This is a genomic window from Noviherbaspirillum album (assembly GCF_035916955.1).
Taxonomy (GTDB): Bacteria; Pseudomonadota; Gammaproteobacteria; order Burkholderiales; family Burkholderiaceae_D; genus Noviherbaspirillum; species Noviherbaspirillum album.
This window is the reverse complement of record NZ_JAWIIV010000001.1, coordinates 535,945-593,615: the sequence shown is the minus strand read 5'-3', so window position 1 is coordinate 593,615 and position 57,671 is coordinate 535,945. Positions and strand designations below refer to the sequence as shown.

The following is a 57,671-nucleotide window of genomic DNA, read 5'->3' as shown; positions in this document are numbered from 1 at the left end:
CGCAGCCACCTTGCCGCACAGGTCGAACCAGGCCGGCTCGATCAGCGGCGCGACTTCGCGCGCGGTCCTGCCCACTACCCGCGACATGCCGGTCAGCTTTTCGAAGGCGTGATTGACTTCGATGAACCGGTGATCGACCGCATTGCCCTCGGGACCATGAATCACCTCGACAATGCAGAAACCCTCATCCATTGAATCGAACAGGATTCGGTAACGTTCCTCGCGCGTGTTCGACCGGCGCGTGGTTTCCATGCAGGGCACGAGTATGCCGATCACCTTGCCGTCGCCGCTCCGCAGGGGCAGCAGAGACCGGACGAGGGGAGCGCGATCGCCTGATCCATCTCGGCCGGCCTGGAAAGAATTGTCGTCGAGGAGGACGGCCTCGCCTGCAAGCGCCCGTTCCAGCAAGGGATCGAGTGCCGCAGTCAGCTCCGGCCAGACATCGCGGAAAGGTCTCGACACCGCATCCGGATGCCGGTGCGCAAGCAGTTCCGCGCAGGCGTCGTTATAGAACAGCGCAAGTTGGGGCCCCCAGGCAAGGGCCATCGGCTGGATCGAATCAAGCATCAGCTCAAAGGCGGTCCTGACCGCGTCCGGCCACGAGTCGGGGTGACCTTGCGGAAATGCCTTCCAATCATGGGCGTCGAGGTGCCTGCGCATTCCGCTAGAGCCTGAAAACAGCATGCTGTCGCCTGGCATGGAAGATCCTGCTGGTTTGGGGAATCGTTAATTGTATGCCTATCAAGCCATGGCTGGTAAGACAACCATACGAGTTAACGATTTTTGCTGTGCCACGGGAAATTATCGGTCGGCTTGTCTCGGCCCGATTTCTCAACAAAGCTCAATCTCTCACTAATACTCACCAATTCCTCAAGGAAAACTTGCCTGTAGGTATCGTTTCGTCACAGTGAGGTCAGCCCATAACAACACACCATCAGGCCGCCCTGCCAAATAAGACCGCATCGGGACCGCATTCACATACAGCCTGAGAGACAAACATGACTTTCGATACCATCGCCAACGACAAGCTCGCCCAGATCGAAGCCCTGCTGGCCAGCAGCGGCAGTCGAAACGCTGAAACCGCAAGTACCGCCGACAACTCCGATAACACCGATACCGCCAATGCCACGGCAGCACCTCAGGCCATCGATGTCGATGCCCTGTTCACCAAGCATCATTCCCAGCTTCTCCGTTTCGTGATGCGCTATGTGCGCAATCCCGAAGATGCGGAAGACGTGGTCCAGAGTACCTTTCTCGAAGCCCTGCGCTGCGCCGACCGCTTTTCGGGTCTGTCCAAGCCTTCGACCTGGCTGTTCGGCATTGCGCTGAACCTGGCGCGCAACCAGGTGCGCCGCACCTGCTCGTCGCTGTGCGACCCGATCGACGAGGAAGCGCTGGAGCAGGTCATCGACCAGCATCGCATCGATCCGATGACCATCATCGAAGCGCGCCAGATCGCCGGCAAGGTCGGTGCAATCCTGGATCGCATCGGACCGGAAATGCGCGCGACTTTCGAAAAAGTGCTCGAAGGTGATACGACGTATGAGGAAGCCGCGCGGCAGCTGAGCATCCCGGTAGGCACGGTGCGCTCTCGCGTCTCCCGGGTCCGCGCGGTGGTGCGGGCGGAGTGCGGCTGATCCCCCGGGGAAAAATTCTTGAATTGCGGAAAGAGTGTATTAAGCTGGTGTTAACCGACCACCATTTTTCAGCACGACTTCAGCATAGGCGGCGATGCTTGCACAAGCGCCTGCGTGTACCCGCTGAAGTTCAGGCCCGCCCGCAAAAGATGTCTCCGTAGCCGCAGCCTGGTGCGGTGCGCTTTGCCCACGATCGCCAAAGCTTGCGTTCGTGGGCTTTTCTATGGGGAGCCGTCGAGCCATGCCGCAGGTGTGTACCCGCGGCCCGGACGCGCAGCGGCACAATTCACTCCTTCTCGATGCCGGCCTTCTTCACGATCTCTTCCCACTTCTTCGATTCCGCCGCCTGGAACTTCGCCAGTTCATCCGGCTTGGTGATGAAGGGATCGACGCCGCTGTTGGTGTAGAAGGTATTTGCGGTCGCGCTGCTCGCCGCCTTGGCGAACAATTCATTGAGCTTGTTGACGATGGGCTGAGGCGTTTTGGCAGGCGCGTAGGCGGCGAACCAGTAGCCCATGTCATAGCCGGGGACGCCGGCTTCCTCGATGGTCGGGACGTCCGGCGCCAGCGGCGAACGCTTCTTGGTGGAGCTGCCGAGCGCGCGCAGCTTGCCGCTCTTGATATGCGGCAGTCCGGTTGCGGTATCGGTGATCATCATGTCGATCTGGCCGCCGAGCAGGTCGGTGACGGCGAAGGTATTGCTCTTGTAGGGCACATGCAGTATCTGGATACCCGCGAGCTGCTGCAGCATCTCGCCGGCGATGCGGCTCGACGAGCTGCCGCTGCCGAAGGTGAGCTTGCCGGGATTCTTCTTCGCCGCCGCAATGAAATCCTTGACGCTGGTCACCGGCGACTGGCTGTTGACCACCATGATCTGTCCGCCCTTGCCCAGCCCGGTGATGGGCGAGAAGTCCTTGACCGGGTCGTAGGGCAGCTTCTTGTACAAGTGTTCCGCCGCCGCATGGGTGGTGTTGGTGGTGATGAATACGGTATAGCCATCGGCCGCGGCCTTGGCCGCTTCGCTGGCGCCGATGAAACCGTTGGCACCCGGCTTGTTATCGACGATGACCTGCTGTTTCGTCTCGGCGGTGATGGCCTGGCCGAGCGCGCGGGCGATCTGGTCGGTCGCGGTGCCGGAGGCGAAAGGAACGACAAAGCGGATCGGCTTCTCGGGATACTCGGCGGCGGCAGTGCCGGAGATGAGCAGGCAGGCTGCGGACAGCAGCAGTGAGGGCAGTCGAGCGAGTTTCATTGGATGTCTCCTTTAATAAGAATTGGCTGGTGTTGTTCGGTTATTCGGATCCTGCGAGCAGGGATTGCAGATGCACGGGCACCGCGACAGGCGTCTGCAGCAGCAGGAACGCCAATGCCTTGCCATGCGAGTCGAGGTTGAGGGAATCGTTGACGCCGCCATCGAGCACGCCGTCGAGCACGAAGTTCATCGCACCCAGCTTCGGCAGCAGGTAGCGCGTCACCGCCTGCGGCCCGCGTTCGGCGAACACGGCGGCCACCACGTGTTCGGTCAGCTCGGCCTCGAGCAGCGGATAAAGCTCCTTGCGATAGGCAATAACGCTGATGTTGGAGCGGTTGCCCTTGTCCCCGGTGCGGCCGTGCGCGAGGCGGTAGAGCGGAACCGTCATTGATGCGCCGCTCCGTGCGGCGATCTGCCGGGTACTGTTCTGTTGGTCGCTCATCGTTACTCCACAAAGCTGAAGCGTTCGGATATCGATTCCCGCGGCACTTCGCAGGAGGTCGCATTCAGGCGCGAGCGCAGGCTGGTGCGCACGCCGCCGCCGCCGGCCGGGCCGCAGGTGTACAGCGCCACCACTTCGCGCAGCAGCAGCGCCGCCGAGTGCCTGTCTTCATGCGCGCAGGCGGCGCGCAGGCGCACGTCGCCTGCCTGCGCCAGCGCGGCGGCAGAGAGCTTGTCGAGGCAGGCGCCGCCGTCGTCGCCAAACACGCTCAGCACGCCGATCAGGTCGAAGCGGATGTTCAAGTGCGGCAATCGCTGTTTCAGGATATCCATCGCCAGCCGGGCGCGGGCGCCGGCGCGCGGTCCGGCGTAGGAAATCTCGCCTTCGGCCAGCCAGCCGCCCTCGTAAAAAATATTGGCCTTGAGCCGGGCCGGGCGCGCATGCCCCGAGATGCCGCTGACCGCGACGCGGTTGTCGCCGGTCTGGCGCACCTCGGCCTGGGTGATGTCTGCCACGACGTCGGGCGTGAGATAGGCAGCGGGATCATGCAGCTCGTACAGCAATTGTTCCGTAACGGTGCGCGTATCGATGATGCCGCCGGTCGGCTCCGACTTGCCGATCTCGAAGTCCCCGTTCTCGTCGATTTCCACGATCGGATAACCGACCCGCGCAAGATCGGGCACCTCCTTGTAGCCGGGATCGGCGAAGTAGCCGCCGGTGACCTGCGCGCCGCATTCGAGCAGATGGCCCGCCATGGTGGCGCGGGCCAGGCGGTCCCAGTCATCCGCCTGCCAGTTGAAATGCGCCATCACCGGGCCAAGCGTGAGCGAGGGATCGGCGACGCGGCCGCAGACCACGATGTCGGCCCCGGCGCGGATCGCCTCGGCGATCGCCGAGGCGCCGATATAGGCATTGGCGCAGACGAAACGGGCATCGTCGAAATCGTTCCCCATCCGTTCACGCAGCAGCGCCTTGCCCTGGGCATGGGCGATCTCGTCACCCGACACGATGGCGATTTTCGGACGGGGCAGCTTCTGTTCTTCCGCCAGCTGATGGATGCGGCGCGCGGCGCCGGCCGGATTGGCGGCGCCGAAGTTGCTGACGATGCGGATACGATGGCGCAGGCATTGCGCGAGTATCGGCGCCAGCATGTCGGCCAGCAGCGGTTCGTAACCCGCATCGGGATTTTCCCGGCGCGCAAGCTGGGCCAGCGCCAGCGTGCGTTCGGCGAGCGTCTCGAAGATGAGCGCAGCGGGCCGGCCGCGCCGGATCATGGTATCGACCACGGCGGGTGCGGCATCGGTGCGGTCGCCAGAGAAACCCGCCGCGGATCCGACCAGGAAAGTATTCATGTGAAAAAACGCGTCTCGTAATATTCAGGAAGAAACAGCATGATCTGCCGCCGCGGGAAGGAGGAACTCCGCCCTTCCCGCGGGCTGCGCGACTATGGCAGTACCGGCGTTGCGCCCGCGTTGCGGATGATGCGCTCGGCATCGCGCTGCAGCAGGAAGCGCTGCCCCACCAGCGCATTGGCCGCCTGCGTTACCGCGGCCACGTAACCCGCCTGGCTGCCGTACAGGGATTCCAGCGACGGCCGCGTATCGCCGGCCGCAATCCTTGCCGCTTCCGTCCTGTGGAAGGGGATGAAGGAACCGCCCAGATTGGACAGGTCGACGATGCCCGGCGTGGCTACATAGTTGAACTCGATGCTGGTGCCCAGCGGAGCCTGCACCTCGACGCCGCGGACGCCGGCCAGCGTCAAGCCTGTCCTGGCATCGACCTGCGGCACGAGGATCGCATAGTCCTTGCCGGTATAGAACGGCGGCAGCTGGGTGGCGATGCCGGATTCGTCCTGCGGCTTGTACTGCGGACCGAAGTCGAGCAGCGGGAAACCGTTGTAGCGGGCGAGGTAATTGAATTCCGGTATCGGGGTCTGCGTACCCTGGGCTCCGCCGGCTGCCCAGGTCAGGCCCTTCATTACCGGGAACTTCAGCTGCTCGGGCCGCACCAGCGTGCCGTCGGCGATCTTCGGCACCTGGCTCGCCGGCGGCGCGGTGTTCCTGGTGACCCAATCTTCCAGGTTGAGGAAGAGCGCGCGGAAGGTATCGTTGAAGTGCGCCACGGTGCCGCGAGGATAGACGTCGCGCGACGGGTCGTAGCTGATGCTCGCCGTGCCGCCGGGTCCGCCGTGCTGCGTGCTGGAATAGTAGTAGATGCGCGCATTCTCCGGCTGCGCGAGGTCGCGGAAGCCATAGGTGTCGGTGAGCACCGGCGAACCCTGCAGCTGCCAGAATTCCGTGCCCGACAGGCCGAGGAAGAATTTCGGGCAGGTGTTCGTGGCCGCGCAGCGCGCCATCACGCCGCCCTTGCGTCCGCTCAGCTCGTCGACATAGTCCTTGTCGAGCCCGCGCGGCGCTGTCTGGCCGAACGCGGTATGGTCGGTGCGCAGTCCGCCGCCGCCGCCGGGCACGGCAAAGCGGGTATTCACATTGGTCTGGCGCGCGGCGACATGCGCATACATGCCGTCGAACACCTTGCCGCCGTCGAGCGCCTGGTTGAAGCCGAGGTGCAGGAAGGTCTTCATCGCGTTGCCGGACTGCGATGTACCCTGGCCCAGCGTGTGCGTGATGCGTCCGGCCAGCGGGTTCGCGTTGCCCGCCGCATCCGCGGCCTTGCCACGGAAGAAGCTGACGGTGTCGCGCAGCGCCGCCAGGCCGACACCCATGACCAGCGGGTCTTTCGCCACGTAGACGATCTCGTACAGGTATTTCGGATCGAAGCCACCCTTTAGGCAGATGCGCGTTGGGTCGGGCGTGCCGGGGAAGGAATTGGCGGCGCCATTGCCACTATCGCCACTATCGCAGTTGGCGAACTTCCAGTCGCTTGCCGGGACCGGCGTGCGCGGGTCGGTCTCGTTGGCACGGCGGGTCAGCGCATAACCGGGCTGGGTATTGTCGAGCGATGCCGGCGCATACGGGATCATGGTGCCGTTGAAGACGCCGCCGGGCAGGGTCATCACCGGCACGGCCGCGGACGGCACGAGCTCCGCCCGGTAGGGGCCGGTGATTGACGAGCCGTCCGGGTTCCTGGCAACCGGCACGCTGACCGTGAGACGGTTCGGATTGCTCTTCGGCACATCGCCCTGCCAGGCGGAATAGAGAATCACGTAGCCGCGCTCGAGATAGACGGCGTCGCTCGGCGATGCGGCCGGATTGATCATGGTGAGGATGTTGCCGCGGTTCGGCGCGTCGTAGCGCAGCACGCCGTTGGCCTTGCTCATGTCTTTCGGCTTGAGCATCACGAAATCGGCGGTGTATTCCACCATGCCGTTGGCATTGACCGGCGCCAGCGACAGGTCCTGGATGATGGCGTTCTTCGGGTCCTTCGGGTCGACCTCGCCCTTGATGGTGCCGGTGACCTGCTCATAGGCGCCAACGCTGCCGTAGCTTGTTCCGGGGGTGAAGTCACGGGTCGATGCGATGCTCAGGGTTTGCCTGGGCGTGCTGGTGGTGACCGAGGGCGCGCTGACCGATGTCGAGTCGCTGCCCGAACCGCAGGCGGAAAGCATCGATACGGCGGCGGCGGCGGCGGTGGCCGCGGCCAGGGTGAAGGATCTGTTCTGCATTGTCTCCTCGCTGAGGGTGTACGTCGCTTGTCTTGGATGATGCGAATCGTTTGAATGCCTGACTGCTTGACTGCTTGACTGCTTGACTGCTTGACTGCTTGACTGCTTGAGCGATTATAGGCAGCCTAGTGATTCGATTTACGGGTTATTTGGATCAATTAAACGGCCATCCAGCTAAATGATGAACATCTCCATGCGCGACCTGCGCGCCTTTATTGCATTGGCGGAACAAAGAAACTTTACCCGTGCCGCCGAGCAATGCCATCTCTCGCAATCCGCATTCAGCGCCCTGATCCAGGGACTGGAGAATGAACTCGGCGTGAAACTGTTCGCGCGCAGTACGCGGCGCGTGGAAATGACGGCTGAGGGCAAGGTATTCGCCGAGTCGGCCAACCGCCTGCTCGGCGAATTCGCGCTGGTGCAAACCGAGATGAAGGATCATGTCGACAAGCGCAAGGGTCGCGTTTCGGTGGCCGCCCTGCCCTCGCTGGCCGCCGGCTGGCTGCCCGTGGTGATCAAGGAATTTCGCGCCATTTACCCGGGCGTCAGCACCGAGCTGGCGGATACCCTTTCCGACGAATGCCTGGAACTCGTGCGCGCCGGGCGCGCCGACTTTGCGCTGTGCGCGGCGGGCGCCGACATGGCAGGACTGGTAGCCGAACCGCTATGCAACGACGAATTCTATGTCGTCATGCATCGGGAAAATCCGCTCGCGCGCAGGAAGTCGCTGGCTGCATCCGACCTGCTGCACCAGCCCTTCATTCACCTGTCGCACACCAGCAGCGTGCGACAGCTGCTGGACGCGGCGCTGCATCCGGGCCGCATTGCCGGCATCATGGAAGTGGCGCATCTGGCTTCGGTGGCTTCGCTGGTCGGCAACAATATCGGCATCAGCGTGATTCCCTTTCTCGCGCTGTTCCAGTTCTCGCATCCCGACCTGGTGATCAGGCCGCTGAAGGAACCGAAGATCGTGCGTACCATCTACGTGGTGCGCCAGGGCGAGCGTCCGTTGTCGGTGGCGGCGGAAGCCTTCCTTGCGCTGCTGAAGAAGCGCAGGTCGAAGATCCGTTCCGAACTCGGCAAGGATGAACGCCGGCCTTGAAAGCACGCTATGCTTGCTGCGATTCCAACCTATTTCAAAGCACAGCAATGGATAAGACCTTTTTCGCGCTCGGCGCACTGTTCGCCTTCATCGCCGTGGCAGCCGGCGCCTTCGGCGCGCACGGATTGAAGACCCGGCTCGATGCCAACATGCTGGCGGTATTCGAAACCGCCGTGCGCTACCAGATGTACCACGCGCTCGCGCTGCTGGCGGTGGCGTGGGCTTATACACGCTGGCCAGGCACGCTCGTCACGGCGAGCGGCATGCTGTTCGTGGCCGGCATCATCGTGTTTTCCGGTAGCCTGTATCTGCTGAGCCTGTCCGGCATCCGCTGGCTCGGTGCGATTACGCCGCTGGGCGGACTGGCGATGCTGGCCGGCTGGCTGTGCCTTGCCTGGGCGGCGTTCAAAGGGTAAGCGGGGTGAAGGAGAACTTGTTGCGGCCAAGCGTTGCGGCACGCGGCCAGTCGGAAAAAGACGCGATCTCATGTCATGTAATGACCTGGGATTGGCATTACTCCATACCGGTGGCACTACACACTGCAATGTCCAACTGAATCAGGAAGCCAGCTTATCCGTCCTGATACCGCGTAACCATCCGCATTTCCGGCTGCGCTGCAGCGACAATGGCGTCCCGCCCGCTCCCGCCAATCCGGCCGGGACAACACCGCTCAGGCGACACCCCTCAGGCAACACCGGCCTGCAATCTTTTCCTTCCTCGATGGAACCGTCGGCCGTCCCCCCGCCACACAATGGCCCACTCATTGCACGCTGACAAATAACATGGCTTTCCGTATCCCCGCTTCTTCCGCTCCCATCTTTCACCCGGCAGACCAGACCACTTCCGCCAATGAGGCCGCATCGAATCCTGGACAGCAACTGCATGCCATGATGCCCGCCAATGGAATATGGAGCCTGCAGCCCTCCCATGCGGGAGCGCCAGCCCGGCCCAGCCCCCACATCTTCAGGGGGCCGCCTGCTGTGATAATTGCGCAAGCCGCGCAAGGAGCTCCGGTACAAGACCCGAACCGACTGAGCCTTGAGGAGGCCGTCGGAATCCTTGTCATGATCCAACGAAACAACACTGGTAGTGAGTCCAATATCAGGTGCGTCGTGCCGAATCTGCCGGGAGTTTCCGATATGCCCAACCCCCAAGGTGCTCGTACGCTGATCTACACCGTGCGCAGCAGTCGCGGAACAAGCATGCGGGCGAGCCTGCACATCAATGAGAGCAATATGCTGTACCGCATGGTGTGGGAGCCGGAATCCGCCGTGCTCAACAACCCGTTGAGGCGGGAAGCCGACTTTCTTCCGGCAAGCCATCGACGGCCTGCCTCGCCGCCCCGGCGTCACTTTGGCCAGATCAATGATTTGACCATGCTGCCCCGCGAGCACCTTGGTTCGAGGCGCCGGCGCAGCGATACAGGATCGCCTCCCGAAGCGCCGCCGCCGCAACGTCCACGCATCACCGGCGCCATGCCACAAGGAGCGGCCGTCGCCGGCCCGGCACCCTTGCCGCAGGAGATGGAGCATATGCACCAATTCCGCCAGACCGGCATTCAGGTCATCGAGCGCGATCGCTTTCAACGGTCTGAATCTGCGCCGCCTGCCTATTACCGCGGCCTCACCGTCGAGGCCGGGTATCGCGATGCCAATCAGCGCCTGCATTACTACCTCGAACGCCAGACCGAGCAGTCCTGTGCCCAGCATGCGGTCAATGCCATGCTGGGCGGACCGCTCGTGTTGTTCGAGCAATTCGTTCAATATGAACTCGATCAACCGCTGCCAACCGCGGCACGATCGGAAGCAGAGATCCGCGCGGACATCGATCGTAGGGGCGTGGAAGCGGAAACGGTGCTTGGGGTACTGCACGCAGAAGGGATTCCGGCGGCATCCTATCGGCATATGCCAGCCGTGAATAACGCCGGCGAGCCGATCGTCAACTGGGAACACCTCGCGCAGATCGACGAACTCGACACCGACCGCTTGCTCATGCACGCGAGCACGGCCGTGCATGATCCGGAAACCGGCAACATGTATGCCTTGGATACGCATTTTGTCGCCTTCCGGCGGGAGTCGGCGACGGGACAGTGGCTACTACTCGACAGTATGCGTGGCGCGCCGGAAGCTATCACGCCACTTCAATACCTGTGGAATCAGAATGGCGAAGCGAACCTGCTCAATGAGGTGACTGTGATTATGCCGAGCCAGCGGTTGCGCCTGTCCGCCGGGACGGCTGCCGGTGAAGGAGTGGCTGGCGGCGCCACAGGGGGAAGACGCGGCGGTACGGTAACGCAAGATCACCACACCCAGCATGCAGGACCTTCGTCCGGGGCCGTCGCAGTCCGTCCTGAACGCGAGGCGATGACGGTGCCCAGATTCCAGGTGATACGCACAACCGTCAATAACTATGCTCACTACGGGAAAACGTACCAGCTGGCTTTCTCCACGACCGATAATCCAAACCATGCGATTTATAAACACTACTCTGTAAGGAACTTCAACAGCGAGGCTGAGGCGCAAGCTGCCATGGCCGAGGATATAAAAAGCATTGAGGACGGTGCTTTCGTAGCGTCTGTCGAAAGAAAACGTCGCGAACACCTGGAAAATTATCCGGAGATAAGTCTGTTAGGTGGTAGAAAGGGGCAAGCAGATAGTTATTACAAAATCAAAATTAGGTCAATCCCCGGGCTGGAAGGTTTATCTAGAACTTTCCCTATCAAAAAATATGGCAGTTCCGACAATGCGAAACAGGCAGCAATAGAAGCATTGGAAGACATAAGAAGCAATCCTGGAAAGTACAGTAAAAAGGTAAAAGCGGAGCGCCAGTCCATCGTTCGGTGCGTGACTTATAGAGCCTCGGCCAACTGCTGGACCGTCGCACTTACCCAAGGACCGGATAAGAAACGTGTGCACAGAAACTTCAGCATTACGCTTGAGAATGCCCAGGCGGAGGCTGAACGTTACGCACTTAACAATGGCCTTCGCCCTGTCGTTCGCGGGCCGCGGGACTTTGCCCCTGGCTTGAGCGGAGTTCCTCCCATCAGCTGGAATAGTGAACAGGAAGCCTTTCGAGTCAACCACGGTGAAGAAACTCAGGCATTTGCGCACGCTGAGTTCGGCAATGATCTATTGGCCGCGAGAACGGCGGCGGAAAATCATGCGGTGACAATTGCGGAATCACTAAAAGAACAGGAGCCAACCTTAAAATGGCTTCCAATAAATCAATGACCCCTGCCGCTGAATTTTAGAATGGCGCCAGGACGGCAGCCGCAAGCCCCGTCTATGGCTTTGGGGTCCCATGCTGGAATCGGGCCGTGGTGCGCGTGACGTTTGTGATCGACGCTTGTGCCCGTGAGATCATTGCCTGGAGCGCCACCACTGGTGGCCTTGATGGCGAGGCGGTACGCGAACTGATTTGCGTACCGTCGTTCATTCTGGGAAATCGCCTGGCAATGCCCGCCAGGCACACCCGCTCCAGCAGCGTCTCACTGCTCAGGTACGCATAGCGCTGCCTCGTCACGATCCGCGAACGCCCGACAATGCGCTGCACCTCGTACAGCGAGCGCCCCGCATCGATCAAAACCACACAAAGCCGCTGCTGCATACCGTAGCCAGGAGCTCCAGCAGAAAACACCTCGCCATGGAACTCAACGCACGCGCCTGTCACCCACACACTCCTTTTACTTGCTCAATCGCCATGCAACCGTTCAAACTTCCTTCTTCCGGCCCCTATCAGCCTGCCTCTTCTTTCCCACCACAGCCCGCCCGGCCTGCGCCTCCCAACCAGCCTTCCTCCGGCCAACCATCCATCCGCCGCGCAGTAATCGCGCTGCGCGGGGAACAAGCTGACCATCTGAATCCGCATCGCTTCACCATACCGGACATCGTGCGTGCTCCGCGAAGCGAACATGCAAAGCCATTGACATCCGAGGAAGTGCATCGACTGCTTGACGGCATCCCCCGCGCGTACAACATTCGCTGCACCGTGGACTACCATCCGGAATCCAACGCGGAGGGGCATCCTCAAGGCGCGCGCACGTTGACCTACCTCCCCGAAAGGCTTAACGATAAAGGCAGAGGCGTGAAGGTCACAGCGCATATCAATGCCGACAATGCCTTGGCCGAATTGGAAATCAGGCAACTTTTCACACGCACCCCGGCTCTGCCGGGCGCACCTGCAGAGGTAGTGGAAGGTGCGATTCAGGGAGCTGGTTTTCAAGCGGCGCCTACACATCGTCCAGGCAGCGCGGCGGCAATGCACATGCGCAGAACGATGGAGGCGCCTTCCGGTACCGGCCGCCATCACGCCAGCTTGCCGCAGGTATCAGGTACGCAAGAAGAGATCGACCTCGTGGTAGCCGATGCCTTGAGCTATTCTGGCCTGAAGCACGGCGATCTCACCGCTAATCAGCAACATGAATTAAGTGAGGCCGCGGCTGGACCGTCCCAAGGACGTCAGGATCGCATCAATACTGTCTTAACGACCATTCAAGTGCGCCGGCGAATGGATGAAATTCTCCGGGGACCGCAAACTGGCCAGCTCACCATCGCCCGCGAGGATGTCAATCGATATGCCGGCCAGTTCCTCGATCATTATCATACCGTCCGAATAGAAGGGGCTCGACAGGGCGATCCTTCCCTTGCCGCTCTACAGGTCAACGTGCGTATGGAACGGCAGCAGGGATACTCTTGCGCGCAGCACGCGATCAATGCTGCACTGAACGGCCCGTTTACCGCGCTGGTTGAGCTTGCCGCGCATGAAGCTCATGGCGAAAGTAACCGGACAAATGGCCGCGAAGCGACAATACAGGCAGTCGAAGGGAAATTAAAAGACATGTACCAGCGTGGCGTATTTCCGGAAACGGTGATAGCCCATCTGCAGGCGGCAGGTATCCCGGTGCATTCCATGAATAGCATCCCGGTCACTTCCGCGGACGGTCGTCTTCAGGCCGATCCCGAACAGATGAAGTTTCTGGACCAGCTTGCAATTGATCGACTCATTCTGCAGACCAATACCACGGTTGATGACCGGGCAGGGATATCCCATTACGTGGCGTTCCACCGGTATGGAGAGCAATGGGTGTTGCTAGACAGCTTGCGGACTCAGCCCGAATTCATCACACCATATCAATATTTAAGGGAAGTAAAGGCAGATCAGTTCACTGCCATTTGGCCGCAGAATGTACTCGAACTGCCGGAAGTCCAGATACCTGAACGGGAAACAAGCGATGTGCCGCAGGCAGCGGCCGGTTCTGCACGTTCACGCAGCAGTTCGCTGTCTTCCGCTCCGCCTTCTGAAGCGGGCGATACGCAATTAGTGGCGGAAACAGAAAACCGGTTGCATCGCCAGAATTCGATAGAGAGGGTCAGTGAAGAGACTCTCGCATTTGCTCAAAGTAGAAGGCGAGGTAAAACCAGCGATTTCATCAAGGAGCACTTCGCAAAAAAAATCGCCGAACGCAATCAAGCCAAGTCTGAGCAGGTCCCTATTGATCAAGATGCAGCCACTAAATATTACGAGGAATGGATAGAGGAAAAGGGAAGAACCAGAATGCCAGACAATCTTCGGGAACATAACCGCCAAAAGCAAACCGAGAGAGCTAAACGCTTGCTGGGCGAAGACGCAACGTCAAATGATTACAAACGTCTTATCAAACAGAGAGTAGCTGAAAGACGGCTAGGAAAAGGCACAACGACAGCTGATTATGACCGCTTTAACAGAGATAAACTGGCTAAAAAAATGTTCGGCGAAGCTGCAACAAATACCCACTATGAAAAGCATATCATATCGACACGGGCTAAAAGAAAGCTGGGCGAAGAAGCAACGCCAGCCGATTACAAGCGCCATATGAAAAACGAATTGGCTAAAAAGAGAAAATCGCTCAATCAATCGAAAGAGGTTTGATAGCACAGCCACATTAAATCCCCGGGTTTTCATGGCGTTTGCGGTTTCGCCGTCCAGGCAGTTGAACAACATCACGCATACTTCTCTTTCCTGTGATGCAGGCATGACATACTGGTCCATCATGTTAGGGAAACGTGCGCGGTGTAATCTTCGCTGCTTCCGCCGGTGACCGTCGCGCCGTCACGGTCGACGGCGCGACAAATAGTGTTTTACCGTTCGCAGATCAGCACACACGGTTCGCCCATGCAGCCGCTTCCGCCATGTTGTATGACGTCAAAAATAATTTGTAGGATGAGTGTTATGATGACGGCTTCGAGGTCGGTGCGCATTCGCTCGTCGAAGAGTGAACACGTATTCGACCTGATGTTTCTCCAATCCGTTTTCAGGTTCACAACGCATGTCCGCAACTTCAAAATCAGACGCTCTCTCCGTACTATCGCTGCAGCAATTCTTCTCCAGGCCGAGAATTGTCGTCCTGCTTGCCACCGTGTGCTGCCTGCTCTGGGGCAGTTCCTATCCGGCCATCAAGAACGGCTATGCACTGTTCGATATCGCGCAGGGTGACATTCCCGGCAAGCTGGTCTTCGCGGGATATCGTTTCGTGCTGGCCGGCATGCTTCTGCTGGCGATTGCGGTCATATCGGGCAAGCCGGCGTTCGGCCTGAACGGGCGCACCATGGCGCGGCTTTCGCTGCTCGGGCTGACGCAGACCGCGATCCAGTACGTGTTCTTTTACATCGGCCTCGCCTATACGACAGGCGTGCGCGGGTCCATCCTGAATGCCACCACGACCTTCTTCAGCGTGCTGCTGGCGCATTTCATCTTCCACAACGACAAGATCACGCCGCGCAAGGCGATTGGCTGCATCGCCGGTTTTGCCGGCGTGCTGGTGGTCAATTTCGGACAAGGCCTGCTCGACTTCGAGTTCACGCTGCTGGGCGAGGGCTTCATCGTGATCGCGGCCTTCGTGCTGTCGGCTGCATCCATCTACGGCAAGCGCCTGTCCCAAGGCATGGATGTGATGGTGATGACGGGCTGGCAGCTCGGCATTGGCGGCGTATTCCTGCTGCTGGCCGGCTATGCGGCCGGCGGAACGCTGAGCGGCTTCACGCCGATGTCGACCGCGCTGCTGGCTTACCTCGCGGTGCTGTCGTCGGCGGCGTTCTGCATCTGGAGCCTGCTGCTCAAATACAATCCGGTGGGAACGGTGAGCGTGTTCAATTTCCTGGTGCCGATCTTCGGCAGCGCACTGTCGGCGCTCTTCCTGGATGAAAGCATTCTCGAATGGAAGAACTTGCTGGCGCTGTTGCTGGTGTGCAGCGGCATCTGGCTGGTCACCCGCGTGGCGCCGAAAAAGAATAGCGGTTGAGCATTTCACACAAGCGATAGGGGCGGCAACATGCGAAATTCACCGCAGGCTTAATGTCGCTCAAGCCGCTTGCCGGCGGCGTGATGCATTCCCGCTCCGCTCTCGTTACCATACGCATCTCGGTCATCGCGCTCATCACTGACGAGGTCTGGCATGCGCATGGCAAACGATTCCGCATCAATGCCTCGGCCGGGCATGGCTGCCGGCAAGCTGATCGGCCTGATTGCGGCGGCCCAGGTGCTGGGCGCCGCCTCCATGCCGTGGCTGTCGCCCGGCACCGGCAGTTCGCTGTCGGTCCTGGCATGGGTGGGCTATGCACTGGCCCCGTGGACACTGCTGCTCGCCTGGATCTGCCATCGTCTCGTCACCAGGCTGGCCATGGCCGAACGCGCCGCGCTAATGTGCCGGCACGACAACGCCGTCCTGCAGGAACAGCTCCGGCGCCAGGAACTGGCATTGCAGACATCGAGGCACTCGCTCCATCTTGCCGAGCAGGCGTGCCTTGACAAGACACGCTTTCTTGCCGCCGCCAGCCATGACCTGCGCCAGCCGATGCATGCGATCACGCTGTTCGTCGCCGCGCTCAAGGCCGAAAACTTCGAAGGCCGTCCGCACTATCTGCTGGACCGGCTGGACCGCTCGATCGCGGGACTCGATGAGCTCTTCAATCGCCTGCTGGACCTGGCCCGGCTGGACGCGGGCATCATCACGCCCGCGTTCAAGACCTTCGATGCCAGGCTGATGGCGGAGACGCTGGAGTCGCGATTCGCGCCGATGGCCGCGAGCAAGGCGCTGGATTTTCGCATACGCTGCCCGGAGGGCCTGCTGGTACACAGCGATCCGGTACTGCTCGATGAACTGCTCGGCAACCTTTTGTCGAATGCCTTCCGCAATACCCAGCGCGGCGGCGTGCTGCTATCGATGCGCGAGCGCGGTGGCAGCCTGCGGATTCAGGTAGTCGACACCGGTTGCGGCATTCCCGAGCAGTGCTTCGAATCGATATTCGATGAGTTCGTGCAACTGAATAACCCGTCACGCGACCGCCGCAAGGGGTCGGGGCTGGGACTGGCGATCGTGAAGCGGCTGGCGGATGTGCTCGGGCACCGCATCCGGCTGCGCTCGCGAGTAGGCAGAGGATCATGCTTCGAACTGCTGATGCCATCCGCACCCGCGAACAGCGCCGACCCGCACGAGTCCGCCGCGAAGACGACGGCTTCGGCACTCGATGGCGCGCTGGCGCTGGTCGTCGACGATGAAGCCGATATTCTTGCCGCGATGGAAGCCATCCTTACTGCCTGGGGCTGCCATTGCATCACCGCCCGCTCGCCGGCCGAAGCGGCACGCTACATCGACGACAGCCCGCGCTTTCCGGACGTGATCATCACCGATCACCGGCTGGACAATCACCTGACCGGCTTCGACGTGGTCTCGGCGGTTGCGCCCTTGCTGGCCTACGAGGTGCCGGTCATCGTGATATCCGGCGAGTGCTCGCCGGCCCTGGAGCAACAGGCGCAGGACAGGGGCTATGCACTCATCAGCAAGCCCGTCAACTCGTTGCGCCTGCATCGCGCCATCGTGGAAGCGCTCGCGAAAACAGCGGCGGCCATGCAAAAGGCGGCATAGAAGATCCAAGAGCCCGCTTGCTTGCTTCCAAGCAGAGGCGCATGCCGGGAACGAAGGGAACGACGGGAAAGACAAGGCCCGCTCAAAAGGTCGGCAGCGAGACGCCTCGCCGCGCCACTTCCAGCAACGCCTGGGTGCGCGTGGCCACCTTCATCTCGCGCAGGATCGCGCTGACATGGATCTTTACGGTGGACTCGACGATATCGAGCCTGCGGGCAATCATCTTGTTCGACAGACCCAGCACCAGCAGCGCAAGGACTTCCTTCTGGCGTTCGGTCAGGTTCCATTGCGCTTCATTGGGCAGCGAACGGGCCGCGCCTGTGCTGGCGCGCGCATCCGGAGCCAGCACGCTGTCAGGCAGGCATACCTTGCCATCGAACAGGTTCTGGACCACGGTTCTGATTTCGTCGGAGTTGGCCGATTTAGGCACGAAGGCGCTGGCACCCATTTCCAGCGCGCGCAGCACCGTGGGCCGGTCCTCCTGTGCCGACACGACAACCACCGACATCATCTCGTTCCGGCGCTTCATGCTTTGCAGCGCATCGAAGCCGGATGCATCGGGCAGTTGCAGATCGAGGAAAGCGTAGTCGATGGATTGGCTGCGCGCAATTTCGAGGCCGGCCGATGCGGTATTGGCCAGCCAGACTCCGGCTTCGGGTCGAATGCTCCTGACCATCATCGCGATGCCTTCGCGTATGAGCGCATGGTCGTCGACTATCAGGACATTCATCCCGGAACCTCTTGCAGTTTGAAAAAACTCTACATGACATGCGCGAAGCCGTCTTTACTACTTGAGTATTATCGAACCGGACGCGGTGTTGGCGTATCGTAGGCCCGTAGGCCCGTATGCCGATATGATCCGGCCGGCGCGCGGCGGCACATCCCTTCCCGATTTTGCGCGGCCTTGCCGGCGCTTGCCAGTGTTTGCCGGTGCTTGCCTTAACTGCAGGCTCTGACCCGGACGCAAGATGCAAGTTCGCGGCCTGCGTCGCGGCAATACCGTGCCGGATATCCGTCGCCGAACCTGCCGGCTCGCATCCTTTCCTTACTGGCCCGATGACATGGAATTCGACAATGACAGAACCGTAGTACGCACAGGCCATCGCACTTCGCGCGTTCCGAACGATGGCATGGGCGGCGCGATGAATACCCTTCCCATCGGCACCCGGCTAGGGGAATTCGAGATCAAGGACCTGATCGGCGAAGGCGGCTTCGGCATCGTCTATCTGGCCTACGACCACTCCCTAGAACGCCATGTGGCGCTCAAGGAATACATGCCTTCGGGCATGGCCGCGCGCACACAGGCGCGGCAAGTCACCGTGCGCTCGCGCCAGTATGAAGACACCTTCGTCACCGGCCTGAGAAGCTTCATCAACGAAGCCCGCCTGCTGGCGCGCTTCGATTCGCCTTCGCTGGTGAAGGTTTACCGCTTCTGGGAAGAGAACGGCACCGCGTACATGGCCATGCCTTTTTATGACGGCGTCACGCTCAAGCAAGCCTACAAGGAACAGCGCATCACACCCGACGAGGAATGGACGCGCGCATTGCTGGCCAACATGTTCGATGCGCTCGAGACCATCCACCGAGAGCAATGCTTTCATCGCGACGTGGCGCCGGACAATATCCTGCTACTCAAGGACGGCCGCCCGCTGCTGCTCGACTTCGGCGCGGCGCGCAGGGTGATCGGCGACCTCACGCAGGGGCCGACCGTCATTCTCAAGCCGGGCTTCGCGCCGATCGAGCAGTATGCGGATATTCCCGGGCTGCGCCAGGGCGCATGGACCGATATCTATGCGCTCGGCGCGGTGGTCTATTACCTGATTACCGGCAAGGCGCCCTCGCCGGCCGTATCGCGCGTCGTGCACGACGACATGATGCCGGCGCGGGCGGCGGGACGCGGCCGGTTCAGCGACGAATTCCTCGGCGTGATCGACCGCGCGCTTGCCGTCAAGCCGGAGCACCGCATCCAGTCGGTGCCGGAAATGCGGCATGCGCTCGACATGGAAGGCACCGAGCCGCGGCCGCTACCCGGCTCCTCGGGCGCCGCGCGCAGCAGCGCGCCAAGGCCGGGCGCCGCCGCCAGGACCGGGCAAGGTTCGCCGGCGGTTGCAGCAGGCGCGGCAGAGTTGGCAGCAAGAACAGGAATGGCGGGTGCAGCCGCCAGGACTGCAACTGCATCGGCAACGGCGGTACCCCGGCAAGCCACGCGCGGCATGCCGCCGCCCACGCCGCCGAAAGACGCCGACGACTGGAAAAAACCCATGATCGGCGACCAGCGCTACATTCCGCAGGCACGCAACCGGATGAAGATGGGAATGATTGCGACCGTACTGCTGGCAGCGGGTGCAACGACGGCGGTGTTCGGCTATCGCTGGGTCGCATCCCAGGACACGGTTCAAGCCGATACAGCGGCGCCGGAACCGCAGTATTCGCGGGACCCCGGCATCCCGCGGGTTGCGGGCGGCGTTATCGGCTCGGCCGGCATTCCCGGCACTCCCAAGCCCCCCGCCACCCGTGGCGCCGGTACGCCGGCAGGTGCATCAACCGGCGGCTCCAGCGGGGGTGGCAGCAGCGGAAGTTCGGCATCGGGCGGCGATGCCGACGCATCGATGCAGAAAGCGCCGGCGGCTCCCGCGCAGGCAGTGGCGGGCAATGCCATGCGCTCGCGCGACTTCATTCCTCCGCCGGAAAACAGGGACTCGGGCCCGACCGCGCCAAGTAGGGACAAAACTTACGCAGGCGTACCGCCGCAAGCCATGGCAACGACGCCTGGCGGTTCGCCCTCCGCGTCTCCCCCGGCGTCGTCCGCCGACACTGCCGAAGACAAACTGTGGAACGGCGCGAAGAATACCGATACCACCGAAGGCTACAAAGCCTATTTGAAGCGTTATCCGAAAGGCAAATTTGCGCCCGCAGCCCGGGTGCTCGCGGAGGAAAGGCAGCGCATGGACCTGGCGAAACTGAGCGAGCCGCCTGAACGCCAGGCCAGGGCCGGCAATGAACGCGCCGCGACAGCAGGCACGGCGGCAACGGCAGTNATGGACCTGGCGAAACTGAGCGAGCCGCCTGAACGCCAGGCCAGGGCCGGCAATGAACGCGCCGCGACAGCAGGCACGGCGGCAACGGCAGTAGCACCGGAAACTTCAGGCTCGACATCCGGCGACCGCAAGGAAACGGCAAGCGCGTCACCGGCAGCAGCGCCGGAGCAGCAGATCGCAAAATACACGGCGCCGGCGAAGGAAGCGCCGTCGATCATCGCGCCGGAACAACCGCGCGGAGAAGCGGCACGCCCACCAGATCCGCGAGAAGACAGCGCCGCCCCGCCAGCATCGACATCCGGTCCGCAGCGCACCTACACCTTTCCCGGACAGACCATGGTCGGCAACTTCAGCGCAGATCCGGTCACCGGACTGGTATCCGGCACGGGTCAGATCCGCTGGGACAACGGCGACCGCTTTGAAGGCAGGCTGGTGAAAGGGATCAAGGAAGGCAAGGGTCGCTTCGTCTGGTCCAATGGCCAGGAATACAACGGCGACTGGTCCGGCGACAAACCCAACGGCCGCGGCGTGCTCAAGTTCGCCAACGGCAACCGTTACGACGGCGAGATACGCGACGGCCAGCCGCACGGCCAGGGCACGACGCGCTTCCAGAGCGGCGATGTCTATACCGGCAACTGGGTGCGCGGCGTGCTCAACGGCCGGGGCGTGCTGCAGTTCGCCACCGGCGACCGTTACGAAGGCGAACTGCGCAACGGCGAGCCGGACGGACAAGGCAGGACGCGCTTTCGCTCCGGCGACACCTATGTCGGGCAATGGGCCCGGGGCAAGCACCATGGGCAAGGCCGCTATACCTGGCAGAGCGGCAATTACTGGGAAGGAGAATTCCGCGATGGCGACCAGACCGCGAACGGCCAGCTGGTGCGCATGGAAAGCGGGACCGTGCAGCCGACGGCCGCGGGCGATGGAATAAGGGGCGGTCAGGCTGCTGAGAGTTCGGGCCGATAGGCGCATGCCGGGGAAGCCTGTTGAGGCTGTCATGGAAGTACTATGCCGTGAATGAAGAATCGAGCCGGCATCGCAAGCCCATGGAACCATCTCGTTGCAGATGCTACATACAAGATGAAAGCGGTCTTCGTACGCATTCTGGATCAGGCTCTTGCCCCAGTGTGGAGCAAGCTTGGGAGGACATGTGGAAGACGATGCTGCTTCGCTGGCTTGCGCAGGCGGTTAGCGGAATAAATTATCCGACCAATGCTTGATAAAGCGACCTTGAAATGACATCCATACCTTCTACCCAGGCGATACCTCTGTCTCCTACCCTCACAAAGCCAACGGTAGGCGTCGAAAAGAGTTCTGCTGATGAAACCAACAAGGAAGAAGAACTTCGCAAAGCCAAAGAGACTTTTGCTGATGAAATGAAGCGCCTCTACCCGGATGGCATCAACAACAAAAGTGGTAATACTGTGTTTGCGAATGAGGAAACTTTAAAGCACATAGTTGAGCATGGCACGATCGAGGATGCGGATGGCAAACGACAACTCCTTCCTGACGAAACCAGGAAGGCGGTGCAAACCATCCTGGATAACGGTGGACCGGCTTCGATTAATCCAAACGGAGATCCATGGTTTACGGAGACTGATTTGCGACGTTCCATTGAGAATGATCGTCGATCTCCAACCCAAAAATCCGAGGATTTCCTCAACGGGTCGGGTGGTAACAAGGTTTAACATCCGCCTCTTTCAAGGTTTTAATTAACGGCTCCATTTTTGAGCACACGGGCTCTAGCTACATCGCGCCGTGCGACCGGGCCTGGCACATAGTCCGTCCTGGGCGGTGGTTTCGGGGCACGCGAAGGAGCGTTCGACCATCCGGCGCTGCGGGATGACAGCAAACGTATGCAGCTCATTGCGCTTGGCCATTTGCACCTTCGCACCGAGCGCCTGGCATGCCAGGTATTCGAATCGCCCGCGGTTCGAACAGACTCATATGGCTGCCATATGGTTCATCCGGGATACGGGTCCGATTGTCGACGTCATAGCCCACCGTACTGACCCGGGTCCATGTTTGCACCTTATTTTTTAAGAATAATTTCCGAATGAATGCATTCATGAGTTGCCACGGTATACCTTTCGGTTTCATTTAAAATCAAAACGAAGCTTTTTCAATTCTCGCTTCGATAGGCGGCCGTGTCCCCGATCCGCTGCAGGCACGGCGGCGACAGCAGGAGCACCGGAAACTTCAGGCTCGACATCCGGCGACCGCAAGGAAACGGCAAGCGCGTCACCGGCAGCAGCGCCGGAGCAGCAGATCGCGAAATACACGGCGCCGGCGAAGGAAGCGCCGTCGCTCGTCGCGCCGGAACAGCCGCGAGGAGACAGCGATACGCCCACCCGATCCGCGAGAAGACAGCGCCGCCCCGCCAGCCAGGAGCGAAGGCGGTGCCTTGCCTGTTTGCGGCTTTTCCGGAAGAGCTTGCGGAGATATCGAGTCAAACCTGGAATCCATCCGTACATTGAGGACTGACCAACGGCAAGCACGAGACAGCGGCATCGATAGCTATCTGTCGTACTACGGCTTCCACCGCTCTCATAGCACGCTGGACAGCCTTACGTCAGACGCGTTTTACTACGCCAATGTTCTCATGCCAGAACCGGCGGCATAGACTGAAGTCTAGATTCCCCGTACGGTGCGCGTTCCTCTCCGGCACACGGCGACCTTGCGGCGCGGAGTATAACTTGCTACCGCAAAGCACCATTTAATGAAGAGAGGTTACCGTTCAACCAAACGAGCCCCAATGTAAAAAACGCTAAAATTAATTTAGCGCTCCAATCGCTTCACGGCGTCCGAAAAATAGTCATTATTTGAAATCCCGTTCGAAATTGCTTTGCGTAAGTCATCTTCCGAGACCCAAGGATCGCCGTTTGGATTTATTAAGGATCCGCCACCGACGTCCAGAATTGTTTGGGCGGCAGCTTTAACGTCATCCGAGACACGTGTGGTGTTTCCGTTTGCATCCTTAATTTCGCCATGCTGAACTATGTGCCTGAGATTTTTGTTTGTCCAAACAGCTATTCTGCTATCGGAATTTACGACGCCATCGGGGTAGAGACGAGCCATTTCATTGGCAAGAACCGATTGGGCATTTTTAAAATCTTCTTTTGAGTGTCGCTTAGAAGTTTCAACACCTATCATTTTTCCAAATTCAACGAAAGGATTCGATCCGGGTGCAGATATGGCGGCCATGGTGCCCTCGCTTGGTGGTTGTTTGACTAGGTTGTTTGACTGGGTTGTATTGAACATATTTACTGCAAGATCTTGAAGCCACTTCGTCTTCCACAGATTTCTAGCATCACTATCTGGATTTAATTAAAGCTGGATGAAAAACTGATAATTCTGCTTTCTTCACCAATAAGTGACACCTGCAAGGACAAAGTTCCAGGGTGGCCAATGGGATGAACGCCGCTAGCTCTTGAATCGCCTCTTTCTAGCATGCTAGAGCGCTTTCGGTTTGACCTGCCTGACGATCCCGGCTGCTTTGCCAGCGACACTGCGTTGTGTGGGGACGCCGAGTCCTCCTTGCCATGGCCCGGGGGCGCCGAGCCCGCCATGTCGCGTCACCACGCCTTGTTTCGCCGGCAAACCACCTCGGCCTCGCCTAGTCCGGTCAAACCGAAAGCGCTCTAGAGATTAGCGAGCCGTGTGTAGTATTGCTTCTTGCAGCCTACCGGTCCGCGCCAATTTTGCACTTCGCACCTATGCCGGCAGTACCGCTGTGTTGACGCTGCACGGCTTCCGCAAGCCAGCGATGGAGCGCCTGCACGCCAAAACATCCGAAGTCCGTCTTGCGAACGGCAGCATCTTCGATCCATGTATCGCAATCCGGATGCATCGAGCGGATTCAGAATAGTGCATGAAAAACCGGCCCGCGAGTTCCGGGCAGCCACTCCTCGCGGGCAGGCCAGGAAGTGAAATCCGCCTGCAGTCACTGCAGTCTCTGGATATGTTGTTCAGAGATCCAATTGGTTCGCCTATTGGTAACAGTTCGCAACACGCGCAGATTGTCGCCGTAACCTGCCCTATGCTTTTCGGCTATGGCGCGTATGGCGCCTAAGATATTTGCAGCAAAGTGTCTTAACATTAAGGAGGAAAAAAATGAACAAGCGACCATTAATTACCGCAACAGCGCTTGCCGCAATGCTTACCCTGGCTGGTTGCAGCAGCATGACCCAGCGTGACAAGAATACTGCCGTGGGAGCCGGCATCGGCGCCGTGGCGGGTTCCGTGCTCACCGGCGGCAGCGGCATCGGCACGGTTGGCGGCGCGGCGGTAGGCGGAGTGATCGGGAATCAGGTCGGCGGGAGGAAGCGCTGAGCGCAATGCCGTGCGCAGGAAAGCAGGCATCCCGCGTTCCGGCTTTGGTAGACGCCACGTGTGCAACGCCGGCAGACAACAGTCCCGTTACACAGTCGGCAGACACGACTTGGGTATGACGCGGCAACCATGAAGACGGTTTGGACCTTGCCCTCTCAGAAGCAAGCGGAGCGAGCGGCGCCCTCGTCGGCAGCGGCCGGCAAGCAAAATTCAGGATGAGCCGCGTTCATTTCCTGTCGTCCTGCGAATCAAACCATTCCAGGTAATCGTCGAGGCTCGAAAAATATAGCAGGTCCAAAGACCCCGGTTCGGATGCGCTGTCTTCCCGTGGCGGGCGGCGCTCCATCGGCGCGGTCACACCGGCTTTGCGGCCGGCTTCGGCAAGCTCTATGCCAAGGATACGGCGCATCCTGTCTCTTTCGGCACTCATGTCAGCATCCTCCGGCGCTCAGCCCAGAAGTTGAGAATCCAGTTCGGTTCCGCTCGTGTCGGATTGCGCCTCTGGCGCTCCCGCATCAGCCTTTCCATTTCGCGGCGCTCTTCGCGTTTCGTCGCTCTGGTTGCATGAGACATTGCAGCCTCCCTCGCATTGACCAAACAGACTGACCGTAGTGACCGGGACAGGCCGGCATGCCGGCCCATGTTTTCCCATCCTGTATCTAATGAGTGTGGCGCGGGAATCGCTGGTTCCATGTCATGCCCGGGTCCGTCAACAAGCGCCTCGCGCCCGGCTTAGCCGGAGTGGAGGCAACTGGTTGTGTCGCTTTAGGACTTAGCAATAAACAACTTGGTCATCTTCGTCGATCCAACACGGTCGTGGAGTGAACGTGTAGCTCCATGCTGGGCAGGTATATTGGAGCCGCCCGCGTCAGCCAGAATCAGCAAACGATGAGCATCGCGATAGCGCTTCTGCCCATTACCGAACCACCAGTCGGTGATGGCATCGACGGCAAAGCGTGGTGTGTCGAAGCAGTCCCCAATATACATGCAACCTCTATTGGAGGTGACTTCATAAACGCCGTAGGGGACAGCTTGAGCAATTGCATTATCGTCGACTGAAGCCATGGATTTATTCTGCTCTTATTCTTAGCGATTTACCATGTTGTTTCTGGACAAACCATAGGGCCGGGCGGGACAATAACGCGTAATGGCAAGGAGCCGAGCGCAGCGGACGGCCCGTTCTAACCGTTCAGAATTCCTCCCAGTCCGCTGAATGCCGTGCGTTACTCATGGCAGACTGCCGCCGCGCGGGCGATGTTGATGCGGCTGGAACGAGTGGTTGTGCAGATGCAGGATACGCAGAACGTATGGGACTTGAGAGCATGCCGTCCGAAGCCGCCGAGGCGTGGACTGCAGAACTTGCTGCGTGGCGGTCATCAAGCCTAAAGACGCTCACCAACTCCATCTGCTTGGCTGCTTGATCCTGGAGCGCGGCGGATGCCGCCGCGGCTTCTTCCACCAGTGCGGCATTTTGCTGCGTCACCTCGTCCATCTGGCTGATTGCCTGGTTGATCTGCTCGATGCCGGAAGTTTGTTCCTGACTGGCAGCAGTGATTTCGTTGATAATATCGGAGACGCGTCTGACGCTTTCCACCACCTCCTGCATGGTGCTGCCGGCCTGGTCTACCAGCTTGCTGCCGCTTTCCACCTTCTCCACCGAATCGCCAATCAAGACCCTGATTTCCTTGGCTGCATTGGCGGAGCGCTGAGCCAGCGTGCGGACTTCACCTGCCACTACGGCGAAGCCGCGGCCCTGTTCGCCGGCGCGTGCCGCTTCCACCGCAGCATTGAGCGCCAGGATATTGGTCTGGAAAGCAATGCCGTCGATGACGCCGATGATGTCGACAATCTTCCTTGCGGATTCGTTGATCGCACCCATGGTGGAAACCACCTCGGACACGACTGCCCCGCCTTTGCTGGCGACCTCGGATGCAGAGACAGCGAGAATGTTCGCTTGGCGAGCGTTGTCGGCGTTCTGCCGGACGGTCGAGGTGAGTTCTTCCATCGACGATGCGGTTTCCTCGAGCGAACTGGCCTGCTCCTCAGTACGCGACGACAGATCGAGATTGCCCGTTGCAATCTGACTGGATGCCGAGGCAATCGAGTCTGTCCCTTTGCGCACTTCGGCAACAATCTGTGCGAGGCTTTCACGCATCTTTTTCATCGCATGCAGCATGCTGGATTCATCGCCGCTACGCAAACGCACTTCTGTCGTCAAGTCGCCCGATGCGATCCGGTCGGCCACATCCGCTGCGTACGCCGGTTCACCACCAAGTTGGCGGGTCAGGCCACGTGTAATCATGATGCCTAAGCCGACGCCGAAGCCGATGCTGCACAGGACCAAGGTAATCATCAGCATCCGGGCCTGATCATACAAAAGCTGGTTTTCTTCAGCTGTAGTCTTAGCGTTCTCTTCCTTGAGCGCCGACAGCTCGCTCATCTTGTCATCAATGGCCGTAGAGATGGGGTTGAAGGTCTTGAGCAGGAACTCTACCGATTCACGGTTCTCCTGCAGCGATTCGGAAGATACCTTATTGAGCAATTCGGCGGTCGCGCTCTTGTAATCCCGAATGCGGTCATCCAGTTCGGCCAGCATTTTCTTACCTTGCTCATTCTTGAAGAGCGGATTAGCTTTCTCGACGTTAGTCGTGAGCAGGCGCAGCTGCTTATCGACGTTTTCGGCTGCCCTGCGGCGTTCGGCTTCGTCGGACGCCAGCAGCACTGTCCGAAGGGAACGTCCAACGTAAATCAGGTTGATATTGGCTTCTTTAATGAAGGAGAGCCCCCGCAACTCCCTTTCGTACATGACCGCGGACTGCTCATTGATAATGCTCATCTTGTAGATGCCAATGCCGGCGACGATGGCGCCAAAAAATGACACAAGAAGAAATGCAGTAATCAGGCGAGTGCCGACTTTCATATGCTTAATCACTTTAAAGTCTCCAAATGGGTGGCCGAGAGGCAAAGCAGGCGGAAGAAAAACGCCGAAATTGCCAAAATTGACGAAGTTGCCGATTCGGCAGTGTAACAGGATATTTCCTTGCGTCAACTATTTGGCGAATGCACCTATCGGTTGCGACACTTCCGTCAAATCTGGTCTATCCTTTGAACTCGTAAGAACGCTGCACCTGAAATGACATGACTGACACCTCCGTAAACGAACTGCCGGACGATGACCCGATACTAACCACCCGGTCGGCCGCCCGCTTGCTTGGGGTGGCCGTCAGCACTGCACAGCAATGGATTGAGAGCGGCAGGATTGCGTCGTGGAAGACCCCGGGGGGACACCGTAGGGTACGGCTAAGCGCGGTGCAAAAAATCTTGGAAGGCAATACACCTGCACCTGAGACCCGCCTTTGGCCGGCAGCGATGGCTCCGGAATTTCAGTGCGTGCAGAACCCTACCTATCCCGCCCCTGACGACGAAAGTCGGCGGCTGCGTGCGCTTGCCGCCTCAGGACTGATTGAAAGCGCGCCGGAACGAGAATTTGACCGTCTAACTTGGTTGGCTACGCGGATTACGCAGACGCCGATGGCCCTCGTGTCACTGCTGACTTCGCGTCGCCAATGGTTCAAATCCCGAGTCGGACTGGATGCAGTCGAGACGCCACGCGAATGGGCATTCTGCAGCCATGCAATTCTCAATGAGATGCCCTTGATCGTGGAAGATGCGGCCGAGGATGAACGCTTCAAGAACAATCCGCTAGTCACGGGAGCGCCGTATCTACGGTTTTATGCGGGCTTTCCACTGTACGACAAGGATGACTACAAGCTTGGCACTTTGTGCGTACTGGATCAGGTGCCTCGCAAGCTAATGAGTGAGCAGATCGAGGCCCTGCGTGAACTTGCCGCAATCGCGAGCGAGGAAATCAAAAGACGAGGTCTGATCACTTAAAAGCGATTCAATATTTTCGTAACAAGAGAGCGATGAAAGCGAGGAGGACGAACTGCAAGCTGGCATGCAAATAGCGCTCGCAGTTCTTCCACAGCCGCCTGCATTTTTCCAGCCAGGCGAATGAACGCTCGACCACCCAGCACTGGGGAATGACAACAAACTTATGCAGCTCATTGTTATGCAGCTCATTGCGTTTTGCCACTTCAACGGTGGCACCCAGGATCTGCCGAACACCTTGCTCGAACCGCTCGCCGGTATAGCCGCCATCGACTAGAGCGCTTTCGGTTTGACCGGCCTAGGCGAGGCCGAGGTGGTTTACCTGCGAAACAAGGCGTGGTGACGCGACATGGCAGGGCCATGGCAAGGAGGACTCGGCGTCCCCACACAACGCAGTGTCGCTGGCAAAGCATCCGGGATCGTCAGGCAGGTCAAACCGAAAGCGCTCTAACACATTGCGCACGTTGGAGAGCGCATCGGTGTTTAGGGCAAACATCAGCAGCGCACCTTCGCGGTCATCTACTTCTGCTGTTGTGACTTCAATAGCATAGGGTAGACCTTGGGAATCCACTGCAATATCGCGCTTGATGCCTGAAACCTTCTTGCCGGCGTCATACTCCTCTGACCATGCGGTGTCGGTGTTCTTGACGCTTTGTGCGTCAACGATGCAAAAGCTCGTCAAGGGCTGTCTACCACCGTGCAACCGTTTTTGCATCACTAGATTTTTTAATGCCTGCCCGAGCAGGCTCATCGCTTGACCTTCACGTAGCCGGCTCCACTGATCAAAGTAGTAACGCCCTGTGCTCGGCGAAGGAAAATCACTCGGCAGCCCACGCCATATCACTGCATTCTTGAGCAAATCACATTCCCCGGGAATATCGTAATTCAGAAAACCAAGGATCAGCCTGACCATTTCATCTTCGAATTGACGGCTGCGAGCAGCGACGGTCGCTCGACTGCGGCGATTTGAATAGTGCTTGAGATTGCCCTGAATAATACAAATTGAGCGCTTGCCGCCTGCAGGCGATGACTACGCTCCGGATGGGTTCTGCAAGCGATATCAACAATCAGGCCATAGTAAGGTAGCAATCCTTTGCCTAATTCTGATTCTTCCGGCGCATTGATCATTACAGTACGAAGTATGCCGCCCAAACGTGGACGTTCTCCGATGATTTCAATCATGGCGGCGATCAGACGACGGGAGTTCGTCACCGCATCGTTTGGACGGGCATTCCAGGCCGCTAGAATTTTTCCAGCCACGCTCAACATGCGATCCAGTTCACGCATGGCAAGGGTTTCCAGCAATTCTTCCTTGTTGGAGAAGTATTGATAAAGCGTTCCTACGCCATAGCCAGATAACTCAGCCACCTTTTGCGTCGTCAACTCTGGAATATCGCCATGTTCCAGAATTCGACATGCGGCTTTACACAGATTGTCCAAGGTCTTCTGGCTTCGCTGCTGCGAACCGCTTCTGGCTCGTTGAGTTATATGCGTTCGATCTTTTTTCATGTTGATCGAGTTCCGCCTGATCCAGCGCCCCTTAGATGATTGTTCAAAGACGGAAGCGATTAAAAATCCTATGCACCGAAGCTGGCGCTGTCGCGTTGGAAAAACGTCAATACCAATTCAGTCTGTGCCCTGGGTGGCAATTAGAATGATGAGGAAGTTGCGTTGCCGATCTCAATGTCAGACGGAACAGCGCAACATTTCCGCGCGCCGTTCAGCCTCATTCATCTATTAGAAATCCAGGTTCATGGTCAGCCTGAACGAGCGGGATTCAATCGGATGAAAGTGAATGTCGTCCGTGCTTGTTCCAACCGGTTCATTCGCCAACCGCGATGCATAGTAATAGTCGATGGCGGAATCTCTCCTGTTGGTCAGGTTGAACCCTTCCAGTTCGATACGCGCACGCTTGTTGATCTTGTAGCCGATGCGACCGTTCAATGTCGCAGAGCCCCTCGAACGCACGCTGTTGTCTTCGATGAGCGGACGCGGCCCGAAGTAGCGCAATTGCAGTGCACCGAAATACGGGCCGATGTTGTTTACGGCGAGCGCCACGGAAGCCACGCCTTCAACCGCGCCGGGTATGCGGCGTCCGGCCGGATCGGCATCCTTGAAACGCGCTCTGGCAAAAGCCAGGTCGGCGTCGATGGTCAACCAGTCATTCGGCTTGTAGTAATTGCTGAATTCGAAACCGATGCGCCGGCTCGGACGACCCGCCTCCGTCGTGCCTGCATCGCCGACAAAGATAAGCTCGGAATCGAAATCGAGCTGATACAGGGAAAAGGCACTTTGCAGGCCCGGAATGATTTCGGTACGCACCCCGATCTCCGCACCCTTTGATCGCACCAGCGGCGGCACCCGGTCCGCGGTGTCGCCGGTTGCCGGGTCGACGGTGATCGTGGTGCCTCGTGCATCATTGCTGTGGAATCCGGATCCGATATTGGCGTAGTACTCCGTCTTCGCCCAAGGGCCAAAGATCAGGCCCAGTTTCGGACTGGCGATGCTGTCGCGTGCCCTTCCGGAGTTGACGGGGTTGTCGCTGGCCACATCGAATCGATAAACGTCGCCGCGCAGACCTGCGACAGTCCTGAAGGTATCAGTCCATCGCGTATTGTTTTCGAAATAGATCCCGGCGCTGCTTTCGACGATGTGGTCGGCTCGGGTTGTAGAGAGCCTTTGCCGCGCGGCGGTATTGAATAGTCCGTTGAAGATATTGTCGTTCTGCAGCTGCAGGCCGATGGTGTTGTCGGAATCACGCCCGAAGACGGCGATCGGCCACGTGTGGCTTGCGTTCACCCCGGTTGTGGTTCGCTTGTCGCGCTGATTGAATTGATCGCCATTGACCGGATCATCGTCAAAGTAAGTAAAGTTGGAATACAGGTCGAGTTCATTGCGGATCACATAGGCATTGAGATTCGTCGCACCGGCCGCGTTCGTCCGTCGCCACGATGTCGACAGGCTGTATCGGCGGGCATTGCCGCCATCAGTCGGGTCAATCGCATCGAGCCTGCCGATCAGGCCGCTTTCGACCGCCCTCAACGGGATCTGGTCCGTGGAATTCCAGGCGCCGCGATAGGCCATGGCGGTGACATTGAAACCGTTGGCCGCCGTGCCTTCGCTGTAGCGCAATACGCCATTCGCTTTGCGGTAATCATCAGGATTGGTGAACGGCCCGTCGTTGCGGAAGAGTTCCAGTGCATATAGCAGGTTGCCATTCGCAACGCCGGGAGAATCCATCAATAGCATGCGCCGGAATCCATTCTGGCCGATCCCGATGCTTGCCAGCCCTTGTTCGAGCTTGCTTGCATACGAGACATTCGCCGCTCCGGCGGAAGCGAAGTCCCCTTCGGCGGCGTAGTAGGGACCTTTTCGGTAGTCAAGCCTTGAGACCAGTTCGGGAATCAGGAAATTCAAATCCGTCCAGCCCTGGCCATGGCCGTGGCTGCGCTGATTGACCAGCACGCCATCGACGGTAGTACGCAGGTCCGTGCCGTGGTCGAGATTGAAACCGCGCAGGTAAAACTGGTTCGCCTTTCCTTCCCCGCTATGCTGGCTGACAATAAGTCCTGGTATCGCTTCGAGCGTTTCACCTGAACGATAGACAGTACGGGCCTCGAGCTGCTCTTGCGTTACAACCCCGGCGTTCGCCGATTCCGCAATACCAATCTGGCTGGTACGCGACGCTTCAACGCTCACCGAGGGAAGCTCCCTTTCCTCGGCGAGTGCCGCGAACGGCATGGTCAACAACGATGCCTTGAGAAATGTTGCAATAAGCGGCGCATGTCGCAATGAGCCACTTTTGTGTGTTGTGACAGCGTTCATTATTTTTTTATTCCAGTTCGGTTTGGAGAGTATTGATGCCTTGAAAGCTACCGTTCCTAATTGATACGGTTGGCAAACAACTTTAGATTCAACATAACCAGTGCCTGCCGCCGTAATCAACTTGTTCTCGTCACATAGAGGGCAATTCATATCAAGTTTTATGCACGGGATCCGTACGAAGAAGTCCTTCCCGGCCATCCAATGCGTGGAGGCACGCTTGCCGTCAAGCAGACCTGCATAAAGGGAGCGAAGGCGGCTGGAGGCTGTTCTCAATCCGGTCTGCCAAAAGACCCATGTAAATTCGCCAGCTGCAGCGCCAGCCATGTCTGCGCTAGGCTTTGGCCAATCAAATTTCTGGATTTGGTAATGGTCGTATGGAAGCCTTGCAAGTGCGAGTGATGCCGCTATATGGCCGAGTCTTGCGCAAAAACAACGATTTACCAAGAGGGAGCAAGCTAGACTGCCCATTCCAGAGTCGCTATAGTCTGTCACCGCGTGATGGCGGGTACCTTAGCGTCATGCATATCGACACGGGAAGTCATGGATACTATTCATCTACTTAAAGCACTGTTTCTCGGCCTTATCGAAGGACTCACGGAATTTCTGCCGGTTTCCAGTACCGGTCATTTGATCCTGGTCGGCGAATGGATTGAATTCGAGTCGAACGAGGCGAAGGTGTTTGAAGTAGTGATTCAACTCGGCGCCATTCTTGCGGTGTGCTGGCTTTACCGTGCGCGCATTGCCAAACTTTTTCGTGGCCTGCTGCATGGAGATGTTACAGAGCGGCGCTTTGCCACCTGCGTGATGATTGCATTTTTACCAGCCGCCATGATTGGGGCCGTATTTATCGGGCTTATCAAAAGCCTGCTGTTCAACCCTCCCGTAGTTGCCTCCGCGCTCATCATCGGCGGGTTCATCATTCTCGCGGTAGAACGTCGTCCAGCCATGCCGAAAATCGTCGATACATCGCAGATCGGCTGGCGTCATGCTCTTGGTATTGGAGCCGCTCAATGTGTGGCAATGATTCCTGGCACCTCACGCTCGGGAGCCACGATTGTCGGCGGCATGCTGTCGGGCCTGTCACGCCAGACAGCCACTGAATTCTCGTTTTTCCTCGCCATCCCAACGATGTTGGGTGCGGCATCATACGACATGTTCCGACACTACCACTTGCTTTCGCAAAATGATCTGGGTGCTATTGCAGCCGGTTTTATTGGCGCATTTGTGTCTGCCCTGCTAGTTGTAAGCGCACTGGTCCGATTTGTTGCCAAATATTCGCTCCGCCTGTTCGCCTGGTACCGGATCGCATTGGGCATGGTTTTGATTGGCTGGATCTTTGCGTCTACTTGAATTTTACTGCCCTTATTACAACATCGATCAAAGCATCGATCGCTTGATGTCTGCCAAGCGGCGTTCAACAGTCGCCCGATTGTCAAGCACTGACAGTGAGGGAAGTGAGAAGGCAGATAAAAGAATACTTGGAACCGCATGCCGTCATTTTTGCGCGCAACTCCATTGCGGAAGTCAGGACGAATCTGGCGCAGCTCTCAGGCAAATGGCCTTTATCGGATCAATGAACCTCGCCTCCATTGAGCTCAGCGCGTACCGCTGCCAACTTTTCCTGCAGCCGGCGGAGTTCATGGGCCGTTCTCGATTCCGATTCGATGGTTTCGGCGATAGCCTGTAGCTGCGCTTGCAGCGACAACCGCCGCTCAGGGTCGCGAAGCCACCCTGACACCCTCTCGATTGCCGCCATCAGGCGCAGGAGGATTTCAGTATTGCCCTTTGCATTTTCCCGGATCTGCTCGAATGCCAAGGCTACCAAGTAGGCGAAGCTGTGCGGCTTTTCGATCAACCGCATGGCACCATCGCGTAACTGATTTGGTGCGCGTTCCGAATGCGGCGCACAGTGTGAGAGCAGTGCCGTCAGATGCTCGATGCATGTGACTGCGGTTGTCGTATCGTTGATACCAGGCGACAGCGCCTTGAGCGCAATATCGACCAGTTGGCGGAATCCAAAGGCAGCATCCTGCTCAATGGTCCGGTAACCGTCTACGGCGTAGATGCGGTTGATTTCTTCCACCATCTCTGTACTGGGCGGCTCGACGCTGGCCACCGAAGCCATGGCCCAGCCGGGCGCTACAAAGTCGCCGACCCCACAATCCATGCGCACGATGGTATCGTAAGCGCAAGCGAAATCCACCAGCGCCTGCAGGTCGACAGTCTGGATATAGCCTAGGTCCTGCGCCGGCAATGATTGCCATGTCAGCCCGGGTTCAAGCCCTTTTTCCCTCTCTTGCCTGGCGGGACCACGCAGTGGAAATGCCTCCTCGAGCGCCACGATGGTTTCTTTGGCAATAGCCTTTGTTAGCTCGGAAGCCTGGATGGATGCCGCGATATGGTGGATGAAGAAAATGAAGGTGCCGCTGGCAACGATCGCCAGCAACACCGCGACGAGCAACGCTGACGAAGGAACGAAGGCACCGTTACCGCCGCTGATGGAGCGCATGACCAGCAAGCAGTAGATGAAGACGCCGATGAAAATGCCGAGCATTGCCTGGTTGAGGCGGTCGCGCATGAAGTTGCGCAGTACCCGAGGGCTGTACTGGGTCGATGCCAGCGCCAGGGCCACGATGGTGATGGAGAAAACGACGCCCGCGACCGTCGCCATCGATCCTGCAATCGCCTGCAGGATGCTGCGCGCGCCTTCCGGGTCGTTGTCGAACCAGCGCGGACTCCACTGCATTAGTTCCTCGCCGAACCTTCGATCCAGCTCTATCACGCCCAAAGCCAATCCAATGGTGGCGATGACGATGAGTGCCGGGAGAAACCAGAAGTCGATCGCAGTTCGATTAAGGTTTGTCGCGCCCGTCCTCCCTTAATGATACGGGCTCGGCGTGGAGGCTGGCTCTGCATCGCCATCTTGGACTGATAATCGTTTTTAGTAGTTGTCATTTAAGTGTCATGTTTCAAGACATCCCGTCCAGCAAGCACGTTGCCTACCACAGCAGATTCCGAGGTCCGGCTTTGCAAGCCTGAAAGGAGCCGCCGAGCAGTCGCTTGGCATCCTGATTTCAATTCGTGGACCAAGCTCTCCTTGCATGGATGCACTTTCATTCCATTCGAGCGCAGTGTTACTTATCCGTTCAATTACCGCTACATACTTGCCGAGTGCAGTGGTGACTCCGGAAAATATTATCTCCTAGGGGAAATTGAATTCTTTGGTCTCCACCGGGCTCCTTGGCTGCTTGGCTGCTTGGCTGCTTGGCTGCTTGGCTGCTTGGCTGTTTTAAAACTCTGATTTGGCACCTTCATGTTCCTTACGCGTTGAGAAACCATTCGATTGCCGCTGGCTGCTGCAATCTGTCGACGGGCTGGCTTCGCCCCTCTTGCGGGGAAAAAAATCAAACAGCATGTACCGCAAGCACCTCATATCAGGCATTGGACTGAGCAAGCGGACCTGTTCATCGCATCGGTCGATGGCTGCTCGCCGGCGCGATTATTTGGGGCGTACTAATCAGCTGGCTCTTTGAAATCCCGGAGGCAGCAACCAGCGCACTGGTTGCCATTCTGACCGGCGGTGTCATCCTCAACGTATTGAAGGAGGAACTGCCTGAAGAGCGTCGCAGTCGATTCCTGCCCTTCTTGGGCGGTGCCATAGCCTATGCTGCTCTTCTACTCGTATTCTAGCTGTCTACCCTTTATCTGACCGAGTTTGTAACCCGACGCACCGCTTCATGCAGAACCGCATAAAAGGTTGCTTCTGGACGGCATGCGACCTATCGAAATCCAACGCCAGCGGCAGCTCCGGACGACATTCCAGACAGCGATATAACAGAGCGCAAGCGCGGGACGCGCCCCTTACCGGCCTGTCGGCTTTCCGCGGAGCGGACGTTCAACGTTCGACATGAGCCGTAAGCGCCGACTTGCCGGCGGCTGACCGCACGATGGTGGGCTAGGCGCTACCGTTATAGCAGCCCCACCTTTCGATACCACCGCACACAGAAAGCATCGAGGATTGTGAACACCACGATCGCAATGAAAAACAGAGGGGGCCGTAGAACTGTACCTGCAAAAAGCGGAACAACGACGAACCAGCATGCCAGTTTGTATTGGAGCGGAAGCGCCGCGTATCTTGCGCCCTTCTCCGGCGCGCGCTTGAATTCGCGGCGATTAAGAAGAAACACGCCGATCAACGATAGGAAATAGACGATCGCGAAGAGAATCGCTTGATGAATTGGAGAAAGCCAGCTCACACTAAGGCCGCGTGCAATGTATTTTTATATCGCTTCAACACGAAGGTTTGCGAAACTATCTTCATGTAATGCCAGCTTGCGCACACGAGCAACCATCTCATCGTGACTATCCATTTTATTTTTACCCAAGACCTTTTCTAATAGCGAGCGCTGCTTCTCGATCATTATCCGCCACTCCCCCTGATTCGGATCCTTGCTGGAATCATCTACCATGCCACTGACTCCAATCAAGTAATTAGTCATGCCGACCGCTGCTCCCATTTGCCAGCCCCAATCCTCCTGCCATTCGTCTTCAACGCTTACTCCTTCCAGGCTCAACCTCTGACGTAGCCACTGTGCGAAATCTTCACCAAAGCATCCCTCGTTGATGAAATGGGGCTTCGTTTCCGAAAGATTGAAGCGATTAGTATCGAGAAGAATGTCAATCCGCATATGAATAGATATAGCAACTATGGTAACTGGCGTAGGGAGCCATCCGTGTCCAGATTCAACGGCGTATCAGGATTTTTTGCGAGGACCAATTTATACCAGGGTTTGCCGTCGTATGCGAAAGCACTTTGTTCCACTAGGAACTTTGCATCTACGCGCTGTATAGGATTATGGGCAGCCGAGACCGCGAAGTCGCCAAAATACCGCCTATGTCTTTCAACATGCACAATTTCATTCTTGTTCCGAAACACCAATAGAGTCTCGCCTTCGTCGACATCTTTCCGAATCAACCGCGTGCAGGTTGAGGCCTCGAGTTTCAGGCTTTCGCATATGGAAACGCGCCGCTGGTAAGGTCCGAACACATAAATTTCGTCCCAGGGAAAGTTGGTCAATTTTGCTATATCGATGTGCTTTACTTTCTTGTCCCGAACCTCCCGTCCGATATTCGTACCGACCATGTTTGAGCCAGGCCCGATTAAAAAACAGCCAGTAAGCAAGATGGATAAGGCGAGAAGGATGCGTCCGCGCATATTGAGTAAGTCCTATCGTCCTCCGTGAACGGCACCTTTAAGTGCCGGTTCAACGGTCCTTTTAGGCACAGTCACTGCCCGCCAGCTCATGAAGATAAACGCCACGACAACCAATGTTACAGCAGCGACACGGCCAAATTTGTTCCCAACATACATCACGACTGCAACACCGATAAAGAAGCTGCAAACGAAAAGAGTGTCCGATAACGAGGTCAGATTTCCCGAAAGTACCCACAGCGGAAGACCTATAGGCGCTGCGACGAGTGCTACTACCGCGCCTACGCGTGAAAGTGGCAGACGACGAAACCTGGAACTTGCAACCGCAAGGAATAGCGGGAGCCCGCCAACTGTCAACAACAACAAGCCAAAAAAGTGCGCCCACGCGTGCTGCCATGGGACCCAATGGCGAGGAGCACCTCGGCTAGTAGGATTCACGCGCACCAAGCCTATCGTCAATGCCTCTTGTACGGCAACTAGAAGATTATAAAACGCGGGAAGAGCCAGAAGGGTAGTTGCAAGTAGTCCTATCGCGAGCGCTATACCGAGCCGATTCGGTTGGTCTTGCTGATTCTGCATGTCGGTCATGGCACCTGGCGTGGAGCTGACTGGCACGCGTGCGTGACTAGGTCCAGCGACATGTTAAATATCATCGTCCGCATCAAAAAAGCCGGTAGCCTCGAGAATGTCATGGTGCCTTTTCCGGGAGATTCCGAAATCCTGCTCTTGTTTGAGAGGGTGAGATGTCCCGCTAGTTACATGAAAGGTCGGTCGCTGGCCTTCGTCTTGTAATTGAACGTCAACAATGAGCCCGATGGCAGTCTCATAGCCTGGCAGCTGATTCGCGATGCGGCCAGCGAACCTCGGTATGCCTCGACCATCGACTTCAAAGGCTGCGACATAACGATCATGATCCTCACGCGAGACCTCAACCCAAGCCCCCCAGTTGAAGTTTCCTTCGTCCTCTTGAAATGGTAATGGCAGAACACCCCTTATGAAGTATCGAGACTCATCTAACGTACACAGGTCTGGATTGCTTCTTGACCGGAGGTAGCGGGAAAGATATTCAAGTTCGTGAATGGCGTCCGGAAGACGGAAGCCATAGTCCGTAGGTAGTCCAACATGTTCCTGACCGCAGGTCTCGCAAACAAAAGATTGGGTTTCGCTCATTATTGATATTTAACTAGGTTTATACGGCAGGGTATGCCTGATAAAACAGGATGGTGTCTGATAAAACATTTTTTCAAATTTCCCGCAAGGCGCATGCCGCTTGGTCTGCAGCCTACACTTTGCATTCACACAGTATCAATTAACCGTAAAAAGCGACACCCGAATCCGGCTTCCAGGCAACCACCTACGTTGTCCGACCAGCGACGCCGCTTCCTGAGAAACAAGCAGTACAGTCTGCAGACGGAGCAGGTCTATGTGTCTTGGGCAAGATGGTATACCCGCTTTCACATACTGCGCCATCCCTCAGACATGGGAGCGCTGGAAATCCTTATCCAACGGCCGACCGGCTTGGGGGGTTGAGAGATAATGCGGCCAACGCCTCCTAATGGTCGGCATGCACCGCACCAGGTATCGAAGCCAATGGCAGCTTTGTGCCTCCAACCTGTCATTAGACTCTTAGGCGAAACTGCAGAACCCAAGCCTTACCGCTCTGTTGCCTTACTCTGCAGCAGACATTCAAGGACTTGATTGGCCGGCACCAGCGACGTCTGTCTCGAATTTCGGGTCATGTATTGTGGTGATCGAGCAATTGTTTAACTGCGCCTTGCCGCAGCTCTTCATCCTCAATACGCTCTTGATACGTCTTATACCTTAGGTCGCCGGCGTCGACTTTCTTCTCCAAACAATCCGCGGTCGCCAGTCATCGGGAATTAGGTTTACTTGGATTAAGTTCGACTCCACCAACTTCTGGCGGTTGATAGACGTCCACACCGATTCAATGTGTCGAATGGACCATGTCATAACCGGAATCTGCCGCCGGCGGCGAAACCCGGATTTTTGTAGGCCCGGGAGAAAACGGAACGAGACAAGTGAAAAAGCCCGGCGCAAAACCTTATACCAATCCCAAGCCCTTCCATGACATGAGATCGCGTCTTTTTCCGCCTGGCGGCGTTGCGCTTGTCATCCATAGCCCCGCTATGGATTCCTCCCGCGCCTTGCCAGGCAAAATATCATAAGGCGACACCCATCCCGGAATGGCCCGCATGCGTTCTACCCAAGCTCCGATATGCGGATAGCGCTCGGCAAAGTCGTACCCGCTCTCCTCATTCGGGTAAAACAGGTAGCCGCACATCGAACAGAAAATAACCGAATTTCCTGCTGTACGTGAAATCGGGACAAGGTCATACGCCGTTGCGTCCATTCAAGCCTCTACGATTTAGATCGCGCGCAGTGCAGCCGAATTTTCATCGTGATCGGTGTTCTTCCTCGGTACGCATACAACTATGATGAACGGATACGCAATAAAATGAATCAACGTTGATCGATAATTCTTCCAGTGTTTAATGTCGATTTTCGGTCTACCGCCTGTTTGATGCTGCGCATGAGTGCGATTTCGTCTGCACTGCGACTATGTTTCAGGAATGGTTTCTTGAGGCGCCCAATGCCATGTTCACCGGAAATACTGCCACCGACCTTCTCGACAGCGGCATACACGAATTCATCGATAGGTGCAATGTCTTCGTCACGATGCGGGCCGGTAGCGTAATGCAAGTTGCCGTCCCCTAAATGGCCAAAGAATAAGTGTTTTGCCGAAGGATAGTGCGCCTGCATGGCATTTTTGATTTGGAAAATGAAATCCTCCATTCGAGATAGGGGGATGCCGATGTCAAATGCAATGTACGGTTTCATGTTTGCGAGCAGCTCACCGATCGCATCACGCATCTCCCATAACTGGGATGCTTGCTCATTGGACTGCGGCATAATGACATCGCTTACCACGTTGCTCTCCAGCGCCATTTCCAGTAGCTTTTCCAACGCCTGTTCCTGTTCCGGCGAATCGACTCCCTCGGCTTCGAGCAGAACATAGAGGGCATACTCAGTATCGAAAGGCTTGGCTCGGCCAAGAGCTGCCGACGCAAGATGCAGGTAATCATCCCACATGACTTCAAATGCAGAGAGGGAGGGAAGCGAGGAGCGGGCCATTTTCAGAAGTGTCGTCACCCTTTCAAATGATTCGAGCGCGCAGAATGCGGTATAGCGACGTTGCGGTTTTGGAAACAGCTTGAGTACGACTTTTGTGACAACGCCAAGGGTGCCTTCGGAGCCGATGAACAAATGCTTGAGGTCAAGCCCTGTATTGTTCTTCATCACCTTGTTGAGCATGGAGAGCACAGTACCGTCCGGAAGTACAACTTCAAGGCCAAGCACAAGCTCTCTCATTGTGCCGTATCGAAGAACACGGTTTCCGCCAGCGTTGGTCGCGACATTGCCTCCGATCTGGCAGCTACCGCGCGCGCCGCAATCCAGGGGAAAATACCAATCGTGGGCATCAACAAGATCCGCTAACCCTTGGAGGGTTATGCCGGCCTGGACAGTGACTGTCCCGCCCTGTACATCCAACTCTTCTACCTTGTTCAGACGCTCCAGTGAAATAACCATATCGCCTTCATCAGGTACTGCGCCACCCGCAAGACCGGTGAGACCGCCCTGTATCGTTAACTTTTGGCCAGCGGCGTGGCAGGCCTTCACGATTTGGGCAACCTCTTGCGTGGTGCGTGGGCGTACGACTGCGAGTGGGTATCCACCGGCGAGCCCGCTCCAGTCACTAAGATATCGCTCCATATCCAATTTGTTATGAATTGGGGAAAATGGCGCCAGAGAGGCCATTAACTGCGCTGCTGGGTTATTTGCCGTATTCATGTCCTCTCTCCTGCAGAAGTAAAAGCGTCATATCAGATACGTTACACTTCGGAAGAGACTCCGTATATTGAGTAATTTTCATAAAACCATAACCATGCGGTTATGACTGTCTGTCCGAACATTCACTCCGATGCCATCCAATCGTTTCTTCGACGCTGACCTTAAGGTCCAACAGCTACGGGTACTTGTACAACTACACCAATTGGGGAAAGTGCAGAAAGTAGCGGATGTATTGCATGTATCGCAACCCGCCATATCTAAGCAGCTCCGAGAGATCGAGATCGTCACCGGCGTGAAGCTATTCGAGCGGATTGGTAATCGCATCGAATTCACTGCTGTAGGTCATCACCTTGCAAGGCGAGCAGCGCAGATCCTTCAGGATTTGCGGTCGCTTGAAACCGAGGTCGCAGCGCTGTCACAAGGATTGGCCGGCGAACTAATTGTTGGCATGGTTACCACCGCAGTGCAAGTACTCGTACCTGAGGTTCTTCTGCGATTTCGCCAGTTGGCTCCCAATGCAAGTGTCAAGCTTATGGAAGGGACTGCCGGCGAACTATTTCGCTCGTTAGAGAAGGGACAGGTCGACCTGGTTGTGTGCCGGGTGACAGACAAAAGAACCTTGAAGCCAGGCCTGTCGAATGTTCTACTGACGGATCCTTTAGTCGTCTGTTGCAGTAAGCAACATCCACTTGCTTTATCTACAAAGCTTGACTGGAGTGACATGGCAAAACAGGACTGGATCGCGCCGGTGAGTGGTTCGCCAGCCTTTGATGCGTTTATTCGATTACTCGAAAATCACGGCTTGTCGCCTAGTATCGCGGTCCAGACCATTTCAATCACGGCCATCATTCCGCTATTGGAAGCGAGTACTTTGATTGGCCTGCTTCCATTGAGTATGGCCAAGCGGCTCGCGCTCGAACAACGTATCGCGATACTTCCATTAGACACGGACAACTTGCTGGGACAGATATCGGCGCACTGGAAGTCGGGTGATACGAATCCGCTGACTGGCTTGATGACCGACTGTCTAAAGGAGTTCAACCAGAGGCGGTAATCAATGCCATTCATCGGTCTTGCGTCATCATCGAGCCGAGACAGATTCCTGATGATGCTGAAACCAGGTGATCGCTTCCCTGTCCGTGGCAAACAATGCATCAAGCCCCACGCTGATACCTGCCCAGACATCGCGCCGAAATGCTGCAGCGGTGGGGCGTGGCCATTGAAGGAATGGCAGCATGCTTAGCAGACGCCAGAAAACCCATTGCATGGTGACGGAATTGCTCGTGCAATTTGAAAAGGAAAGGAAAGGAAGTGTTTAAGACATCCTTGTCACCGGTGCATGACTAATTGAAACCAGAACACGCACTGGTGTTATACCAATCCCAAGTCATAACATGACAAATGAGATCGATGGATTTTTTCGCCTGGCGAGGCCGAGGTGCGGATCAGGTATCCATAGCGGGCTATGGATGACGAACGCAACGCCGCCAGACGGAAAAAGACGCGATCTCATGTCATGGGATGACTTGGGATTGGTATCAGCCAGGTCTACCAGACACCGAAGAAGACGCCTGCCTGCTTATGGCGATTGGTTGCACGTTCCACTTCGTCGTAGCTGATTGTGGTGCGGCGTTTCAACGAAGAGAACCATCCCAGCAAGCGCTCTCGCATTGCGGCGCGAACGGCTTCGTGGCTTGCATCGGTTCCAAGGTCGTGAAATTCATCTGGGTCATTCTTCAGATCGAATAACTGTGCCGGCAGGCCTTGCCAGTGAACATATTTCCAGTCATCGGTACGCACCATCCATGCCTTGCATTCTCCGGGGTGGCGGCCAAGCGTTCTCCTGGCTTCGCGGAATGAGTAATCCAGTTCCGAAAATACAGCATCGCGCCATCCACTTTCGGGAAGCATGCCGTTGTTGCGAGTAAGGGCTAACAGAGAGCGGCCTTCGATACGATGGCTTGGGATATCGATGCCCAATCCATCCAGAATGGTAGGCACGGTATCGATCGCTTCGACAAAATGGCTCATGCTCAAGCCACGAGTTCCATTCGCGTCGGCCGACGGATCATAGACCAGGTAGGGTACGCGTTGGATTGTGTCGTAGAACTGTTCTTTTTCGCCTAGCCAGTGATCGCCCAGATAGTCACCGTGATCGGCAGTAAACACGATCAGCGTATCGTCCCAGCGCCCGCTTTGCTCCAACGCTTCCCATAGACGGCCAAGTTCATCATCGAGTTGTTTGATCAGCCCCTGATAAGCCGGCCGAACTTTTTGGACGACTTCATCGCGCATGAAATTTGCGCACTCTTCCTGCTGACGATAGGCGGCCAGTACAGGATGTTGGCGTTCAAGTTCCTGCTTCGTTCGCTTGACCGGAAGGCATTGTTCAAGCGAGTACATATTGTGATAAGGCGCTGGCGCCATATAGGGCCAGTGCGGCTTTACGTATGACAGGTGCAACACCCAGGGCATCTCGCCACGGGAGGAAATGAAGTCTATTGCCTGACTGGTGGTGTAGGCAGTCTCAGAGTGTTCCTTGGCCACACGGGCCGGCAAATGTACGTTACGCATGTTCCAGCCGGAGACTTGCATGCCGTTTTCGTCAATGGCGCCAATGACAAAATCGGTCCAAGGGTCGTTGCTGTCGTAACCATGACGTCTTAAATAGTTGGCATAACCGCCATGTGGTTCTGCATGATGGCCGTCATAGCGGTCGACCAGCGAGAAGCAGCCTTCTCGCAATAAGGCTGCGATCTCGCTGTCTCCATCCAGTCCAAGTCGTTCCATTCCCTTTTTGTCCGGCACGACATGCGTCTTGCCGGCCAGTGCAAGATCCATTTGCCTGCCACGCAAATACTCGCCGAGCGTGATTTCATTGATTGACAATGGAACGCGATTCCATGTCGCACCATGGCTTGAGACATAGCGGCCCGTATAGTAAGACATTCGGGACGGCCCACAGACGCCGGACTGGACAAACGCGCGTTCAAAGCGTACCCCTCGCTTCGCAAGCGCATCAATGTTCGGTGTATGCAGGTACGGATGTCCATAGCAGGACAAATGATCCGCACGCAACTGGTCGCACATGATGAATAGAACGTTTCTAGGAGTGCCCATGTTTGAATCTGTTAAAAATAGATGCCGGCTCACTGCAAGGCAGTTCGCCGGCTTGGAAATCGAAGGAACCGAAAATGTTTAAATAACAGTTGTGGTTATTCTTCGGGGTTGAAGCCGGATGCCTTGACGATGGGCGCCCACCGTTCCGCGTCGGCTTTCTGAATGGCGGCCAGTTCCGCTGGTGTCGTGCCAGTTGCATCCATTCCCATCTTTGCAAACCTCTCCTTTACCTCAGGTGACTTCAGGGCGGCAACGGTCACTTGATTGAGTTTCTGGAGTGTGGCTGCCGGTGTCTTCGCCGGTGCGTATAACCCATACCAGCCCGCAGCATTGATCTTGAATCCAGACTCGGTAAAGGTTGGGACATCTGGTAGTACCGATGAGCGCTGGGAGCCGGAAGTTGCAAGTACCCGGAGCTTCCCGGCCTTGTGCATTTCGCTCAAGTTCACGTCAAGGTCAAACAGAATGGGTAACTGACCGCCGATTAAATCGGTGGCGGCAGGTGCGGAACCCTTATAAGGCACATGGACCATGTCTGTTCCGAGCGATTTCGCGAACATGACGCCATAGAAGTGCGGCAGTGAACCGGCTGCCGGAGAACCGTAGTTGGCTTCATTGGGGTGCGCCTTAATCCAGGTCACCAATTCGCCCAGATTTTTGACGGGCATTTTGTTGTTGGTTGCTACCGCATACTGGAAGGTGGCCAGCTGTGTGACCGGTTCGAAGTCCTTAACAGGATCGTAACGCAGCGATTTATATACCGACGGAAAGATGGACATCATCGCCACCGGAGTCACAAGGAGAGTCTTACCATCCGGTGCCGCATTTTTTACTGTTTCCACGGCAATACGACCTGAGGCGCCAGGCTTGTTTTCGACGATCACGGTTGCGCCGAGACTAGACCGCATTTTGTCTGCAATAAGTCGTGCCGCCACATCGGTAGAAGCCCCAGCGGCGAAACCAACGATCAGCCGGATAGGCTGACCATCGCTCTGGGCCATCACATTTTGAGAAAACGTCGTTGTTACTACAGTAATGGCCACCGCAAAAAGGGCGCTTCGGCTGGTAAGCATAATGTCTGTCTCCTTCGATTTATGAAGAGCCATAAAACGTGTTCTAGGCTATGCCCTATGTTGACATCTTGTTTTCATTACTGTCCAATGAAAATCTTCTCCATATCGATAACCATAAGGTTATGGCTGATTTGATCGAAATCGAGCGGTATATCAGGCGATCGATGAAGATTCGCCATCTTCATCTGCTCGTCGAGCTTGCAGTCCGGAAAAGTATTGGTGACACTGCAACGGCCATCAATGTGACCCAACCTGCAGTTTCCAAAATGCTTTCAGAAATAGAAGAAGGCATCGGCTTGCCCCTTTTTGAGCGGGTAGGTCGAGTATTGATCCCAACCGTCTATGGACAATGCCTGATTCGCCATGCCCGTGAAATACTGGCGAGCGTGCAATTTGTAAGTGAAGAACTGAGATCGTTGTCAGGGGGTGTGGTCGGCAAGGTTGTCATTGGTATGATGAGTGTTGCCGCCCCAGTGTTGATTCCCCAGATGGTTGGCTTGCTTAAGCAAAGCTGGCCAGGCATCAACCTGAGCTTGCGTGAAGGATCAATGGAAGAGCATCTCTCTGATTTGAGGGTTGGGAAGCTCGATCTAGTCGTTGGACGCCTCTTGAAGGAATTTTCTTCTGATGACTTGCATGAGGAAGTTCTGCTGGACGACCCGGTTGTGCTGGTAGTGGCGTCCAACCATCCGCTAGCGTATCGCGAAGAAGTCGAATGGCATGAGCTGAATGGATTGCCCTGGATCCTTCCTCCCGAAGGCGCGCCGATGAGGCTGCGCCTTGAATCTTTACTCGCCACTCACAACGTCTCATCTCCTAACAATGTCGTAGAGTCCATTTCGCTGCTCGCGAACCTGTCGCTGCTCCAAGCGTACCCGGTGCTGGGACTGTATCCGCAATCGTTGGCTAGGCAACATGAGACTAGCGGTTTGCTTCGCGTCTTGCCACTTAGCCTGGGGCAAGTACTCACACCAGTTGGAATGGTGTGGTTAAGCAACCGTCTTCCGTCGCCAGCATTAGAGACAGTTCAGGAAACAATGCGCAGTGCAGTACGTATCATTCGATGATGCGTAATAACGTTTAGTCGCGCAAAGCTTGCGGTTTTCAGCTCGCCTGAAGATGAGCGCAAGATTGTGGGAAGCTCTGGGCCCCGGCCCGCGCCACTGCATCAGCCGCACTCAAAGCACGGGTACCGCCGTATCTACAAATTCGGTAGCCACATGCCGGTCCGCCTTGGCATCGGTGCCCTGGTGGTAGCCGGCTTGCCGTGCTCACAATTCTTTTATGGCCGTACCGCCGGGCATCGGGCTAACTCTTCATCCAAGCCGACGCTGCCTCGCGGCGCAGTCTATTTCGGTTTTGAACGTCTGCTTCCTAGATCGTTGAAGGACGGGGAAGGGTCGATCACAGGCAGATCATCGATGTGGGATAACGTCCGCAACGTAACCCAAAGCGGTCCACATTCCGAAGCGGACGCGCAGCCATGACGGCAGTTATTTTCTTGCCGTCTTTGCCGTTCTTGCCTTCTGGGGTTTCGGGGAGGCTGCCGGCTTTTCCTTCTCGCCCTGGTCGAGGCACAGCAAGGCATCCGCATAGGAAATGAAGCGGTTGAGATAATCGGGCGAAATGTCGCGCATCAGGGCCAGCGAGCGCAGGACCAGCATGTGGGAATTGATCGGCCCCGCATTCTTCGGCGCCTGCTCGAGCGCCTGCGCCACCTGCTTGTGCACGCTCAGCTTCGACAGCGTGTTCTTGAAACTGCGTATGGTCCTGAGCTCCGGGCGCAAGCCGGCATGTTCCCTCAAATGGCTACCGGCATTGTCGGGAACATGCCGCTCCCGCTGTTCCAGCTGCCGCACCAGCGCTCCCAGTGACGAGGATGCGGATTGCCCAGACTGCCCGGACTGCTTCAAATCCCCGACCAGGCGTCGCATCGCCTTGAAGTCTCCCGCGCCATGGAGCCTCTGCAGATCCCTCGCCGCATGCGGATGTTCCCGCACCCCGCGTTCAAGGATTTCCTTCGCATCGGATTGCCCAAGGGCGAAGCACTCCCTTAAGCTTGCCAGCGCTTGCGCCAGCCTGGCGTCGAGCATGCGCCTGACGTTTCCCTGATGCGACCCGGCTCGTTCTGCCAGTACCTCGATATAGCGAAACCGCACCGGATCGAACCGATCGGCTCCCGCCGTGCGAAGGGCAGTGATCGCCGCATCGAAATCAGGAGATGCGCCGGACGATGAGTCCGGCGGACTATCCGCGACATGTCTATTTTCGGGTGCGTTCATGACGCGGCATTGGCTGCATTACCGGCATTGGGCGTAGCGGAGGCATTCGAGGTTTTCGGAACCGGCGCCATTTCCACCCTGCGGTTCTGCGCTCGCGCCGCGGCATCGGTATTCGGCACCACCGGCTGCTCGGCGCCGAAGGCCGCCGCGAACACCATGGAAGACGGCATGCCTTCATCGATCAGGGTACGGGTCACGGTCAGCGCGCGCTGCGCCGACAGTTCCCAGTTGTCGGCGAAGCGGCCGCTGCGGATGGACTTGTCATCGGTGAAGCCGCTGACCATCAGCATTTCATTGCGCGCTCCCAGATACGCCTTGAGCGGCGTGACCAGGCTCGTGAGAAGCTGCCGGCCCTCAGGCTGCAGCTGGTCCGAGTTGACCTCGAAAAGGACTTGGCCGCTGATGCCGATGCGGCCATTGTTGAGGGTAATGCGCCCGGATGCGAGCGGAATCGCCAGCGCCTTTTCCAGGCTCATGCGGCGCTGCTCTTCGATCCGGCGCTTCTTCACTTCATCCTGCAGGTGCGAAGTCAATTCCATCTGCACCGCCACCACGCCCACCAGCACCAGCACGAAGGCGCCCAGCAGGCTCGCCATCAGGTCGCCGAACGCGGCCCACACCGGCGCGCCGTGGTCTACGCTTGCATCGACCTCGTCCATCAGCGAACCTCTTCAGCCGCCAGGGCCTGCCTGGAGGGCAGCTGGCGCAGCTCGTCGAAGATTTCCTTTTGCGAGGTCATGCTCAGATCGATGATCTCGCGTGCCTGGGCCACATAGTAGGCGAGCTGTTCATCGCTTCTCGACATCGACTTGTCCATTGCGCCTTCGATGCGCTGCAGGCTTGCAATCAGTTTTTCATTGGCGTCATTGAAAGAGCTCACCGCATAGCCGAAGGCTTCGCCAAGGCTCGCCACATCGACGGCGCTGCTGATGACATGCGCGGAAATATCGGAGAGCTTCGCCGTTTCGGCAGCGACGTTTTCCGAGAATGCGCCGGCGGTGGCATTGAGCGTGGCGGCGGACGAGGCCACCAGGGAATCGATCACGCCGCGCTGCTCCACCGATGCATGATTGATCGCATCGAGCAAGCCGCTCAATGTTTCCATGATGCGGCTTCGCTCCTCGAGCAGTTCATTGTCGCGCGCGACGCTGCCGGAGATCTGCTCGCGCAGCTGCCCGATCACTTCCGCCGCTGCGCGCGGCGCTTCCGATGCGGTTTCGATCAGCCGCGTGATGGGCTCTTCGAGCGCGGTGCCCAACGTCGTCAGGTGACTTGCCAGTGCCGACTGCAGCTGCCCCAGCCGCTCCACCGCCGCGTCGCCGCGCGCGGCTTCCTCCTGCCGGAGCGCGCCGAGTTCGCTTTGCAGCAGGCCGGCCAGCCGGTCCATGCGCTCGCGGTGCTGCTCCAGCCACTGCGCTTCGGCAGCGATGCGGGAGCGCATCAGTTCCTCGGCGCCGGACACCAGGCGCGCGGTTTCGGCGAGCGTGCCGCTTGCGCTTGCCTGCACCTGGCCGGCGATGTCCTGCGCGGTGCGGTTCAGGGTATCGCACACCGCCTGCTGCTGCGCCATCGTTTGCGCACCGGTTTGCCGCAGTTCGCCGGCCAGCGACGCCGCCATGGCTTCCAGGGACTGGGTCCATGCCTGTTGCCGCAGCGCGTCGCGCTCGGTCTGCTCGGCCTGCAGGCCATGGTAGGCCTGGCCGATGGCGGACACGAGGGCTTGCGATCGCTGTTCGAAGGTCTCGCTGAAGGCATGCAATGAACGGCCCACGTCGGCGACGATGGCCGCGCTCGCCTGTTCCTGGCTTTTCTGCGCCGCGGTCCATGTCTGCGCAACGGCGGCGGCGGATTCGCCAAAACGCGCGGAAAGCCCGTCGAGCTGCATCTGCACGGTAGCGGCCATGCGCTCATGCGTGGCCGTCGCTTCACGCGCAATGCCACTCATCGCCGCCTCGACCACGGGCTTGATGCTTTCGCCGGCGACATGAGCGCTGCGGCCCAGATTCTCGCGCAGCGATTGTTCAACGCTGCGAGCCAGCTCGGCATACACGCTCTTGACGTTGCGGTGGAAATCTTCCTGGTTGCCGAGCAGGCGCTGGTTCAGCTGCTGGCTCATGCTCTCCATCTGCGTCATCATCGCCTGCAGCCTGTCGGCCACCTGAGGCAAAGCCTGGGATTGCAGCTGCAGCGCCCTGTAGGTTTCCTGGCGCTGGTGTACCAGCGAAAAGCGGCGCAGTACCGTGGCAATCTTCGTGTCCAGTACTTGCGCGGCCTGCATTCTTTCGCGTCGGCTGAGCGCCGACATCAGGCCTAGCATCGCGGACGCGGCCACACCCGCCACCGAGGTGCCGAAGGCCAGTCCCAATCCCGAGACCGGCACCGAGAGCGCGGAGCGGATCGCCTCGAGATCGGTCGTCTTTTCGAGCGCGAATACCGCCCCCTTGAGCGTGACGACCATGCCGAGGAAGGTGCCGAGCATGCCCAGCATCACCAGCATGCCGACCAGATAAGGCGTGAGCGCCGGCCCCGGCAAGGCGACGCGTTCGCCCTCGATGCGCAGTCGCACCGGATTCCGCAGCGAGGGGGGCAAGCCCGCCAGCCAGCCGTCAAGATCGGAGAGGTGGTCCGGAATGGCCGCCAGCGCCGCCGAGAGCGCGGAAGTCGCCTGACGGAAGCGGCGCAGTTCGAGCGCGCCGAATACATAGACCGCGCCAATGACGCCGGTCATCAGCAGCGCCAGGAGGCTGGAGCTGAAAAAGCCGGCACCGATCCAGATGATTCCAAGTGCGCCCAGGATGAAGACGGCAGTATATAAATGTCTATTCATTGCGTATCTTGTTTGAATGCTTCGATGAGGCCCATCGCCGGCTGCAGGCGAAGTTCCATTTCGGCCAGCAGCAGCATCTGCATGTCATTGCAGAAGCGGGCCAGCCAGGCGTCCGCCCGCGTCCGTCCGGCCAGATTACCGGCCTCCCCGGTATCCGCATGCGCTTGCTGATGTTCCTTGAACAACTGCTCGAAACGCGCCTTGAGAAGCAGCGGCACTTTCGAAAGCAGTTTCGTCTCGCGCTCGCGCAAAATCTTTTCGAACAGCGCATCGAGTTCGGCGAGCTTCCTGAGTCTGGGCGAACACTTCGCGACCGCGCTTCGGACATTGACCCGCAAGGGCTGGATGCTGGAATCCATGTCGCGCTGGTGGGCTTCATAGAAGCGGCGATACGGTGTGTAGGCGGCCGCCGGACTTTGAGACGGCACGGTTTCCGGTTCGGATGACGGCAGGCTGAGGTGCGTCTTTCCCGGCTTGCCGGAACCGGGCGAGCAGCTGGTGGTGATGGATTTGAACAGGTAGTCCTGTATGCGTCCGAATTCGGTCACGGCGGCGGCACAGGCGGCGGCATGCGCTCCGGCCTGCGGCTTCGGCGAGCTTGCAATGCCTTCGCCATGCACTGCGGACAGCGTGATCGCGTCGGCGAAGTGAATCCACTGGCCCAGCCTTTCCGCGAACGCAGCCCCGTGATCGGGCGCATCCGCGATGCCAAGATCAGCGAGGCAGCGAATGAGTTCCGAGCTGTGAAAATTCGTACGCGGTGGCGTTCGCGTCATAGGCAGGTGCAATCAAAATCGTAATAGCTGAGCCAGGCCGCATCCGCATGAACACGTACTCCGGTCCCGCCTCAGCGATTCCGAGCTGCATTCGGCGGTCATTCCGTGGCATACAAGAGCCGGGGATTATAGCTTGGCGGAGAGGGGAACTCAAACGAGCCAGAATGACAAGACAACACCGGCCGCGGCCTTGTAATGGGTTGTAAAAATGGTTGCAGGCCCTGCCGAGGCGTGGCCTGCCGTGGCGTGGTGCGGCGGGCAGGTTTGGACCGGTCGAAGTAGTATGTGAAGCGGGAATCAATTTCGTATCAGTTCCGCAAAATCCTGATGGAGACTGCCGTGGTGCCGCTTAACGACTGGTTGCTGTTCGCAGGTGCAGCATTCTTGAGGGCCCTGACGCCGGGACCGAACATGGTCTATTTGATCTCGCGGTCCATGGCCAAGGCAAGCAGGCCGGGGTGATTTCGCTGTTCGGCGTCGTAGCCGGCTTTCTCGTTCACATGCTTGCCGCAGCGGCCGGCCTAACGACGCTATTCCTGGCCATCCCCTTCGCCTTCGAGGTGCTCAAGTGGATGGGAGCAGCCTATCTCCTGTACCTTGCGTGGCAAGCCGCCAAGCCTGGAGCCCGCTCGCCATTCGAGGCAGGACCGCTGCCGGACGATCCGCCGCATCGCCTGTTCCTGATGGGTTTCATCACAAACCTGCTGAATCCGAAGATCGCCTTTTTCTACCTCTCCATCTTCCCGCAGTTCGTCAAGCCCGAACACGGCTCCGTCTTTGCCCAGAGTCTTCAACTCGGCTTCACCCACGTAGCCGCCAGCGTCTCGGTCAACCTTACCATCGCACTGTCGGCGGCGACATTCGCCGCATGGGTTGCGCAGCGCCCGGGATGGCTGACAGTTCAGCGCTATTTCATGGGGACCGTGCTAGCCACCCTGGCGATAAAAATGGCGCTTGAGCCCCGAAGGTCGGTCTAGTGGCGCGAGTGATAAATTTGCTGGTCATTTTGCGACATTTTCCTTCAACAAATTTCTAACTCACCCCACTAGGCCTCCAAGTCGATAGCGGTTCGCTGACTACTTTCGAAAAGACACTCGAAACAAACAATCTGGTCGTTCTGCCTTGAAAGCAAAGGACAGATTTCCCCATAGGCGCCTAACGGACCACACCGCCGTTTCTTGCAGTGAGCGGCCGCGTGGGTGCTGTGTAATCTCTATATCCTTGAAGTGCTGCCGTATATCGGTCAACGACACGCATGCACCATCTAATTCGATTGCAAATGCCCCTTTATCGCCAAATTTCATCTTGTCATGGATCACCATCTCGCAATAGCCGCCTCCGCCAGGGGACGAGCGGCTCTTGAAGCCCATTACGTGCGCTGCGCCCGGCAATGCATACGGCAGCGGCTGCGCGCTGTTGTACAGGCGCCCCGTGCAGATCGGCCGGTCCGGATCCCCTTCCAGGTAATCGATGATCACTTCCTGGCCGATGCGCGGGATTGCCACCGTCCCCCAGCCGGCACCAGCCCATGGCTGCGACACCCGGATCCAGCACGAACTGCGCTCGTCATGCCGGCCATAGCGGTCCCAGGGGAACTGCACCTTGATGCGGCCATACGCATCGGTATGGATTTCCTGCCCTTTCGGACCGACCACAGTGGCCGTCTGCGGGCCCGGCATGCGCGGCTTTTTGTGCTGGCGACAGGGGCGGTACGGGATCTTGCGGCGGATGCAGCTGAAGCTGTTGGCATATACCGGCGCGCTGCCGCGGTCGGCGAAGTTGTTCCTGGCGTCGATGCTCACCGACACCACCAGGAAGTCGGCATCGGTGTCGTCGTGAGCATCGAACCAGTGATGTTCGCTCAGCTTGAAGCTGCGTCCCGGGCTCAGGCTGCGGCAATCCGACGCGCCGCCGAACAGCTTGGCCTGCCATTCCAGTACTTCCAGCCGCTGCTTCGCCTCGCGTACGCCTTCGCTTGCATTGCGGTAGGCGAAGGCCGGGTTGCCATCGAAGATTTCCAGTTGCGGCACGTCGCCTTGTCTGGCCAGCGTGGGCTGCTCGACATACTGCGGCGTGGACGGCGCCTTGAAGTCGAAGGTGTTGAGCGCCACGCGCGAGGGCTGCAGGCTGCGCTGGGCCGACAGCTGGGTGATGCCGCCGCGCTGGTGGGTGCGATGGCCGCCGTTGAATTCGACGCTGGCATGATGCTCGTGCGGCGGGCAGAAGGCGGCGTTGCAGGAGTCGTCGCTGATGACGAGGGTATGGCCGTCGGCGCGGTGCTCGTAGAAATAAAACAAGCCGTGGCGCTCCATCAGGCGGGCGAGGAACTGGGTGTCGGACTCGTGGTACTGGACGATGTAGTTCTCGGGCTCGTACTTGCCGCCGAGGCGGAACTGGACATCGGCGATACCCTGGTAGTCCTCGCGCAGGACGCGGTCGATGACTTGCTCGACGGTCTGATCCTGGAAGATGCGGCAGTTGACACGGTGCGAGAGAAACGACATCCAGGGCAGGACTTCGGCGTGGTAGCAGGCGAAGCCGCCGTCGGCATGGGCGAAGGCGAAGTGATGGATGTAGCCGTTGAGGTAGTGCTCGCTGCCGTCGTCCTGCTCGATGCCGATGGTGACGTTCTTGCCGATGAGTTCCTTGAGTTCGATGCCGGCATGGGTGGAGAGCAGCTGCAGGCGGATGTGGAAGGCTTCGGACAGCGCCGCATGGGCATGCAGGGTGTCGATGAGCAGGGTCTTCTCCGGCGGCAGCGGGGAGTAGAAGCGCAGCAGGCGGTTGTTGTCGGTGAACTAGGGAATGTTGACCAGGGCGGCCAGGCTTTGCTCGACGGCGTCGGCCTGTTCGGTGGAGGCGAAGGTGGGGAAGAACGGCGTGGCCGGGGTGGCGAAGTCGCGGATGGCGTGGCCGTGCAGCGGGTGGCTGGCGATGTGCAGCACTTCGGCGGCTTGATGCGCGAGACTGGCGGCCTGTGCGGCTTTGGCGACGTCGGGGTTGAGACGGGCGGCGGCTTGCAGGCCGTGCTGCAGCGCACCTCCGGGCGTACCGGCTTGCAGCGAGTCGAGGGCCTGCATCGCCGAGGCAGCGAGTTTGAGTTCCTTGGGAACCGGTCCGACCAGGGCAGCGGCATCGGTGGCAAGTGCGGCTAGTGACGGCCGGGCCGCTGAGGATGGCACTGCGGGAGCGAGATCCTTGGACGATTCCTGTTCGGGATCATCGAACGGTTTAAACGACATGTATTCTCCGACGGTATTGCGTTCCCGCGCCCTGGATTCAAGCCGTTGCGACGCTTTGAGGTTAATTTAAATGCAATATAAAAGTTGCATGGATAGTAACATGTCGCCTTGCTTTTATTAAGAAGATTGCAACACTCGACGCGTGCAAGCGACACTCGATCTGTTGAGGGAAGGCAGTGCGGAGATGAAGAACGCGCTATGAATGACGTGGCGCGCGGTGGAAGCGATGAAAAGAATGATGGACGAGAGTTGCGCCGCTCGTGTTCATTAGCTGCATACCGGCTTGCAGTGGAGATTAGGAAGTTGTTCCGCTAGGCCGGCCTGGATGCGAATCCCTGCGGGCCGCCCCGAAGAGCGGCGAAGTGGCTCAGGCGATTTTGCTGAATAGTGAATCGAACATTATTGGCTTGGTTTCGGAATAGTCTTCGACCGGTTTGCGCGGAAAGCGGGTAACGAACGTAGTGGCGGAAGCCTCGCCTGACGTTACCGTCACGTCGCCGCCATGCAGTTCGACAAATTTGCGAACGATGTATAGGCCCAGGCCTAGTCCCTGCGTGTTCCTTTGAATGGTCTGCCGGCTGACGAATGGCTCGAACACCGATTCAAGCGCCTCGGCGGGTATCACGCCGGCATTCCGGACACTGACCGAAATCGCCTCGGGATCGGTGCCATCGACCGTTACCTTGACTGGCGCGGCATCGCCCCCGTGCTGCAAGGCATTGCCAATCAAGTTGGAAAACACTTGCTGAATTCGGTCTACGTCGGCGGCACCGATCGTGTCTCCAGCGACTTCGATAATGACGCGCCCATTTTTCCGATGATCGCCCAATTCATCAATGAGTCGTCGGCATTGCTCGGCAAAGTCCGTTTCGCCGACATGCAGTTGCATGTTGCCGGCACGGATGCGTGCAACATCAAGCAGTTGTTCGACCATTCTGTTCATGCGCAGTGAGCTTGACTGCATGCGTGTCGCAGTCGTGCGGACCATCGGGTCCTGCGATATCTTCAGCAGCAGGTCGATGCCGTTCAACACGGCGGACAAGGGCGTGCGCAAGTCGTGGCCCAGCACCGCGGCGAATATCTCGTTCATGGCCAGCGCCTGCTTCAATTCATCGAGTCGTTTAGCCAACTGTTTTTCTTTGGCATACAGTTCGACGAAGACATTCACCTTGCTTTTTAAAACGATTTCATCGATCGGCTTGTACAGGAAGTCGACCGCGCCCGCCTCATAGCCACGGAAGGAATTTTTCGGTTCGCGCGCGCCAGCGGTCAGAAAGATCAGCGGAATAGTGTTGGTGCGCGCGCTGCCACGAATCAAGGCGGCAAGCTCGAACCCATCCATCTGAGGCATCTGCACATCGATCAGTACCAATGCCACTTCTTTCACCAACAGCACTTCGAGTGCATCCGCGCCGGAGGTGGCCTGAATGACATTCAATCCGGGGCGCTTGAGCAAGGCTTCTATCGCAACCAGATTTTGTGGCACATCATCCACCACAAGTATGTTGATATCGTCGCTCATGCGTTGGTTTCCTTGGCGGCCGTATGGGCGCTTGCTAAAAGTTCGGTCATTTTACCCAAGGTAAGCACCGAATCGGCTCCCGCGCGATCAATTGCCGCAATCGGCATGGCTGCGGCCTGCGCTTCGGATGGAAGCTGCACCCAGCCCAGGCCGCCGGCACTGCGGATCGCCGTCAAGCCGGCCGCGCCGTCGCTGTTTGCACCGCTCAATACAATGCCGAGCACTGCCGTTCGGTATGCCATGGCCGCCGATTCGAACAGCATATCGATCGAGGGCCGGGAAAAGTTGAGCGGCTCATCGCAAGAAAGGGCAAATCGCCGCTCGGGCTCGATCAGCAGATGGTAATCCGGCGAGGCCAGGTAGACGGTGCCCGGCATGATCGGTTCTTTGTCTTCGGCTTCTTTCACCGGCAACTTGCAGCGACGCCCGAACAGGTCGGGCAGCAGGCTTGGCCGGTTGGGCGGCATATGCAATACCAGCGTCACCGCAGCCGAAAGATTGGCAGGCAAGCCTTCCAGCAATTCGCTCATGGCCTGGATCCCGCCGGCGGAACCGCCTATGACGATGAGATCGATCTGGTGCGAGCTAAAGGGTATTGAAAGCATGGCACTCACAGTCGCTGATAGATTTTTTCGGACGCCGCAAAATCGGCGAAACGCGCGGCGTGTTTGCTGAAGCGAAGGCTTTCCTTTGCGCCGAGGCCGAGAAATCCGCGATGCACCAGCGAATCGGCAAATAATCCGACTGCCCTATCCTGCAGGACAGGGTCGAAGTAAATCAGAACATTGCGGCAGGACACAAAATGCGCTTCCGAGAAAACGCTGTCCGTGGCAAGACTATGGTCGGCAAACACCATGCGACGACGCAGCGCGCGGTCAAACAGCGCACCGTCATATCCGGTCGTGTAGTAATCCGAAAGCGAACGGGTGCCGCCGGCCTGCTGGTAATTGCTGCTGAACCCGGCAATCCGCGACAGATCATAGATGCCGTTTTCAGCTTTTTTGAGAGCGACGGGATTGATGTCGGTTGCATAGATCAGGGTATTGTCGAGCATGCCTTCTTCGGCGAGAAGGATCGCCAGCGACCATACTTCCTCACCGGTACTGCAGCCGGCAACCCAGATCTTCAACGACGGATAGGTCTTCAGGACCGGCATCACTTGCTCGCGCAGGGACTTGAAGTAGGCCGGATCGCGGAACATTTCGCTGACCTGCACCGTGAAAAACTGCAGCATCTGTGCAAAGACTTCCGGTTCATGCAGCACCCGGCTTTGCAGTTCCGACACCGTATTGCACTCGAACTGTGTCATCGCCTGCCGGATGCGCCGGCGCAGCGATGCGATCGCATAGTGACGAAAGTCGTGCTGATAGGTCAGGTAAACCCCCTCCAGCAACAGCTTGAGTTCGACATCGAAGGTTGAATTGAATTCGGACAAGTTGCTTCCTACTTTGGTAGCCAAACCCGGCATAACGATACCAGCTTATCGGCATCGATCGGCTTGGCGATATAGTCGTTGGCGCCGGCTTCGAGACAATTTCGGCGATCGTCCGGCATTGCCTTGGCAGTCAGCGCAATAATCGGCAACCGTTCGAATTCCGGCTTCTTGCGGATTTCCTTCATCGCAGTGATGCCATCCATTTCCGGCATCATCAAGTCCATCAGGACCAGGTCAATGTCAGAATTCCGTGCGAGGGCATGCAGGGC

General features: G+C 58.0%; 44 protein-coding genes and 3 pseudogenes (2 of these 47 only partly in view). 15 read left to right on the top strand and 32 right to left on the bottom strand.

The features are described 5' to 3' along the window. A pseudogene (locus RY831_RS02615) lies at positions 1-567 on the bottom strand (EAL domain-containing protein) (its annotated part extends 2,103 nt beyond the left edge of the window); the annotation flags it as partial. Positions 568-998: 431 nt separating this feature from the next. Between RY831_RS02615 and RY831_RS02610 the strand changes: the two are divergent. Continuing rightward, positions 999-1,637, top strand: a complete 639-nt coding sequence (locus tag RY831_RS02610) for an RNA polymerase sigma factor (protein ID WP_326504766.1) — start codon at positions 999-1,001, stop codon at positions 1,635-1,637. Positions 1,638-1,923: 286 nt separating this feature from the next. Here the strand turns inward: RY831_RS02610 and RY831_RS02605 are convergent, their stop codons facing one another. The 4 genes from RY831_RS02605 to RY831_RS02590 all read right to left on the bottom strand — a co-directional run bounded on the left by RY831_RS02605 (position 1,924) and on the right by RY831_RS02590 (position 6,956). Further along, on the bottom strand, positions 1,924-2,889 hold the full coding sequence (locus RY831_RS02605; RefSeq protein ID WP_326504765.1) for a Bug family tripartite tricarboxylate transporter substrate binding protein: 966 nt from the start codon (positions 2,887-2,889) through the stop codon (positions 1,924-1,926). Positions 2,890-2,929: 40 nt separating this feature from the next. Then, on the bottom strand, positions 2,930-3,277 hold the full coding sequence (locus RY831_RS02600) for an AtuA-related protein (RefSeq protein WP_326504819.1): 348 nt from the start codon (positions 3,275-3,277) through the stop codon (positions 2,930-2,932). Between the two features lie 56 nt (positions 3,278-3,333). Beyond that, entirely contained in the window at positions 3,334-4,683 is a 1,350-nt protein-coding gene (locus RY831_RS02595) for an acyclic terpene utilization AtuA family protein (RefSeq protein WP_326504764.1), read from the bottom strand. 92 nt (positions 4,684-4,775) lie between these two features. Beyond that, entirely contained in the window at positions 4,776-6,956 is a 2,181-nt protein-coding gene (locus RY831_RS02590) for an alpha/beta hydrolase domain-containing protein (RefSeq protein WP_326504763.1), read from the bottom strand. A 178-nt stretch (positions 6,957-7,134) separates the two neighbouring features. On the opposite strand from RY831_RS02590, the gene RY831_RS02585 reads away from it, so the two are divergent. The 6 genes from RY831_RS02585 to RY831_RS02555 all read left to right on the top strand — a co-directional run bounded on the left by RY831_RS02585 (position 7,135) and on the right by RY831_RS02555 (position 16,957). Beyond that, the gene (locus tag RY831_RS02585; RefSeq protein ID WP_326504762.1) at positions 7,135-8,058 is read left to right on the top strand and encodes a LysR family transcriptional regulator; all 924 of its coding nucleotides are present in this window, start codon (positions 7,135-7,137) and stop codon (positions 8,056-8,058) included. Between the two features lie 47 nt (positions 8,059-8,105). Then, a complete protein-coding gene (locus tag RY831_RS02580; protein ID WP_326504761.1) occupies positions 8,106-8,474 on the top strand; it encodes a DUF423 domain-containing protein in 369 nt (122 codons plus the stop codon). Between the two features lie 648 nt (positions 8,475-9,122). Then, complete coding sequence (locus tag RY831_RS02575) at positions 9,123-11,288, top strand: hypothetical protein (RefSeq protein WP_326504760.1); 2,166 nt, start codon at positions 9,123-9,125, stop codon at positions 11,286-11,288. A 412-nt stretch (positions 11,289-11,700) separates the two neighbouring features. Then, complete coding sequence (locus RY831_RS02565; protein ID WP_326504759.1) at positions 11,701-13,965, top strand: hypothetical protein; 2,265 nt, start codon at positions 11,701-11,703, stop codon at positions 13,963-13,965. Between the two features lie 397 nt (positions 13,966-14,362). Continuing rightward, positions 14,363-15,334: a DMT family transporter gene (locus RY831_RS02560; protein WP_326504758.1), complete on the top strand. Its 972-nt coding sequence runs from the start codon at positions 14,363-14,365 to the stop codon at positions 15,332-15,334. A gap of 159 nt (positions 15,335-15,493) precedes the next feature. Then, positions 15,494-16,957 (top strand): ATP-binding response regulator, encoded by a 1,464-nt coding sequence (locus tag RY831_RS02555; protein WP_326504757.1) that lies wholly within the window; start codon positions 15,494-15,496, stop codon positions 16,955-16,957. 82 nt (positions 16,958-17,039) lie between these two features. Here the strand turns inward: RY831_RS02555 and RY831_RS02550 are convergent, their stop codons facing one another. Next, positions 17,040-17,687 (bottom strand): response regulator, encoded by a 648-nt coding sequence (locus tag RY831_RS02550; protein ID WP_326504756.1) that lies wholly within the window; start codon positions 17,685-17,687, stop codon positions 17,040-17,042. Between the two features lie 238 nt (positions 17,688-17,925). Here RY831_RS02550 and RY831_RS02545 point away from each other — a divergent pair, with 238 nt between their 5' ends. Continuing rightward, complete coding sequence (locus tag RY831_RS02545) at positions 17,926-20,961, top strand: protein kinase domain-containing protein (protein ID WP_326504755.1); 3,036 nt, start codon at positions 17,926-17,928, stop codon at positions 20,959-20,961. A gap of 269 nt (positions 20,962-21,230) precedes the next feature. Beyond that, positions 21,231-21,683 carry a hypothetical protein gene (locus RY831_RS02540; RefSeq protein WP_326504754.1) on the top strand — a complete coding sequence of 151 codons (453 nt, stop codon included), beginning with the start codon at positions 21,231-21,233 and terminating at the stop codon, positions 21,681-21,683. Positions 21,684-22,091: 408 nt separating this feature from the next. Here the strand turns inward: RY831_RS02540 and RY831_RS02535 are convergent, their stop codons facing one another. Both RY831_RS02535 and RY831_RS02530 read right to left on the bottom strand, forming a co-directional pair. Next, positions 22,092-22,469, bottom strand: coding sequence for a hypothetical protein (locus RY831_RS02535; protein WP_326504753.1), 378 nt, complete (start codon positions 22,467-22,469; stop codon positions 22,092-22,094). Positions 22,470-22,773: 304 nt separating this feature from the next. Then, positions 22,774-23,256: a hypothetical protein gene (locus RY831_RS02530; protein WP_326504752.1), complete on the bottom strand. Its 483-nt coding sequence runs from the start codon at positions 23,254-23,256 to the stop codon at positions 22,774-22,776. Between the two features lie 852 nt (positions 23,257-24,108). On the opposite strand from RY831_RS02530, the gene RY831_RS02525 reads away from it, so the two are divergent. Further along, the gene (locus RY831_RS02525; RefSeq protein WP_326504751.1) at positions 24,109-24,327 is read left to right on the top strand and encodes a YMGG-like glycine zipper-containing protein; all 219 of its coding nucleotides are present in this window, start codon (positions 24,109-24,111) and stop codon (positions 24,325-24,327) included. Between the two features lie 226 nt (positions 24,328-24,553). Here the strand turns inward: RY831_RS02525 and RY831_RS02520 are convergent, their stop codons facing one another. The 3 genes from RY831_RS02520 to RY831_RS02510 all read right to left on the bottom strand — a co-directional run bounded on the left by RY831_RS02520 (position 24,554) and on the right by RY831_RS02510 (position 27,376). Beyond that, positions 24,554-24,757 (bottom strand): hypothetical protein, encoded by a 204-nt coding sequence (locus RY831_RS02520; RefSeq protein WP_326504750.1) that lies wholly within the window; start codon positions 24,755-24,757, stop codon positions 24,554-24,556. Positions 24,758-25,092: 335 nt separating this feature from the next. Further along, positions 25,093-25,392 carry an ISAzo13-like element transposase-related protein gene (locus RY831_RS02515; protein WP_326504749.1) on the bottom strand — a complete coding sequence of 100 codons (300 nt, stop codon included), beginning with the start codon at positions 25,390-25,392 and terminating at the stop codon, positions 25,093-25,095. Between the two features lie 124 nt (positions 25,393-25,516). After that, complete coding sequence (locus tag RY831_RS02510) at positions 25,517-27,376, bottom strand: methyl-accepting chemotaxis protein (RefSeq protein ID WP_326504748.1); 1,860 nt, start codon at positions 27,374-27,376, stop codon at positions 25,517-25,519. An 89-nt stretch (positions 27,377-27,465) separates the two neighbouring features. On the opposite strand from RY831_RS02510, the gene RY831_RS02505 reads away from it, so the two are divergent. After that, the gene (locus RY831_RS02505; protein WP_326504747.1) at positions 27,466-28,221 is read left to right on the top strand and encodes a GAF domain-containing protein; all 756 of its coding nucleotides are present in this window, start codon (positions 27,466-27,468) and stop codon (positions 28,219-28,221) included. Positions 28,222-28,228: 7 nt separating this feature from the next. Here RY831_RS02505 and RY831_RS33385 read toward each other — a convergent pair. The 3 genes and pseudogenes from RY831_RS33385 to RY831_RS02485 all read right to left on the bottom strand — a co-directional run. Beyond that, a pseudogene (locus RY831_RS33385) lies at positions 28,229-29,077 on the bottom strand (transposase); the annotation flags it as partial. A 41-nt stretch (positions 29,078-29,118) separates the two neighbouring features. After that, positions 29,119-29,727, bottom strand: a complete 609-nt coding sequence (locus tag RY831_RS02490; RefSeq protein WP_326504746.1) for a TetR/AcrR family transcriptional regulator — start codon at positions 29,725-29,727, stop codon at positions 29,119-29,121. Between the two features lie 228 nt (positions 29,728-29,955). Continuing rightward, positions 29,956-31,959: a TonB-dependent receptor gene (locus RY831_RS02485; protein ID WP_326504818.1), complete on the bottom strand. Its 2,004-nt coding sequence runs from the start codon at positions 31,957-31,959 to the stop codon at positions 29,956-29,958. 624 nt (positions 31,960-32,583) lie between these two features. On the opposite strand from RY831_RS02485, the gene RY831_RS02480 reads away from it, so the two are divergent. Beyond that, the gene (locus RY831_RS02480) at positions 32,584-33,393 is read left to right on the top strand and encodes an undecaprenyl-diphosphate phosphatase (protein ID WP_326504745.1); all 810 of its coding nucleotides are present in this window, start codon (positions 32,584-32,586) and stop codon (positions 33,391-33,393) included. A 220-nt stretch (positions 33,394-33,613) separates the two neighbouring features. On the opposite strand, the gene RY831_RS02475 is transcribed toward RY831_RS02480, so the two are convergent. From RY831_RS02475 to RY831_RS02445, 7 genes are all read right to left on the bottom strand, one after another. Then, positions 33,614-34,885 (bottom strand): DUF2254 domain-containing protein, encoded by a 1,272-nt coding sequence (locus RY831_RS02475; protein ID WP_326504817.1) that lies wholly within the window; start codon positions 34,883-34,885, stop codon positions 33,614-33,616. 1,126 nt (positions 34,886-36,011) lie between these two features. Further along, positions 36,012-36,299: a hypothetical protein gene (locus tag RY831_RS02470; protein WP_326504744.1), complete on the bottom strand. Its 288-nt coding sequence runs from the start codon at positions 36,297-36,299 to the stop codon at positions 36,012-36,014. A 24-nt stretch (positions 36,300-36,323) separates the two neighbouring features. Continuing rightward, a complete protein-coding gene (locus RY831_RS02465; RefSeq protein WP_326504743.1) occupies positions 36,324-36,731 on the bottom strand; it encodes a hypothetical protein in 408 nt (135 codons plus the stop codon). 17 nt (positions 36,732-36,748) lie between these two features. Next, complete coding sequence (locus RY831_RS02460) at positions 36,749-37,258, bottom strand: hypothetical protein (protein WP_326504742.1); 510 nt, start codon at positions 37,256-37,258, stop codon at positions 36,749-36,751. A gap of 639 nt (positions 37,259-37,897) precedes the next feature. Then, positions 37,898-38,425 (bottom strand): DUF2199 domain-containing protein, encoded by a 528-nt coding sequence (locus RY831_RS02455; protein ID WP_326504741.1) that lies wholly within the window; start codon positions 38,423-38,425, stop codon positions 37,898-37,900. A gap of 892 nt (positions 38,426-39,317) precedes the next feature. Then, positions 39,318-39,626: a glutathione S-transferase family protein gene (locus RY831_RS02450; RefSeq protein WP_326504740.1), complete on the bottom strand. Its 309-nt coding sequence runs from the start codon at positions 39,624-39,626 to the stop codon at positions 39,318-39,320. Positions 39,627-39,736: 110 nt separating this feature from the next. Continuing rightward, positions 39,737-41,125 carry an FAD-binding oxidoreductase gene (locus RY831_RS02445; protein ID WP_326504739.1) on the bottom strand — a complete coding sequence of 463 codons (1,389 nt, stop codon included), beginning with the start codon at positions 41,123-41,125 and terminating at the stop codon, positions 39,737-39,739. A 130-nt stretch (positions 41,126-41,255) separates the two neighbouring features. On the opposite strand from RY831_RS02445, the gene RY831_RS02440 reads away from it, so the two are divergent. Then, positions 41,256-42,179, top strand: coding sequence for a LysR family transcriptional regulator (locus RY831_RS02440; protein ID WP_326504738.1), 924 nt, complete (start codon positions 41,256-41,258; stop codon positions 42,177-42,179). A 494-nt stretch (positions 42,180-42,673) separates the two neighbouring features. On the opposite strand, the gene RY831_RS02435 is transcribed toward RY831_RS02440, so the two are convergent. Continuing rightward, positions 42,674-44,245 carry an alkaline phosphatase family protein gene (locus RY831_RS02435; protein ID WP_326504737.1) on the bottom strand — a complete coding sequence of 524 codons (1,572 nt, stop codon included), beginning with the start codon at positions 44,243-44,245 and terminating at the stop codon, positions 42,674-42,676. A 95-nt stretch (positions 44,246-44,340) separates the two neighbouring features. Then, a complete protein-coding gene (locus RY831_RS02430) occupies positions 44,341-45,318 on the bottom strand; it encodes a Bug family tripartite tricarboxylate transporter substrate binding protein (protein WP_326504736.1) in 978 nt (325 codons plus the stop codon). Positions 45,319-45,368: 50 nt separating this feature from the next. Here RY831_RS02430 and RY831_RS02425 point away from each other — a divergent pair, with 50 nt between their 5' ends. Then, complete coding sequence (locus tag RY831_RS02425; RefSeq protein ID WP_326504735.1) at positions 45,369-46,385, top strand: LysR substrate-binding domain-containing protein; 1,017 nt, start codon at positions 45,369-45,371, stop codon at positions 46,383-46,385. 426 nt (positions 46,386-46,811) lie between these two features. On the opposite strand, the gene RY831_RS02420 is transcribed toward RY831_RS02425, so the two are convergent. Genes RY831_RS02420 through RY831_RS02405 form a run of 4 tightly spaced genes read right to left on the bottom strand, consistent with a single transcriptional unit; the run spans position 46,812 to position 51,203 of the window. After that, a complete protein-coding gene (locus RY831_RS02420) occupies positions 46,812-47,600 on the bottom strand; it encodes a DUF2894 domain-containing protein (protein WP_326504734.1) in 789 nt (262 codons plus the stop codon). Continuing rightward, entirely contained in the window at positions 47,597-48,259 is a 663-nt protein-coding gene (locus RY831_RS02415; protein ID WP_326504733.1) for an OmpA family protein, read from the bottom strand. Before RY831_RS02415 ends, RY831_RS02420 begins: the two co-directional genes overlap by 4 nt. Beyond that, positions 48,259-50,427, bottom strand: coding sequence for a DUF802 domain-containing protein (locus RY831_RS02410; protein ID WP_326504732.1), 2,169 nt, complete (start codon positions 50,425-50,427; stop codon positions 48,259-48,261). Before RY831_RS02410 ends, RY831_RS02415 begins: the two co-directional genes overlap by 1 nt. Then, complete coding sequence (locus tag RY831_RS02405; protein ID WP_326504731.1) at positions 50,424-51,203, bottom strand: DUF3348 domain-containing protein; 780 nt, start codon at positions 51,201-51,203, stop codon at positions 50,424-50,426. Before RY831_RS02405 ends, RY831_RS02410 begins: the two co-directional genes overlap by 4 nt. 339 nt (positions 51,204-51,542) lie before the next feature. Here RY831_RS02405 and RY831_RS02400 point away from each other — a divergent pair. Next, positions 51,543-52,180: pseudogene (locus tag RY831_RS02400) on the top strand (LysE family translocator). Positions 52,181-52,279: 99 nt separating this feature from the next. Here the strand turns inward: RY831_RS02400 and RY831_RS02395 are convergent. From RY831_RS02395 to RY831_RS02375, 5 genes are all read right to left on the bottom strand, one after another. Further along, a complete protein-coding gene (locus RY831_RS02395) occupies positions 52,280-53,911 on the bottom strand; it encodes a type VI secretion system Vgr family protein (RefSeq protein WP_326504816.1) in 1,632 nt (543 codons plus the stop codon). A 901-nt stretch (positions 53,912-54,812) separates the two neighbouring features. Then, a complete protein-coding gene (locus RY831_RS02390) occupies positions 54,813-55,967 on the bottom strand; it encodes a hybrid sensor histidine kinase/response regulator (protein ID WP_326504730.1) in 1,155 nt (384 codons plus the stop codon). Then, positions 55,964-56,572 carry a chemotaxis protein CheB gene (locus tag RY831_RS02385; RefSeq protein WP_326504729.1) on the bottom strand — a complete coding sequence of 203 codons (609 nt, stop codon included), beginning with the start codon at positions 56,570-56,572 and terminating at the stop codon, positions 55,964-55,966. Before RY831_RS02385 ends, RY831_RS02390 begins: the two co-directional genes overlap by 4 nt. Positions 56,573-56,577: 5 nt before the next feature. Continuing rightward, positions 56,578-57,435, bottom strand: a complete 858-nt coding sequence (locus tag RY831_RS02380) for a CheR family methyltransferase (RefSeq protein WP_437126198.1) — start codon at positions 57,433-57,435, stop codon at positions 56,578-56,580. Next, positions 57,411-57,671 carry the 3' end of a response regulator gene (locus RY831_RS02375; RefSeq protein WP_326504727.1) on the bottom strand. 2,856 nt of this gene lie beyond the right edge of the window, so 261 of the gene's 3,117 nt are visible here — the last part of the coding sequence; its start codon lies beyond the right edge, outside the window — the gene reads right to left on this strand; it ends in the stop codon at positions 57,411-57,413. The genes RY831_RS02380 and RY831_RS02375 overlap by 25 nt, the downstream gene beginning before the upstream one ends.

What these genes read in the sequence shown, in the direction of transcription:
- RY831_RS02610 (WP_326504766.1), top strand. Translation starts at nt 999, where the DNA reads ATGACTTTCGATACCATCGCCAACGACAAGCTCGCCCAGATCGAAGCC.
- RY831_RS02605 (WP_326504765.1), bottom strand. Translation starts at nt 2,889, where the DNA reads ATGAAACTCGCTCGACTGCCCTCACTGCTGCTGTCCGCAGCCTGCCTG.
- RY831_RS02600 (WP_326504819.1), bottom strand. Translation starts at nt 3,277, where the DNA reads ATGACGGTTCCGCTCTACCGCCTCGCGCACGGCCGCACCGGGGACAAG.
- RY831_RS02595 (WP_326504764.1), bottom strand. Translation starts at nt 4,683, where the DNA reads ATGAATACTTTCCTGGTCGGATCCGCGGCGGGTTTCTCTGGCGACCGC.
- RY831_RS02590 (WP_326504763.1), bottom strand. Translation starts at nt 6,956, where the DNA reads ATGCAGAACAGATCCTTCACCCTGGCCGCGGCCACCGCCGCCGCCGCC.
- RY831_RS02585 (WP_326504762.1), top strand. Translation starts at nt 7,135, where the DNA reads ATGATGAACATCTCCATGCGCGACCTGCGCGCCTTTATTGCATTGGCG.
- RY831_RS02580 (WP_326504761.1), top strand. Translation starts at nt 8,106, where the DNA reads ATGGATAAGACCTTTTTCGCGCTCGGCGCACTGTTCGCCTTCATCGCC.
- RY831_RS02575 (WP_326504760.1), top strand. Translation starts at nt 9,123, where the DNA reads ATGATCCAACGAAACAACACTGGTAGTGAGTCCAATATCAGGTGCGTC.
- RY831_RS02565 (WP_326504759.1), top strand. Translation starts at nt 11,701, where the DNA reads ATGGAACTCAACGCACGCGCCTGTCACCCACACACTCCTTTTACTTGC.
- RY831_RS02560 (WP_326504758.1), top strand. Translation starts at nt 14,363, where the DNA reads ATGTCCGCAACTTCAAAATCAGACGCTCTCTCCGTACTATCGCTGCAG.
- RY831_RS02555 (WP_326504757.1), top strand. Translation starts at nt 15,494, where the DNA reads ATGGCAAACGATTCCGCATCAATGCCTCGGCCGGGCATGGCTGCCGGC.
- RY831_RS02550 (WP_326504756.1), bottom strand. Translation starts at nt 17,687, where the DNA reads ATGAATGTCCTGATAGTCGACGACCATGCGCTCATACGCGAAGGCATC.
- RY831_RS02540 (WP_326504754.1), top strand. Translation starts at nt 21,231, where the DNA reads ATGACATCCATACCTTCTACCCAGGCGATACCTCTGTCTCCTACCCTC.
- RY831_RS02535 (WP_326504753.1), bottom strand. Translation starts at nt 22,469, where the DNA reads ATGTACGGATGGATTCCAGGTTTGACTCGATATCTCCGCAAGCTCTTC.
- RY831_RS02530 (WP_326504752.1), bottom strand. Translation starts at nt 23,256, where the DNA reads ATGTTCAATACAACCCAGTCAAACAACCTAGTCAAACAACCACCAAGC.
- RY831_RS02525 (WP_326504751.1), top strand. Translation starts at nt 24,109, where the DNA reads ATGAACAAGCGACCATTAATTACCGCAACAGCGCTTGCCGCAATGCTT.
- RY831_RS02520 (WP_326504750.1), bottom strand. Translation starts at nt 24,757, where the DNA reads ATGAGTGCCGAAAGAGACAGGATGCGCCGTATCCTTGGCATAGAGCTT.
- RY831_RS02515 (WP_326504749.1), bottom strand. Translation starts at nt 25,392, where the DNA reads ATGGCTTCAGTCGACGATAATGCAATTGCTCAAGCTGTCCCCTACGGC.
- RY831_RS02505 (WP_326504747.1), top strand. Translation starts at nt 27,466, where the DNA reads ATGACTGACACCTCCGTAAACGAACTGCCGGACGATGACCCGATACTA.
- RY831_RS02490 (WP_326504746.1), bottom strand. Translation starts at nt 29,727, where the DNA reads ATGAAAAAAGATCGAACGCATATAACTCAACGAGCCAGAAGCGGTTCG.
- RY831_RS02485 (WP_326504818.1), bottom strand. Translation starts at nt 31,959, where the DNA reads ATGCCGTTCGCGGCACTCGCCGAGGAAAGGGAGCTTCCCTCGGTGAGC.
- RY831_RS02480 (WP_326504745.1), top strand. Translation starts at nt 32,584, where the DNA reads ATGGATACTATTCATCTACTTAAAGCACTGTTTCTCGGCCTTATCGAA.
- RY831_RS02465 (WP_326504743.1), bottom strand. Translation starts at nt 36,731, where the DNA reads ATGCGGATTGACATTCTTCTCGATACTAATCGCTTCAATCTTTCGGAA.
- RY831_RS02460 (WP_326504742.1), bottom strand. Translation starts at nt 37,258, where the DNA reads ATGCGCGGACGCATCCTTCTCGCCTTATCCATCTTGCTTACTGGCTGT.
- RY831_RS02455 (WP_326504741.1), bottom strand. Translation starts at nt 38,425, where the DNA reads ATGAGCGAAACCCAATCTTTTGTTTGCGAGACCTGCGGTCAGGAACAT.
- RY831_RS02450 (WP_326504740.1), bottom strand. Translation starts at nt 39,626, where the DNA reads ATGGACGCAACGGCGTATGACCTTGTCCCGATTTCACGTACAGCAGGA.
- RY831_RS02445 (WP_326504739.1), bottom strand. Translation starts at nt 41,125, where the DNA reads ATGAATACGGCAAATAACCCAGCAGCGCAGTTAATGGCCTCTCTGGCG.
- RY831_RS02440 (WP_326504738.1), top strand. Translation starts at nt 41,256, where the DNA reads ATGCCATCCAATCGTTTCTTCGACGCTGACCTTAAGGTCCAACAGCTA.
- RY831_RS02435 (WP_326504737.1), bottom strand. Translation starts at nt 44,245, where the DNA reads ATGGGCACTCCTAGAAACGTTCTATTCATCATGTGCGACCAGTTGCGT.
- RY831_RS02430 (WP_326504736.1), bottom strand. Translation starts at nt 45,318, where the DNA reads ATGCTTACCAGCCGAAGCGCCCTTTTTGCGGTGGCCATTACTGTAGTA.
- RY831_RS02425 (WP_326504735.1), top strand. Translation starts at nt 45,369, where the DNA reads ATGCCCTATGTTGACATCTTGTTTTCATTACTGTCCAATGAAAATCTT.
- RY831_RS02420 (WP_326504734.1), bottom strand. Translation starts at nt 47,600, where the DNA reads ATGAACGCACCCGAAAATAGACATGTCGCGGATAGTCCGCCGGACTCA.
- RY831_RS02415 (WP_326504733.1), bottom strand. Translation starts at nt 48,259, where the DNA reads ATGGACGAGGTCGATGCAAGCGTAGACCACGGCGCGCCGGTGTGGGCC.
- RY831_RS02410 (WP_326504732.1), bottom strand. Translation starts at nt 50,427, where the DNA reads ATGAATAGACATTTATATACTGCCGTCTTCATCCTGGGCGCACTTGGA.
- RY831_RS02405 (WP_326504731.1), bottom strand. Translation starts at nt 51,203, where the DNA reads ATGACGCGAACGCCACCGCGTACGAATTTTCACAGCTCGGAACTCATT.
- RY831_RS02390 (WP_326504730.1), bottom strand. Translation starts at nt 55,967, where the DNA reads ATGAGCGACGATATCAACATACTTGTGGTGGATGATGTGCCACAAAAT.
- RY831_RS02385 (WP_326504729.1), bottom strand. Translation starts at nt 56,572, where the DNA reads ATGCTTTCAATACCCTTTAGCTCGCACCAGATCGATCTCATCGTCATA.
- RY831_RS02380 (WP_437126198.1), bottom strand. Translation starts at nt 57,435, where the DNA reads ATGCCGGGTTTGGCTACCAAAGTAGGAAGCAACTTGTCCGAATTCAAT.